We start from the raw sequence: 56,775 nt of genomic DNA, 5'->3' as shown, positions 1-56,775 counted from the left end.
GAACGCAGCGCCGTGACCCGTTTGTTCGAGGCCGGCGGCAGCCCCTGGATCGCCATGAAGATGCGCGAGTTCTACGGTCTGCAGGAAGACGTGCTGGACCGCTGCGAAGACGCCGCCAAGACGATTGAAGAAATCCTGATCGAGAACTCCTGAGGACATGTCATGGAAGGATTAACGATCAGCATCTGGGTGCTGGGCCTGCTTATTTTTGTGGCCCTGGCATTCGACTTCATGAATGGCTTCCACGATGGCGCGAACTCGATTTCGACCATCGTCGCCACCGGCGCTCTGACACCCAAGCAAGCCGTGGCCTTTGCGGCCTTCTTCAACTTTGCGGCCATTTGGGTGTTCCAGCTCAAGGTGGCCGCCACCATCGGCAAGGGCACGGTGGACCCGAGCTTTGTCGACCACTACGTGATCTTCGGTGCCCTGATGGGCGCGCTGATCTGGAACATCATCACCTGGTACTACGGCATCCCCTCGTCCTCGTCCCATGCTCTGGTCGGCGGCCTGATCGGCGCCACCATGATCAAGGCCGGTTCGGGCGCGCCCATCGTCTGGAGCGGTTTCGGCAAGATTCTGGCCTTCATCGTCATTTCGCCCTTTGTCGGTTTCATGCTGGGCGGCTTGCTCATGGTGGCGGTCGCCTGGGCCTTCCGCAACCGTTCGCCGCATCAGGCGGGGCGTTGGTTCAAGAACGCCCAGCTGGTCGCCGCGGCCGCCTACAGCCTAGGCCATGGCGGTAACGATGCACAGAAGACCATTGGCATCATCTGGCTGCTGTTGATCTCGGCCGGCGCAGCCACCACCGATGTGCACACCTTGCCCAACTGGGTCATCTACTCCTGCTACATCGCCATCGCTTGGGGTACGTATCTGGGTGGCTGGCGCATCGTCAAGACCATGGGCACCAAGATCACCAAGCTGAACTCGGTCAGCGGCTCCTGCGCGTCCATGGGCGGCGCCATCAGCCTGGGTCTGGCCACATTGGGCGGCATTCCGGTGTCCACCACCCACACCATCACCGGCGCCATCGTCGGCGTCGGTGCGGCGCAGGACGTCAAGGCGGTGCGCTGGGGCGTGACCTTCAATCTGGTCGTGGCCTGGGTGCTGACGATTCCGGCCTCGGGTCTGATTGCAGCGCTGTTCTGGTACATCGGCCGCGGCCTCCTCTGATGCCTTGCCGCACGCCGACTCCGAATGAGATTCTGAAATGAGCAGCCACCTGACCCCCAAACGCAACGCCTTCTTCGAACTGCTGGCCTCGCACACCACCCGCATGGTGGCCGGTGGCAATGCCACCTTGCGCCTGATCACCGGCCTGGGCCAGCCCGGCGCTCAGACCCTGGAGCTGATCGAGGAGGTGCATGAGTACGAGACCAGCGCCGACAAGATCCTCCAGGACTTGATCCGCCTGCTCTACGAGAGCTTCACCACCCCGATCAACCGCGACCAGCTGCACACCCTGGCACTTGATCTGGACCGTGTGCTCGACGAGCTGCAGCATGTCTGCAATGCCGTGGGCGCCTACCGGATCAACGAGACCACCCAGGAAGCGCGCGCCATGGCGACCCTAGTGGCCGACGCCTGCTTGCGCCTGGACCGCGCCGTGCTGGCGCTGCCGGACAAGACCCGTGGCCAGGAGACCCTGGACCTGTGCAAGGAGATCGACCGCATCGAGCATGAAGTCGACACCTTGCGCAAGAGCGCCATCAAGACCATGTTCGAGCAAGAGGGTGATGACGCCGCCGCTTGGCGCGCCATCAAGCTGCGCGAGCTCTACTCTCTGCTGGAAACGGTCATGGAAGCCTGCAAGCGGGCCGCCGGCACGATCGAGGAAATCCTGATCGAGAACGCCTGACTTTCCGGGTGGGAGGGGTGGCGCGCAGGCCTGCCGCAGCGCCATCCCCCTAAGCTGAATGAGGTCCCGGGTGCGCTGAGCCTTTCGCCCCATCTGCCAATTCCGTCACAATGCCGTCGCCCCCGAACAGGGGCGATTTTTATTTGTGGAGGGAGAGGGGCGTGAATTCGGCCGACCATGTGCACCTGCTGCGCCTGAACGAGCAGGCCAGCCGCGATGAACCTGAGCGTTATCGCCGCCGCGTGCTGCGCTTTGCCCTGCTGGGCTATGGCGCGGTGTTGCTGTGCGCGTTGCTGGGCCTGGCCGGCTTGTTGACGCTGGCCTGGCATTTGCAGCAAGGCGGGCGGCCGGGCGCCTGGATGGTCTGGTTGGGCCTGGGCTGCCTCGGCCTGCTGTTCGCGGCCTTGCAAGGTTTGCGTGTGCCCTTCGAGGCGCCTCAGGGCGAGGTGTTGACTGCACAAGACGCCCCCGAGTTGTTTGCCGCCCTGGAGAAAATCCGCGCCAAGGTCGGCGGCCCGCTCTTGCACAAGGTCTGGATCACGCCCGACTTCAATGCCGCCATCGTTCAGCAGCCGCAGTGGCTGGGCCTGCGCCATCGCAACCATCTGATGTTGGGCTGGCCCATGTTGGCCGCCCTGGAGCCGCGCCGCCTGTTCGCCGTGGTCGCCCATGAATACGGCCATCTGCGCGGCGAGCACGGCAAGCTCTCGGCCTGGATCTACCGCACCCGCTTGGCCTGGGCTCGGCTGAGCCGGCGTTACCGCGAAAGCAGCTCGCCGGTCAGCTGGATTTTGGGTGGCTTTGCCGGTTGGTATTTCCCGCGCTTCGATGCGCTCAGCTTCGCCCTGGCGCGCGAGGACGAGTACGAGGCAGACCGCGTCTCTGCCCGCCTGTTCGGCCCCGAGGTGGCCAGCCAGGCTTTGCTGGAGATCGCCATCAAGGCGCAATGGTACGAACAGGAATTCTGGCGCCGCCATTGGCGCCTGTCGCGCCAGCAGGAACAGCCCGCTTTCCATGCCGAGCTGCCGGTCAGCCTGCTGCGCAGCAATGAGCCCGCTTGGCAGCAAGAAGCCTTGCGCCGCGAGTACCGGCGCCTGGCCAACTTTGACGACACCCATCCGGTGCTCAAGGACCGCCTGGCCGGCCTGGCACCCGATGGCCTGCGCCCCGGCCTGCCGCGGCCGCCCGAGCCCTCGGCCGGTCACACCCTGGGTTTGCTGGGCAGCGCCCGCGAACGCATCGCTGCCGCCCTGGATGCGGCCTGGTGGCAGCTCCATGCCGCCGACTGGCGCACCCATGGCGAGCGCCTGCGCCGACTGCATGCGCAGGCCCTGGAGCTGCAGCAGCGTGCCCGGGCCGGCACACAGCCCTTGGTGGCCGATGAATGGCTGCTCTGGGCCGAGGCGGTGGAAGCGCTCAGTGAGCAAGACCCGACCCCCTTGCTCGAACGCGCCCTGAGTCTCGCGCCGCGCCACCCCCTGGTCCTGCGCCGCCTGGCCGCGCGCCACGCGCCCAAGGCCGATCTGCGCGTCGGCGAATGGTTGGAGCAGCTCTACCAGAACCACGAAGACCAGGCTTGGCTGGCCGCGCGCCTGGCGCAAGACTGGATGGATGCCGCCCAAGCGCATGATCAGGTCCTGCCGCCCGAGCAGCGCCGCCTCTGGCGCCAGCGCCTCAGCGACAGTGAGGCCATGGAGCAGAGCGCCTGGGAACGCTTCGTCGAGCTGCAACCCTGGGAGCGCACCCTGACGCCGGATCTCAGCGGCGACCAGCTGCGCGAGCTGCGCGGCGTGCTGCTGCGTGAGGGCGAGGTGCAAGCCGCCTGGGTGGGTGAACAGCAGCTCGACGTCAAACCCGCTCGCCGCCACTTCACCTTCTGGGTGCAGGCCAAGCCGGGCTGGAGCGATGAATCGGCCGATGCCCTGGCCGAACGGCTGTTCCAGGCCTTGCGCGACAGCGAGCTGCCGGGGCGCCTGCGCGTGATGGTGCTGGGCCGCCATGTCGAGCCGGCGCGGCGCAAGGTGCAGGGCGATCTGCTGAGCCTGGTGCAGCGGGGCTGAGGCATGAGCAAGCACGAGGGAGAGGGAGAGGGCGAGGGCGAGGGCGGAGCCCAGCCCCAGCCGCTCAAGCTGCGGCTGGCTTCCTATGTTCTGGGTGTGGTCGGGATGCTGTGGCTGATCTCGGCGCTGACTTCGTTTGCGGTTTCGAGTGTTGCCGCCACGGCCATGGCACTTGGCTGCGGCTGCTCGACCTTGTCCTTGGCCATCGACCCCGCGTCCCTGTTTCGCCCGGTCAGTGCAGCCGAAACGCGCCGTGCGCTCGCCCGTCAGACCAAGGCCGGTGCCGCCCTCTCGAAGGTCGGCCTGGTGTGCATGCTGACAGCCGCTGTGCTCTGGTTGCTGGGCCTCTGAAGCCGGAAGCTGCTCGCCTCAAGGCCTGCCCCTGCCGCTACCGCTGCCTGATACCGGCTCGTATGGATCAGCGATGATCGATGCCATGAACTCTCGCCCCATCCAGGCCCGCAAGCGCCTGCATCTACTGCGCTTGGCTTTGGGCATGCTGCCCCTGGTCTGGCTTTCTGTGTGCAGCGCTGCGGCGCCGACCCAGTTTGTGGCGAGCGGCGGCGAGCCCATCAAGACCCCTTTTGTTCGCAGCTCGGCCTTGCCGGCCACGCTCAGCCTCGATGCTCTGACGCCGGCTGAAATCCGTCAGATCCGCCTGGACCTGTACGCTGAACTTCAGCAGACTGCGCCCTGGCCAGTGGAAGGCATCGATGGCTGCATGGCCTGGTTCTATGTGCGAGCCTCAGCCCGCGCGTCCTGGCAGGCCGTGGGTTTTGCTGTCGACGGCCCCAGCGGCAACAACGCTGCGCTCAAGCTGAACGGCAGCCTCCGTCCTGCCCACTTCCAATACCGAATTCCCACGGACACCGAGCGGGGCTTCTACGGGGCGAAAAGCAAGCCCGGCTTAGGCCCCGGCCGCGGCTCTGCCCGGATCGTCGCATTCCAGCCGCGCGCCAGCTATCGCGAGCTGGCGCAAGCGCGCCTGGCTGAACGGGCCGGAGGCGACCGGCCGGCCCCGGACCGTTTCGAGCCCGAGTCGATGAGCCTGAGCTTGTTGGGCACGGCCAGCCTGCGGGTGCAGGAGGCCAAGATGCCTTGCACCGATCTCAAGACCAGCTGCCGACGCTATGTCTCCGCGCTGGACCAGCCCATGGTTTGGAAAGCCCTGGTTTCGGGCGAGGAGCAGGTGATCGCCCGGGCCGCGGACGCCCCGGCTGAATTGGCCATCGAAGACATGTGCCCCTTCTCGCGCAAAGGCATGGTGGACGACGCCATGAACACCCGGATCGGCGGCGCCGAGCCCGATATGAAGAAATACGGCTTTCGGCGTGTGGAGCCCCTGCGTGTGGTGCTGAAGCGCCATGCCGATGAAGAAGCTCGGAAGTCGGCGAAGCCCTGAGCCCTGAGCCCGAGGGCTGCGGCGGTGGCAGTGGCAGTGGCAGTGGCAGTGGCAATCCCGTTAGCACAGTCCCTGCGCCGCGACAAGCTGCCAGCCCGGACAGAAGACGCTGGGCAGCGGCCTGCCTAGACTGGGTTTGCCAGCTGAGCCCGAGCGCAGAGTCCTGCCTGCATCCTTGAATTCAAGGTTAGGCAGGGGCGTGGCTTTCGGTGATCGGCGGCTCGTCTTCCCACCCTCATCAGTGAAAGCCAAATCGCCATGAAGCTCTCCAAACAGTACCTGCTGATCGCCTTGGCCTCTGCGGCCGCCTTAGCCGCGATGCCAGCCCGAGCGGCAGGCGCAGGCGCCGCGCCGGCCAGCAACTCCTTGCTCTACAGCCATGCGGAGATGTTCAGTTTCGACACCGAAAGCTACCTCCTGGCCCAGGCGCCGGAGCTGGCCCAGTACGCGGAAATCATCTCTCACTGGGCCGGCTACAGCAGCGTCAGCCCGCGCGTGCTGCTGGCCTTGATCGAGCAACACAGCGGCTTGATCAGCCGCTCGGGCCAGCGCGGCGCGACCAACCGCCCCATGGGCAGCTTGTCCAAGCTGAGCGGCTTCAACGCCCAGGTGCGCGATGTGGCCGATCAACTGGCGCGCCGCCTGTACGAGCCTGCCCCGCACGCCGCCGCCGGCGAGTTCGGGAGCGAGGCCGCCGCACCCACACCGCTGCGCGCGCTGCTGTCCAGCTCCAATGGCAGCGAGCAGGAGTTCGCCGCCACCTACCAGCGCCTGTTCGGCCTCAGCTTCGACACCGAGGCCGCCCGCGCTCTGCATGAATCACCCGCCGCCAAGGACGCATCCGCCGCGCCAGACACCAGCCTGGCCGGGCCGCCGGCCGGCTTTCTGCAGTTCCCGTTTCCTATTGGCGACTCTTGGCATGTGGGCGGCGCCCACACCAACACCGGCAGCGGCAACTACCCCATGTCCTCGCTGGACATGAGCAAGGGCGGCGGCTGGGGCAGCAACCAGACGGGCGTGCGGGTTTCGGCCTCGGCAGCCGGCAGTTTCAAACGCCACTCCAGCTGCTTTGCCGAGATCGTGCACAGCGGCGGCTGGTCCACGACCTACTATCACATGGACAAGCTGCAGTACAACACCGGCGCCGCGGTGGCCAAGAACGCCTTCATCGGCAACCCGGCCAACAACCAGGCGCAGGCGCTGTGCAATGGCGGCGCATCAACAGGCCCGCACCAGCACTGGAGTCTCAAGTCCAATGGCGCCTGGCAGCACTTGAACACCGTCAGCCTGGCCGGTTGGACCATCACCGCCACGGGAAGCAGTTATGACACCAACTGCAACCGCTTCTACCTGACCAAGAACGGGGTCAAGAAGTGCTCGGGCTATTTCAGCCAGTGACCCGTTTGCTGCTTCTGCTTCTGCCGCGCCCGCTCGAGCAGCGGGCGCTCCCGCCGGGTCGAGGCGCCGCAGATCAGGGCCCAGTTGCCTTCTGGAGATGTTGGCCGAGGAATTTCTCCAGCCGGCGGGCGAAGTCGACATGGGTTTCCACCTTGCGCCAGCTGTGCCCTTCGTCGCGGTAGCTGACCCATTCGGGCGGCCGGCCGGCGGCTTTCAAGGCGGCGCGCAGGCGTTCGCCGTGCACCAGGGGCACGCGCTTGTCTTCCTCGCCGAAGGCCAGCAGCAGCGGCGCCTGAATGCGCTTGGCTTGCGCCAGCGGCGAGTTGGCGCTGAGCATGGCGGCATCTGCCTTCACGTCACCCACCAGCTCGGGCAAGACGTAGCGGCGGCTGCTCGTGCCGACGTCATCGTCCAACCACCAAGGGGAATCCAAGAGCAAGCTGGGGTCGGTCACCGCGACCCAGGCCACACCGCAGCGGTAGAGCTCGGGGTGGCGGATCAGGCCCATCAGTGCGCTGTAGCCGCCGTAGCTGGCGCCGGCAATGCAGGCCTGTTCGCTGGCCAGGCCCTGCTTCTGCGCCCACAGCAAGGCGTCCGCCACATCGTCCTGCATGGCCTGACCCCATTGCTTCCAGCCGGCCCGGTAATGCGCATCGCCATAGCCGGTGCTGCCGCGGAACTCGGGGCTGATCACCAGATAGCCGCGTGAGGCCAGAAACTGTTGCATCGCCTCCCAGCGCCAGTGGCCGCTGCGCACCCAGGGCCCGCCGTGCACCAGGACCACCGTGGGCAGCGGTTGGCCCGCCTTGCTGCCGGCAGGCTGGGTCAGCCAGACCGGGAGGTCGCGGCCGTCCCGTGCCTTGATGCGGTGCAGGTCCACCGTGGCCATGCGTTTTGGCTCAATGCCGTCCAGCACCTTGCTGACGGGCTGCCAGCGTTTGTTCGCTGCTTCGTACAGGTACAAGCGGCCAGGGTCGCGGTCCGAGTAGCTGCGCACCAGGACCACCATGTCGTCGGCGCCGCAGCGCCGGCAGTTGAGCCGGTTGACCCGCCCGGGCAGCACCTCGTCGGCCAGGGCTTGCATGCGTTTCATGCCCTCATCGAACCAGATGGTCTGCTCGCCATCGGTGTCCACGCGCACGCCCAAAGCGCCGGCACCGGCGCGATCCAGCACCAGGCCGCCCAGCAGATCGAAGCCCGGCGCGCTGATGCGCGCGGGCCGCTGCGGCTCGCCTTTGGCAAAGTCAAACGGGCTCAGCACGGCATGGCCTGCCGGGCCGTCCGCGAACTCCACATAGAGATTGCCCGTATCGTCGACCGCCGCCGGGGTGAATCGTTGAGCCAAGATGCTGGCCTCGGACAGTTTGCGCCAAGCTGCATCGCCCGGGCCTTGCCAATGCAGGGCGACCTGATCCTTGTTCAGGGTGCTGGCCACTCGGGCCTGCCCCTTGCTGTCAAACCACCATTCGATGGCGCCCGCGGGCGGGTTCTTCAGCTCCAGGCTGCGGCTGCGCCCAGTGCGAACGTTCAACCACATCGGCGTCACCGAGCGTAGCTCGTCACGGCCAAACTGCATCTCGCCCACCACCACCTCTTCGGGCAAGACCCCTTCTTGCTGCTGCGGCACCGAGAGCAGCATATGGTTCCAATCCAGGGCCTGGTTGCGCGTGTCGCCGTTGCTCACGAAAGGCTTGCCCTGGCGCCGCACCAGTTGGCGCAGATCGCTGCCGTCGGGGTTGGCGGCGTACAGACCCGGGGCATAACGGCGGTCTTCCGCGCTGCCGGCCTCCAGGTCCGCGACGCTGAAGACCAGGCGCTTGTCCCCGACCCACTCGAAGCGCACCACATCGACGTCCGAGAAATTCGCCGCGCGCGTGGTCTTGTAGCCCTCGCTGAGTTCAATCACGACGATGCCAATCCGGTCGCCGCCCTTGGCCGTGGTCAGCGCCAGCTGTTTGCCCGAAGGCGAGAGCTTGGCCTCCAGCACCGCCGGCCGCTGGAAGAATGCTTCGAGCGCGACCGGCGGGTTCGGCGCGACCGCTTCGGCAGCGAGTACCGGCAGCCCTGCGGCCAGGACGATGGTGACGATCGCGACGTTCAGCTCGCGCAGGGCGAGCCTCTTGAAAATGGATTTCTTGGTTTTCAACACTGGCTCCCTATGTTGGTATTGGATGTGGCGGGCAGGATATCAAGAGTGCGGCGCCTGACGGAGGCGCATCAGCGTCAAGGGGGCCTCAGGCTTCGCCTTGCTTCCCCTGGCGTTTGGCCTCAGCGGAGGTGGGCGCGATCGATGCTCGCCGATCCAGCGCCAGCTGCCTTGGCCGGTCGCGCGTTCAGCGCCAAGGTTCAGCGTGGCGGCGCTGCTCTCACTGCGCTGTTGCCGAGCCGCAGCGGCACCCGCTCAGTTGCCGCCGAGGAAGTCAAAGAACTTCGCGCTGCCTGAGATCGAGGACTTGTAGAACTCCGTGTAGCCGCAGTTCTTACAGGCCAGGTAACGGAAGCGCTGGTTGCTGTAGTCAAAGAACGAGGACCAGAAGCCACCCGCGGCGCGGAACTCGCCTCGCTCTTTCTCGTGGGCACCGCACTTCGGGCAGCTGGTGGCGGAGGCGTTCATGGGGTGCTGGGAGGGGAGTGGCATGGGATGTCCGTTTCTATCGATAAGTGTGCGGGTTGGGGCGCCTGCTTTCTGGCAGGCAGGAAGGCTTGGGCGGGCGGCGGGCGTTCGAAGCCAGTCAGGAGACTGAAGATACTCGTCGTTACGGAGCCAACCACTTGGCTGGCGCCCGAGCCGTGCTGTGCGAGCGCCACGCGGAGGCGATGCCGATGTCGTAGCCATGAACGATGGTGATCTGGATCAGATCCAGCTGGCCGGCCGCGGGATGGGCCGCCAGCGTCAGGGCGGCCAGCTTCTGTGCTCGTTCGGCGTTGCCGATGTCTGCGTCACGCGAGACGGCGTTGATGCTCAGATGCCGGGTGGTCTTGCTTCCCGCCGAGCTGGAGCTGGTGTACGTGGCCCCTTGATTGACCCCCGATGAAACGATCCAGGTCTCAGCGTTGACGGCGTGCAAAATCTGCCCCAGCTGCGCGAAGGGCTCCTGCTGCTGGAATTGCTGAGAAATCAGCGGAGCCAGGCCACCGAGCGCGAGCAGCAGCGCGCACACGACACGGTGAAGCTTGGGCGGCGGGCCCGCAATCTCAGCAGCCAGTGCGCCTTGCGAGGCCGCGTTCACCACAAAAGAGCCGACCAGCCAGTCGTGCAGGGACTGGCGCGAGCGCCGGTTGAAGACATAGAGGTAGAGCGTGCTCGCGCCCAGTCCAAGGATGGCAAGGCCGAACACAGCGGCCCACGCAGAGAACAAAACCCCGTCCGGCAGCTGTGCATTGTTCAGGAACCAGACCGAGCCCAGCGGCAAAAAGCGCAGCAGCGAGCGGCCCAGAGCCAAGGGCGCGCCCTGCGCATCCACCACCTTGATCTGCAACAGCCGCTTGCCCAGAGTCTGGCCGCCGGCCAGGCGGCTGTTAAGAGGGCCGAAGTAGACCAGCGCGATCAGGAAGCCGAGCAGTCGGCCCCAAGGGCCCAAACTGACCAATTGCTCTTCAAATATGGCGCCCAAGGTGATGCCGATCAGCCCCAGGGCCAGGGCATCCAATGCAAAGGCAGCGATGCGGCGCCAGAAGCCGGCGATGCTATGCGTGTCGAAAGGCTGGATTGCTGACATGAAAGAAAGTGGGTGTGGGGGCTGGTGACATGAAGCGGGGTACGTTCCTCATGGGAGAGCGAGATCACTCGCGCCCTTCGTCATTCCTGAGCACCAGATCCGACTGGACCTCTTGATCGGACAGTTCGCGTCCAATCCAGAGCACGACTTCTGACGCGCCTGCCCCCAAAGCCATTTCACGGAGTGCGCGGCGCTCAATCTGCGTGAAGCCGCCGTCGGGTGACCCCAGGGGGTGCATGACGATTCGCGGCGAGGGGGCGAACAGGCTGGCCCTGTGGGCGTGCTTGACGAAGGTCTTGAGCAGGACTTGGCCGACCGTGAAGTCGCTCACCAGGCTGCGCGGGTGAGCGAAGGGGTTGATGATTTCGGATGATTGTTCCCCTTCCGCCGCCGCCGCTGCGCGCGCGTTGGCTCCAAAGCCGAGCACCATTCGCTTCGCGCTGCCTGTGCTGATCGCCAGCTCGGGGACTTCGCTCATCTGCGCCCCTGTCTTCACATTTCGAATCGTCAGGAGTTCCGGAGAAATCTTGACGTAGAGCAGGGGCTGGAGATTTGAGAGCAGCATGGAAGCTTGGTACTTTGTGGTTCAGCAAGGCAGCGGCAGAACTCGCAATCTGAGCGCATGGCCGGATGTGCGAACTTGACGCTCCTGCGGGTCGATGAGGAGTCTACCGAGCCGATACTGAATTCAACGCATGCCTTGCAGGTATTTCAGGCGAGTCCGCCCGTGCTCGATCTGGCACCACATTCCCTCGGCAGGCCCCCCGGTTCCATCGCCATAAGTCTGGCTTCGAAACGTGCAGTCCGCATCACGGAAGGACTGCCATTTGCTCTGGGATGCTCTGAATGCCGGTGCGAGCTGAAGCATGGGTACTTCCGCATCTCGACTCAGAAGTATCCGCTCAACACGCCTGACCTCAACGCGAAGCAGCGTGTCAATCGACTCAACTTCCGCCGCGAAGCAATGGTTGCGCTCCACGGTGTTTGCGGAGTTCACGCATGGCATGGGCGCAGATTCCTGCGCCCATGTTGGAGTGATGAGGCCCACAGAGGCGGCAAGCAGGTAGGCGGATTTCATGATGACAGCGTGGTTTTTAAAGTAACCAAGTCTCGCAGCGGTTTGTATCTGGGGCAGCGTTATGGCCCCTGCAAGCCGATCCTCGACACTGGGCTTCAGCGGGTGGCTTGTGCCAGGCGAAATTTCAAGGCCCGGGCTCGCCGCGACCTGCAGGGCCGGTTGTAGATGTTCAGTCTGCATGTCGTTGCATTGCAACTGCTCTGGACACAGCTCTACACATGAAAAGAAACGACCAAAAAGGGTCAGGCCTTGCTATCAGGTGCGGAGGCCGGCCCTTGAAGACCTCTTTGGGCTCGCGGCCAGGTAAGGTAGCCGTCATCTCGAGGCAGGGCGTGGTGCTTGACCCATTTCCTTTGATTCTCGAACCACAAGCTTGCCATCAATGACGCGCTCGACCAAGCGACCGGCATACGCACCGCTTTGAAAATGGAACTCCGCGACGCCACGTTGCTCGACCGCCTGCTCTGGCACCAGCTCGAACTCGACGCGAACACTTGGCCCCTTGCCGCTCTTCACGTCAGGAGAAACCAGGCGCATTGTTCTCAACAACACGGTCGGCAAGCCCTTGAGTTCTGCTGCGGGTACGACCGAACTGTGGCTTCGCACCCGAAGCGCCAAGTAGGTGACTCTCGCTTTCTCCGCACGTGCAGTGACCACAAGCGGCTGGCCGTCCACAACGGCTCGAACCTCAAGCGCCTGCCAATCTATCGGCGTGTCCATGACGGCGACGCTCGGCATCGCCACCAACAACGCCACCAATGCCAACAAGACTTTCTTCATGAGCCCCAACATTTGAGCAAGTAGATCCGCAACGACAGGATGCCGCAAGGCCAGAATGAGATGAGGCACGAAGATCGCTTGCCGTTTTGGGCCCGGCTGAGAGAGGGGTTAGGTGGCATGGTGCATCCAGAGTGAAGCGATCTTTGCCCAAGTTCGGTGATACCAGCGTGGCCAATTCACCGCTCAGCTCAGAGCTACGAAATCCGAGGGCAAGGTCAGTGCAGGCCGGTCAAGCCAATCGTGGACTTGCCTTAAAGTAGTGTTTTCGGGTCTAAAAGGGAGGGATGAAAATGAAAAATGTCGTTTCAGCACTCGGAGTAGTGCTTTCGTTGGTCGCTGGAACTGCTGGCGCAGTGGGCGTGCCCGGCCAGGGCACATGGCAAACAAGCCTTCAATCGCGAGACTTGGACCATGATGGTGTCACCGATGCCTTCTATGACAAAGAACTCAATATCACGTGGCTGCGCAACGCCAATGTGAATGGTGCAATGGAGTGGGCCTCTGCCAAGTCTTGGGCTGAAGGCCTGACCATTGGGGGCGTGTCGGGCTGGCGGTTGCCCGCCATGGTGGACACCGGCACAGCAGGTTGCAATTGGAGTCTTACTGGCGGGACCGATTGCGGCTTCAATGTGCAAACCAAAGCTGGCAATGTCACCTATAGCGAACTCGCCCACCTTTGGTACGAAACGCTGGGGAACAAAGGCCAGTACGCGCCGGGAACAGGAGCACCGCAGCCCTATGGGTTGACCAATACGGGTGACTTCCAAAACCTACAGGCATCCATCTATTGGACCGGGACAGAATTCGCTCCTTATCAGGCTACGCACGCTTGGTACTTTTCTACCTTGGCCGGCTGGCAAGATGGCGACTTCGGCAAGCAAACGTCCCTCTATGCCATCGCAGTCCGTGATGGCGACGTTGTTGCCGTTCCTGAGCCTTCGACATACGCGCTAATGCTGGCAGGTCTCTTCGCTGTTGGCGTTTTGGCTCGCCGTCGCAAGAGCGCCTGAACGCTCAACTCGCCGCACAGAACCCGCTCATGCGGGTTTTGTCGTTTTAGATAGGTCGATTGGGATAGCTTGGGAAGTGCGCCGCCATGTACGCGAGTGGCGCTGAGTTGCGCCACTCTGCACGCTCCCAAATCACTGACTTCAGCTTCTCGTGCGTAGCGGGGTGTCTGTCTTTAGGCCGCTGCCAGTGCTCGCCTAACTTCGCCTCAACGCGTCGCTGGTCGCGCCAGGCCCTGCCTATCTGATCCGCGGGCTGACTTGAGTACGTAGCGCGGCCACAGCGGCGGCAAATGAAGTTCGATCTATTCAGAAGCATCCAAAGGGTCAGGCTTTGCTCTTAGAGCTTGAAATGGTGGGAAGGCCCTCAAGCGCAGCTAGGCGCCAACCCCGCTCCGCGCACAAGCGTCTTCAGAGTCTCCCTTGCACTGTCCTCAGTCTGCTTGTGACGACCCCCCGCAAGCGAGGGGCCATAACTCAAGACATTGGCCGCTTAGGCCCATAGACTCGCACCGCATAACGACACTGCATGAGGGACCTGTTGATGAGAACCTTTGTTTCGCTGGCCTGCACGATGGTGCTAACGGCCATGTCCATGGTGAGCACTGCCCATGCGGGCGTCGTACTCGGTTTTGCCCCGGGCAACAACTGTTCAGACAACCAAGAAGGCACGGGCAATGTCACCCAATGCCCCTATGGTGGTTTCATTCACCAGGGCTATGGCGACTCGGCGGGCGTGGACGTGCAATACAAGGACTTGACCCCGTATCAGGGTGGCGGCTGGGAGCGCAGTCTCTCATGGTGGGGCGCCGGCTACGGCGGCGCCAATGGCGTCTTGTGGAGCGGCGAAAGCGATGCCAATTCCCATGCCAGCATTGTGCTGAAGGCCAACGCTGGCCACAGCATCAGTCTTGAAGGACTGGGCTTGGCTTCCTACCTCCCAGGTGTCAGCACCTGGCTGCAAGTGCACGAGCTGGGCAGCAATGTGGATCTGCTGAATGAGGCTGTCTTGGTGGATGGCTCCATCGGCACTCAGATCAACTTCAATTCGTTCAGTTCCAGCAAAGGCTGGGTGATTGAATGGAAGAACTCGTCGTGGGACATCGGCCTGAGCCAGTTGAAGTTCAGTGTTGCCGATGCCCCGAACCAAGCGGTGCCCGAACCCGCCAGCCTGGCCTTGGTCGGCCTCGGCCTGGCCGCTGCGGCGCTGGGCCGGCGGCGCCAGAAGCGCTGAGTCGGTTGAAGGGTCGCCGTATTCAGCCCTGAAAAGCGGGTTCGTTTTTCAGGTGAAAACAAATGAACCCGCCCGCATGTCAAATTCCTGAGCGGCGCTTGGCCCTCCGAACTAGGGCCAAGACATGCATCCTGTTGCCGCAAGTTCAGGGCATGAGGCCGGGCTGGCGTCCAGAACTGGGCGGTTCTTCAACCGTTTGACTGACTTATCCGCCCAAGGCCTTGTTTTGGGGCTAAGAAGCCCCGATCCACAGTCATGCCAGCGCTCCAGGCGTTTGAAAGTCCGTGAATGCGAGCTTCTGGGTTGATCGGGGAGCTGGCGCGCGCTGAGTCGAATACTCTGCAATCGGGCGCGATGGTGCCGCTTGTTGGCCAGCTTGTTGCACCCTGACTTGCCCGAACCTCGCTTTCGGGGGCTTTCAACGCGATGCCGTGCGCCATACCAATGCGCTGGCGCGCAAGCAACATGGCTTCAGGGTGCGGGCTGCGCCGTCCACACCTGCAAGCCAAAGCCGCCGCCCGCGAAACCGCGGCACATGGGTGAGACCCAGGCTTGCAGCAGGTCGAAGCTGCGCCCGTTCCAGACCCAATCGAAGCTGCTACCGCAATCGCCGATGCCGCGCCCTTTGCCAAACGAACTCAAGCGCCCTGTTCCTGCTTCCAGGTTCGCGCTCATCACGTAATCGTCGGACTCCCCACCCGGCAATGGCAGCCGCAAGCGCTTGGGGGTGTAGGGCGGTTTGCTCTTGGCCAGCCAGATGCCGGAGCCGCCTTGGTAGGCGCCGCGCCCGCATTCCCGCATCACCAGGACCTCGGTGGCCGATACGCGGGTGATCGATTGCTCGGGGCCGCGGTCGTCCGGAAGGTCCTCCCAGCATTCACGCGGCGTGACGGCATCCAGGATGGGCTGCAGCAGCGCCTGGTCGGCCGCCGAGGTCTTGGGCAGGGCCGCGGCTTTGACCCGGGGTGCGGCAAGCGCTGGCAGCACCGAGCTTTCTGCCTTTGTGGGCAGTTGTGTGCCGCGCCGAACCAAGGCGCCGGGCGTCCCCACACGCCCTTGCAGATCGTCCATCTTCAGTAGTGCCGCCTTGCTGCCCGCCAAAGACAGCTGCCAACTCTTTCTACTGCTGTTCCCGCTGCCGCCTTCGGTCACCACGATCTCTTCGCCCTCCAGCACATAAGCCAGCAGCTTGGCGGTGTCCGCCGGGCTCAAGTCTATGCGCGGGCTGATGCCCTTCAGTTGCTGACGCGGGCCGAGATGGAGCGTCAGCGATTGGGTGTCCTCGTGGATTTCATCCACATCGAACTGAATGTGCACCCGCGCATGGGGGCCCGCATCACGCGACAACCACATCGTCACCGGTGCTGAGCCGGATTCCTCACTCTGGTAAGCAATGGCCTCGCAATGCCGCCGGTTGTCGCAGGCCATGGCCCAGTCTTTGAACTCATGCACGCTTGTCTGAATTTGAGCCTGGGCTGCGCTCAGGCCGCTGAGGGCGAGAGAAATGCTAGCGCAGATCGTTGTCCGCATGCGTTGAGTCCGATCGTTGTCAAGGTTGCGAGTCAGTCAGTATCAATGGGACCAAAAGCAAAGAACTCAGGGCCTGAACGACGCCATTCGGGTGGCTGCTTGGAGGCGCGAAGAACACCCTTGGCGACGTTCGATGTTTGGCGATGAAATGGCGCGTTAGCCGATTAGTTGATGTAGCGCTGCGGCCAAGAAGCCGATGCAAAGGACAGCAAAGACGAGGAACATGGCATTCGTATTGCCAGTTAGTTTTCTCTCGTCGTAGTCCTGCCGTTTGCGTTGCTCTTCAAGCGAAAGATGATCCGCAGTTTGCCCGCGTAGTTTCAGCAGTTGAGCAGAGGGGAGTCTTGAGCCGCCCCGGAGGCGCCAGGCGTCAGCGGCGAGCCATGCGAAGACAGCGGACAGGGCCAGCAAGAACAGTGTGAGCATTCTGCGCAGCCTAAAGCGTCAACAGCCGATCGAGCGCGCCGGGCATCACCGACCTGCGAGCAGCAGCCGGCATTCGGGCCGCGTGTCCAAATGCATGCTGCCTTCGCATTGTTTGCGAGTCTTCGTACATCTCTTTCCAACTGAAGAATGCTGCCGACCAGAATCTCGCTAAGTTTAAACATCACCTTGGCGACTAGGCGATCCTTCTAGGGCGCGAAACAGGCGCTATGTTGCCACTATTTCAAGGCGTTAGGCCGTTTTGCCGAGGCGGCAACGGCTTTGTGAAGCGCACGTTGGATGCCCCCGATCCGGGCGCCGAATGCTGCCGCTAGGTGCCCACGGCGCAGCTACAGAAGACTATGAGGCTCGGTCTGGCGCAGTGGCTGCCTCAAGGCGCCAGCAGCGAAGAGGCGCCGCGATGGGCGCACTGAGGTGTCTGAGGATGACTGCGCTGGCCGCTGAATTGGATTTTGCGGTTGCTCGGCTGAGCCAACTGGTGCGCCAAGCTGAGCGGACGCGAGAGACGGATGAAGGGGTTGAGACTCAGTATTTGAGACCTGCCCCCGAGTTTTGTGGCGGCTCGAGTTGGCGCTCTGCATTCCCTGGGGTCAAGTTTTGTCTTGAGGTTTCAGGCTTGAATCGGGCCCGCCTACGGAATTGCCTGGCTTAGATTGAATTGACTTGAATACCGACGGATTCTTTGAATGGATGGCCGCCGCGTTTCCATCATTGTCCAGGTAGTAAGTGACGGTGTTGCCTCCGGCTCGAGACGAGCGTACGAGCGTGTCGTTTCCTTCGAAGACTTGCCTAATCCAGACGCCCGGAGCATATGAAGACATGTACTCCAGACCTCCGTCGTCACCCCGCCTCCATGTTTCTACTTCGGAAACATGCTTGTTGCTGAAGCTCCACGGAGAACCAGCTATCAGTGCCGAGGAGAGCTTCAACCGTATGCTTTCGTCGGAAACAGACAGTTGTGAGAAAAACATGAGGACTAGAAAAATGACTGATCTCATTCAGTGAGTTCCTTAAGTTGAGGTCAAAAGCTGTCATCCGCCAAAGAGTTCTTTGCTTGGCAATGTCGGCGCGAAATTAGCTGAACGAGCAGCTTGACCTAGCTGGGCATAGGTGGGGCCTTGGCAGCACTTCCGCGGATGCTGCTCAATCCAGACGGTTCGGCCCCAGGCCACTCACCGCCCTCAACACCGCCTCCGCCGTCGCCGGCGCCCTCAACTCCGGGTCACACCCCACCGGCCCGGCCGCAGCAATTGCATCCTTGATCGCCAACAACACCGAGAACGGCAAGAGAAGGGGCGGCTCGCCCACGGCCTTGGAGCGGTGGATGCTGTCGGCCGCGTTGGCCTGCTCGTACAGCGCGACGCGGAAGTCGGGCGGGCTGTCGTTGGCGGTGGGGATTTTGTAGGTGCTGGGGGCGTGGGTGCTGAGGGCGCCGGTCTTGGGGTGCCAGACCAGTTCTTCCATGGTCAGCCAGCCCAGGCCTTGAACGAAAGCGCCTTCGACCTGGCCGATGTCCAGGGCGGGGTTGAGCGAGCGGCCGGCGTCGTGCAGCACATCGGCGCGGGTGACGCGGCTCTCTCCGGTGAGGGTGTCCACCAGCACCTCGGCCACGGCCGCGCCGTAGGCGAAGTAATAGAACGGCTTGCCCTGCAGGCGGGCGCGGTCCCAGTGCAGGCCCGGGGTGGCATAGAAACCATCGCTCCAGAGCTGGATGCGCTGCAGGTAGGCCTTGGCCACCAGCTCGGTGAAGGGCAGAGAGCGGCTGCCGCCTGCACCCTGCACATGGTCGCCGGCAAAGCGCACTTGCGCCTCGTCGCAGCCCAGCAGCTGGGCGGCCAGGGGCTGCAAGCGCAGGCGGATCTGGCGGGCGGCGTCTTGCGCAGCCTTGCCGTTGAGGTCGCTGCCGGTGGAGGCGGCGGTGGCCGAGGTGTTGGCCACTTTTTGGGTGTCGGTGGCGCTGCAGCGCACGCGCGCCAGGCTCAGGCCCAGCTCTTCGGCCACCACCTGCGCCACCTTGGTGTTCAGGCCCTGGCCCATCTCCGTGCCGCCGTGGTTCACCAGCACCGAGCCGTCGGTGTAGACATGCACCAGGGCCCCCGCCTGGTTCAGGTGCACGACATTGAAGCTGATGCCGAATTTCAGCGGTGTCAGGGCCAGGCCTTTTTTCAGCACCGGGCTGGTGGCGTTGAAGGCTTGGATCTCGGCGCGGCGGGCGTGGTAGCCGCTGCTCTCGATCAGCTGATCGGTCAGCGGCTGCAGCTGGTTGTCTTCCACGGTCTGGCCATAGGGCGTGACGTTGCGCTCGCCGGCGTCGCGGTAGAAATTGCGCTGCCGCACGAGCAAGGGGTCCAGGCCCAGGCGGCGGGCGATGGAGTCCAGAATCATCTCCACGGCCAGCGCGCCCTGGGGCCCGCCAAAGCCGCGGAAGGCGGTGTTGCTCTGCGTGTTCGTGCGGGCGCAGAAGCCGTGCAGGGCCACATGGGGCAGCCAGTAGGCGTTGTCGAAATGGCAGAGCGCCCGCGTCATCACCGGGGCCGAGAGGTCGGCCGAGTGGCCGCAGTTGGAGATCAGCTCCACCTCGGCGCCGAGGATGTGGCCCTCTTCATCAAAGCCCACGTCCCAGCGGTAGTCGAAACCGTGGCGGCGGCCGGTGATCATGAAATCGTCGTCGCGGTCCAGGCGCAGCTTGACCGGGCGGCGCAGGCGGCTGGCGGCCAGGCCGGCCACGCAGGCGAACAAGGCCGATTGCGACTCCTTGCCGCCGAAGCCGCCGCCCATGCGCCGGCATTGCACCTGCACCTGGTGGCTGGCCCAGCCCAGGGCGTGGCTGAGCAGCTGCTGCATCTCGCTGGGGTGCTGGGTCGAGCAGTGGACGAGCAGGCCGCGGTTCTCCTGGGGCAGGGCGTAGCTGATCTGGCCTTCTAGGTAAAACTGCTCCTGTCCGCCGACCGACCAGCTGCCTTGCAGGCGCTGCGGCGCTTGCACCAGGGCCGTGGCCGCGTCGCCGCGGTTCAGGTGCATGGGCGGCACTACATACTGGCCGGCGGCATGGGCCTCCAGCGCGGTCAGCACGGCGGGCAGGGGCTCGATCTTGAGGGCCTGGCCGGCCAGGGCGGCGGCGCGGCGGGCCAGCTCGCGGCTGCTGGCGATGATGGCGAACACCGGCTGGCCGACATAACGCACCTCGCCCGCGGCGAGGATGGGGTCGTCATGCAGCAGGGGGCCGCAGTTGTTCTCGCCTGGGATGTCTTCGGCCGTCAGCACCAGCTGCACGCCGGGCTGGGCGCGCAGCAGGGCCAGGTCGATGGAGACGATGCGGCCGTGGGCGATGGGCGAGAGGCCTAGGGCGGCGTGCAGCGTGCCCTCGGCCTCGGGGATGTCGTCGGTGTAAATCGCTTCGCCGCTGACATGCAGGGCCGCCGACTCGTGTGTATGGCTGCGGCCCACGGTGTGTGGGTGGAGCGTGGAGGGTGCAGAAGAGGTGTTCATGGGTGCTGTGCTCATCGCGCCTGCTCCGCATCGCTGAAACGCACGGCCTGCCAGACGCTGAGGCTGGCGGCGGGCAGGGGCGCATCGGGCCGGGTTTCCAGCCAGAAGCGGCGTATGAGGTTTTGCGCCACCTGCAGGCGGTAGTCGGCGCTGGCGCGCATATCGCTCAAGGGCTGGAAGTCCAGCGCCAGGGCGGCCTGGGCCGCTTGCAGGGCGGCTTCGTCGTTCCAGCTCTGGCCCAGCAAGGCCTGCTCGGCCGGCGCGCTGCGCCGCACGATGGCGGCCATGCCACCGAAGGCCAGGCGGGCTTCTTGCACGCGGCCCGCCTCGTCCAGGCGCAGGCTCAGGGCGGCGCAGACGGCCGAGATGTCGCTGTCGTAGCGCTTGGCGATCTTGTAGGCGCGGATGCTCTGGGTCGGGCCGGGCACCGGCAGGTGCATGGCCTCGACAAACTCACCGGGCTGCAGCGCGTTCTGCATATAGCCCAAGTAGAAGTCTTCCAGGGCCAGGCGGCGCTGCTGGCTGCCGCGGCGCAGCACGATTTGCGCGCCCAGGGCGATCAGGGCCGGTGCGCCATCGCCAATGGGCGAGCCGTTGGCGATATTGCCGCCCAGGGTGCCGGCCTGGCGCACCGGCGGCGAGGCAAAGCGCAGCCAGAGCTCGCGCAGCGGTGGCACGGCGGCGCTCAGGGCGCTCCAGGCGGCCTCGAGGCTGGCGCCCGCGCCAATCCACAGGCCGGGCTGTCCGTCGAAGCGCTCGGGCCGGATGGCCTTGAGCTCGGCCACGGCGCCGAGGTAGATCACGTCGCCCAAGTCGCGGAAGCGCTTGTTGACCCAGAGTCCGATGTCGGTGGAGCCGGCCAGCAGGCGCGCCTGCGGTTTGGCCTCGCGCAGCGCGGCCAGCTCGGCCAGGCTGCGCGGGGCGTGGAACTGGTCAACGCGGCCCGGGATGGCCGGCTGGGCGGCGGCGTAGTGCAGGGGCGGGTCTTGCTGCAGGCTGTGCAGGGCGGCGCGGGCGGGCGCCAGGTCCAGGGTTTGCTGGGGTAGCTCGAACATGCGCTGGCCCGCGTCCAGCAGGGGCCGGTAGCCGGTGCAGCGGCAGAGGTTGCCGGCCAGGGCGTCGGCCAGCTCCTGGCGGTCGGGCCGGCTGCCGCTCTGGCAGTGGCGCTCGTAGCAGGCCTGCAAGCTCATGGCAAAGCCCGGCGTGCAGAAGCCGCACTGCGACGCGTGGCAGTCCACCAGGGCTTGTTGCACCGGGTTCAGTGCCTCGGCGCTGCCCAGGTCTTCCACCGTCCACAAGGCCTGGCCGTCCAGCGTGGGCAGGAACTGGGTGCAGGCGTTGACATTGCGCAGCTGCAGCTGCCCTGATGCATCGAGCTCACCGAGCAGCACGGTGCAGGCGCCGCAGTCCCCCTCGGCACAACCTTCCTTGGTGCCGCTGCAATGGGGCTGGGCATGTTCGCGCAGATAGCCCAGCACGGTGGTGGTCGGCGCCAGGCCGTCCACGGCCTGGATCTGGCCGCGGTGGAAAAAGCGGATGGGGCGGGTGGACATGGTGTGGTTCAGGCCTGATGCAAGAGTGGGCGGTCGCGCGCGTGGCTGCAGACGACAGCAATCTCGAAAGGTAGCGCCTGCCGCCGGCTTCGATATACGATCTGGCGCATGATGACTATATGCATTGCGGCATGAACTTGCGCGCCGATTTCGACAAGATCGAGCTTCAACTCGTGCGAGTCTTGCATACCGTGATCAGCGAGCAAAGCGTCTCGAAGGCAGCCCTGCGCCTGCACAGCACGCAGCCGGCCGTCAGCGCCCAGCTGCGGCGCCTGCGTGCGCTCACGGGCGATGCGCTGCTGGTGCGTAGCGGCGCCGGCATGCGGCCCACGGCCACGGCGCTGGAGCTGCTGGAGCCGGCCCAGCGCCTGCTGCAGGACGCGGCCCGGCTCTTCGGCGCGCCCCAGCGCAGCAGCCGCGGCGCCGGTTTTGACCCGGCCAGTGCCGAGCTGAACCTGCGCATCGCCGCCAGCGACTACCTGGACCCGCTGTTCCTGCCCGAGCTGGTGTCGCGCCTGCAGCGGCTCTCGCCGGGCCTGCGCCTGGACTTGCAGCCGCTGTCGGCCGAGTTCGATTACCGCCGCGGCCTGGCCAGCGGCCAGATCGATCTGGTCATCGGCAACTGGCTGCGCCCGCCGGAGGAGCTGCATCTGGGCCGCTTGTTCAGCGACGAGGTGGTCTGCCTGGTGGCGCGCGATCACCCCCTCCTTAAGCTGCGGCCCAAGGACTGGACCGTGCAGCGCTATCTGGACAGCCAGCATCTGGCGCCCATGCCGCTGTCGGCCGGCCAGCCGGGCGTGATCGACCAGCACCTGGCCGAGCAGGGCCTGAGCCGCCAGATCGCCGTGCGCAGCGCCCATTTCGGCCAGCTGCCGCTGATGGTGGCGCGCAGCTCCCTGGTGCTGACCACCGGCCGCCAGTTCTGCAGCCGCTACCTGGCCAGCCTGCCGGTGGCGGTGCTGCGCTGCCCGGTGGCGTTTCCGCGGCTGAGCTATTACCAGCTCTGGCATGCGCTGTCGCACCAGGCCGCCGCCCAGCGCTGGCTGCGCGAGCAGGTGCGGGAGGTGGCGCGGGAGCTGGTCGCTCAAGAGAAAAGTCGACCACAGGCCGTGCTGGGTGCCTGATGGAATCTGGCGTTAGTGAAAGCAATGAATACGGACGCAGAGGCCGCAAAGAGACGCGGAGCACGCGGAGAGAGCCCAGGCTGCAGCAATGTCCTCTGCGCACTCTGCGGCCCTCGGCTGTTGGCTCTGCGTACCTGTTCTTTCAGTGACGCGGGGCGCCGAGGTACGTACAGGCGGCTCTGTGGTCTATCCCCGCAATTGAATTTGTATTTGTATTCGCCCTGAACCTGAAACATGCCCGATCATTCAAAGATGAACACGCTTGGCCCCGGCCGCAAGCTCGCCCTGCGCGGCGATCTGCTGGACTTCACTGCCCAGCCCGACTGGGGCCAGCTGGACAGCCCGGCCGTGCGCTTCCAGCCCGAGCACTGGCTGCTGATCGATGAGGCCGGCCGTATCGCCGGCACCCAGGCGCAAGAGCCCGACGCCAGTTGGCAGCAGGTGGACCACCGCGGCCGCCTGATCCTGCCGGGCTTCATCGACACCCATGTGCACTGCCCGCAGCTGGATGTGATCGCCTCCTACGGCGCTGAGCTGCTGGACTGGCTCAACCGCTACACCTTCCCGGCCGAGCGCCGCTATGCCGACCCGGCCGTGGCGGCGGCCGGCGCGGCGCGTTTTCTGGATGCGCTGCTGGCCCACGGCAGCACCTCGGCCGTGGTGTTTCCGACCGTGCACAAGGGCTCGGCCGAGGCCTTGTTCGCCGCGGCCGAGGCGCGCGGCATGCGCCTGATCACGGGCAAGGTGCTGATGGACCGCCATGCGCCGCCCGAGCTGCTGGACGATGTGGCCGGCGCCGAGCGCGATTGCATCGATCTGATCCAGCGCTGGCATGGCCGTGGCCGCCTGGCCTACGCCGTGACCCCGCGCTTCGCCCCCACCAGCAGCCCGGCCCAGCTGGCCATGGCCGGCGCGCTGTGCCGCGCCGATGCTTCGCTGTACATGCAAACCCATGTGGCCGAAAACCGCGATGAGGTGCGCTGGGTGGCCGAGCTCTTCCCCGAGGCGCGCAGTTACCTCGATGTCTACGAGCGCGTCGGCCTGCTGCATGAGCGTGCCATCCTGGCCCACGGCATCTGGCTGGACGAGACCGACCGGCAGCTGCTGGCCGCGCGCGGCGGGCAGGTGGCGCACAGCCCGTCCAGCAATCTCTTCCTGGGCAGCGGCCTCTTTGACTGGCCGGCGGCGCGGGCCAGCGGCCTGGGGGTGAGCATGGCCAGCGATGTGGGCGGCGGCACGAGCTTGTCCATGCAGCGCAATCTGCTGGACGCCTACAAGATCCAGGCTTTGTCAGGCCAGCGCCTGAGCGCCTGGGTGGCTTTGCATGCCGCCACCCGCGGCGCTGCGGAAGCCCTGGGTTTGCAGCAGGAAGTGGGCCACTTTGGCCTCGGTACACTGGCCGATGTGTGTGTTTGGGATTGGGCCCGTGGCCCGGTGGCCCAGGCACGCGACGAGCGGGTGGCGCCCGGCCATGAGCCTCAAGCTTTGCATGAACGCGTGTTCGCCTGGATGAGTTTGTCCGACGAGCGCAATCTGCACAGCTGCTATGTGGCCGGCCAGTGCCGCCACCAGCGGGACTCATAGACCTCCCTTTTGATTGATTGACTTGCGCCAGCCGGATTGACGACCCCATGACTTTGCGACTCGCACTCACCGGCATCAGCAAGCAATACCCGGCCGTCAAGGCCAACGACGACATCAGCCTGTCGGTGCAGCCCGGCCAGATCCATGCGGTGCTGGGCGAGAACGGCGCCGGCAAGTCCACGCTGATGAAGATCATCTACGGCGCCGTCCAGCCCGACGCCGGCCAGATGCTCTGGAACGGCCAGCCCGTGCGCTTGAAAAGCCCGGCTCAGGCCCGGGCCCTGGGCATCAGCATGGTCTACCAGCACTTCTCGCTGTTCGACACGCTGACGGCAGCCGAGAACGTCTGGCTGGGCCTGGACAAGGCTTTCAGCCTGGCCGAGGTGATCACCCGCATGCAGCAGCTCTCGGCCAGCTATGGCCTGGAGGTGGATCCGTCGCGGCCGGTGCATTCGCTCTCGGTGGGCGAGCGGCAGCGGGTGGAGATCCTGCGGGCGCTGCTCACCGAGCCGCAACTTCTCATCTTGGATGAGCCGACCTCGGTGCTGACACCGCGCGCCGTCGAGCAACTCTTTGCCACCCTGCGCCAGCTGGCCGCCCAGGGCTGCGCCATCCTCTACATCAGCCACAAGCTGGACGAAATCCGCGCCCTGTGCAGCCATTGCACGGTGCTGCGCGCCGGCCGGGTGACCGGCGAGGTGGACCCGCGCACGCAGAGCAGCGCCGAGCTCTCGCGCCTGATGATTGGTGCCGAGCCGCCGGCCCTGCCCAGCCGGGCGGCCAAGGCCGGCGCGCTGGCGCTGGAGGTGCAGCGCCTGAGCCTGGCCAAAGCCCAGCCTTTCGGCAGCACCTTGGTCGATGTGGGACTGCGCCTGCATGCCGGCGAGATCCTCGGTGTGGCGGGCGTCTCGGGCAATGGCCAGCAGGAGCTGCTGGCGGCGCTGAGCGGCGAAGACCCGCGCGCGCCGCGCGGCAGCGTTTCACTCTTCGGCAGCGACATCGCCCGCGCCAGCCCGCGCCGCCGCCGCCGCATGGGCCTGCATTTCGTGCCCGAGGAGCGCCTGGGTCGTGGCGCCGTGCCCGAGCTCTCGCTGGCGCAGAACACCTTGCTCACCCGCACCGAGGCCGTCACGCGCTGGGGCTGGCTGCGCCAGGCCCAGGTGCAGCGCCTGGCCCAGCATTTGATCGCCCGCTACCAGGTGCGCGCCGGTGGCGCCGGGGCGGCGGCGCGCAGCCTTTCAGGCGGCAATTTGCAGAAATTCATCGTCGGCCGTGAGATCGATGCGGCGCCCAAGGTGCTGCTGATCGCGCAGCCGACCTGGGGTGTCGATGTGGGCGCGGCGGCGCAGATCCGCGCCGAGCTGCTGCGCCTGCGCGATGCCGGCTGTGCTGTTCTTGTGATCAGCGAGGAGCTGGACGAATTGTTTGAACTCTCTGACCGCCTGGCCGTCATGGCCCAGGGACGGCTGTCGCCGGCCGTGCCGGTGGCCGAGACCAGCCGGGCGCAAATCGGCGAATGGATGAGCGGGCTGTGGGGCCGCGAGGGCTCTCGGGAAGCAGGAGGTGCGCATGTTCCGGCTTGAATCCCGCCCCCAGCCTTCCAAGCTGATGTCCCTGGCCTCGCCGCTGCTGGCCTTGGGCCTGACGGTGCTGCTCGGCGTGGGCCTGTTTCTGCTGCTGGGCAAGGACCCGCTGCGCGGCCTGCAGATGTTCTTCTGGGAGCCGATCCGCTCGGCCTATGCCTGGAGCGAGCTGGGCCTCAAGGCCACGCCCCTGGTGTTGATCGCCCTGGGCCTGGCGGTGTGCTTCCGTTCCAATGTCTGGAACATCGGCGCCGAGGGGCAGTTCATCATCGGCGCCCTGGCCGGCGGCTGGGTGGCCATGCAGGCCGGCCCGGACAGCAGCCGGTGGATAGTGCTGGCCATCCTGGCCGCGGGCGTGGCCGGCGGCATGGCCTGGGCCGGCATCACGGCGCTGCTTCGCGCGCGCTTTCACGCCAATGAGATTCTGGTCAGCCTGATGCTGGTCTATGTGGCCGATCTGCTGCTCGGCTATCTGGTCTACGGGCCTTGGAAAGACCCGGGCGGCTACAACTTCCCGCAAAGCATCAGCTTTTTGGCCGTGACGAAGATCCCGCGCCTGATGGAGGGCTCGCGCCTGAACATCGGGGTGCTGATCGCGGCCGGCTCGGTGCTGGCCTTCTGGCTGCTGCTGTTCCGCACCTATGCCGGCTTTGCCCTGCAGGTGGGCGGCATGGCGCCGGCGGCGGCACGCTATGCCGGCTTTTCGTCCAGCCGCGCGCTCTGGACGGCTTTGCTGCTCTCGGGCGCCATGGCCGGCCTGGCCGGTGCGCTGGAAGTGGCCGGGCCGCTGGGCCAGCTGACGCCGTATGTGCCGGCGGGCTACGGATTCGCCGCCATCATCGTCGCCTTTGTCGGCCGCCTGCATCCGGCGGGCATTGTGTTCTCGGGGCTCTTGATGAGCATGTTCTACATCGGCGGTGAGCTGGCGCAGTCGCGCCTGGGCCTACCCAAATCCATCACCGGGGTGTTTCAGGGTCTGCTGCTGTTTTCGCTGCTGGCCTGCGACACCTTGATCCACCACCGCATCCGTCTGCACCTCCCGTCTTCGGGTGCGGCTCGCGTCTGAGGCTGCCATGGACGCCATTGCGCTTCTGATCGCCGCCTCGCTGAACGCCGGCACCTTGCTGGCCCTGGCGGCCTTGGGCCTGCTCATCAACGAGCGGGCCGGCATCGTCAACCTCGGGGCCGAAGGCCTGATGCTGGTGGCCGCCATCGCCGGTTATGCCACCGCCGTGCACAGCGGCAGCGATGTGCTGGCCTTTGCCGCCGGCATGGGCGCGGGCGGCCTGCTGGCGGCCTTGTTCGGGCTGCTGGTGATATGGCTGAATACCAACCAGTACGCGGCCGGCCTGGCGCTGAGCCTGTTCGGCAGCGGCTTCTCGGCCTTTGTCGGCCTGCGCTACACGCAGGAAAAGCTGGGCCCGCGGCCGAGTTTCGAGATCCCGGTCCTGGCCGACATCCCCTTCATCGGCCCGGCCTTGTTCAAGCAGCATCCGCTGGTGTATGCGGCCATGGCTTTGACGATCGGTCTGGCCTGGTTCCTCTACCGCTCGCGCGCCGGCCTGGTGCTCCGCGCGGTGGGCGAGTCGCCGGAATCCGCGCATGCGCTCGGTTACCCCGTGCGGCGTATCCGCCTGGCGGCGGTGGTGGCCGGCGGGGCGCTGTGCGGCCTGGCGGGTGCCTTCCTTTCGGTGGTCTACACGCCGCTGTGGGTGGAGGGCATGACGGCCGGCAAGGGCTGGATCGCCCTGGCCCTGACGACTTTTGCCACCTGGCGCCCGGCGCGCGTGCTGGCCGGCGCCTATCTCTTCGGCTTTGTCACGATGCTGCAGTTTCATCTGCAAGGGCAGGGCGTGCAGATCGCCAGCCAGTTCCTGAGCATGCTGCCCTACCTCAGCACGATTGCCGTGCTGGTGCTGATCTCCAGCAAGCCCGGTTTCATTCGTGCCAATATGCCGGCTGCCTTGGGCAAGCCGTTTTTCCCCGGTACTTGATCTTTCGTTCTCTGATCCCCTCAAAGATTCAACACAAGGAGTGCGCACCATGTCCTCGCCGTCTGATCTCCCCAAACGCCATGCGCTGAAGCTGGCTGCTTGTTCGAGCCTGGTCCTGACTGCCGCCCTGGTGGGCTGCGGCAAGAAGGAGGAGGCGGCCGCGCCTGCTGCGGCATCGGCCCCTGCCTCGGCCAGCGCCGCCAAGGCCGAGCCGCTGAAGATCGCGTTTGCCTACGTCGGCCCGGTCGGCGATGGCGGCTGGACCTTTGCCCATGACAACGCCCGCAAGGCGGTGGAGAAAGAGTTTGGCGACCGCGTGCAGACCAGCTTCGTCGAGAAAGTGCCCGAGGCGGCCGATGCCGAGCGAGTCTTCCGCGACATGGTGGGCCAGGGCAATCAGCTGATCTTCGGCACCACCTTTGGCTATGGCGAGTCCATGCTCAAGGTCGCGGCCGACAGCCCGAACGTCAAGTTCGAGCATGCCACCGGCTACAAGCAGGCCGCCAACCAGCGCACCTACGACTCGCGCACCTATGAGGGCGCGTACATGGCCGGCGTGATCGCCGGCAAGATGAGCAAGAGCGGCGTGATCGGCGTGGTGGGCTCCATCCCCATCCCCGAGGTGATCCGCAACATCAACAGCTTCACCCTGGGCGCGCAGACCGGCAATCCGAAGATCAAGGTCAAGGTGGTCTGGGTCAACAAGTGGTTCGACCCACCGCAAGAGACCGAAGCCGCGCAGACCCTGATCAACGGTGGCGCCGACGTGCTGATGCAGAACACCGACTCCAGCGCCGTGCTGCAGACGGCCGAGAAGAACGGCAAGCTGGCCTTCGGCTGGGATTCCGACATGACCGCCTATGGCCCCAAAGCCCACCTGGGCTCGGCCGTCATCAACTGGGCGCCGTACTACATCGCCGCCGTGCGTGAAGCGCTGGACGGCAGCTGGGCGGCCGGCCCGGGCAAGCATGCCTGGTGGGGTGTCAAGGAAGGCGCGATCGACCTGGTCTCCATCTCCGAACAGGTGCCCGCCGAAACCCGTGCCGAGATCGACAAGATCAAGGCCGGTCTCAAGGACGGCAGCCTCGCCATCTGGAAGGGCCCCTTGGTCGGCCAAGACGGCAAGGAAGTGCTGAAGGCCGGCGAGGTGGCCGACGACAAATTCCTGTCCGGCATCAACTTCTACCTCAAGGGCGTGGAAGGCAAGGTACCGAACGGCAAGTGAGTACGGCAGCCCAGGCCGCGGAGTTTCGCCCGCCCAGCCGCCGGCAAGCGGCCTGGTTCTGGTTCCGGGTCTGGGCCCATGTGCTGCGCCGGGGTCTGCGCAATGCAGCTGACTTCAGCTTGCGCCGCCATCGGCCCGTCTCCGAGCAGGGTTGGGCCGAGGCGCCTGTGCTCGCCGAAGTGCGCTCCCCCTTGTGGCAGGACAGCGCACCCGAGGAGTTCATGCTGCTGGCCGGCAAGGTCGAGAACCTGCGCCGCGCCGTGCCGGCTTTTGATGGCCTCTACCTTCCCGCTGGTCAGACTTTGAGCTTCTGGCGCCAGCTCGGGCCGCCCTGGCGCGGGCGCGGCTTTGTGCAGGGGCGCGAGATCCGCGAGGGCTGCGTCGTGCCCACCGTGGCCGGTGGCCTGTGCCAGCTGTCCAATGCCCTGGCTCGTGCTGCCCGCCTGGCCGGCTTCGAGTTCCTGGAACGCCATGGCCACAGCGCGCGCGTGGCGGCGGAACCGGGCTTGGGTGGCCCCAGCATGGACCGTGACGGTGCCACGGTGTTTTGGAATTATGTCGACCTGCGCGTGCGTGCACCGTTTGACTGCCGTCTGGAGCTGGAGCTCAGCGCCGAAGAGCTGATGGTGCGCATCCGTGCGCGACATCCGGTCGGCTCAGCGGGCACGCCGGTCGCGCGCGCCCGGCCGCCGCGTACGCTGCCGCTGCATCCCGAGGTGCCGCCTGCGCGAGGCTGCCTCAGCTGCGGCGAGCAGCGCTGTTTTCGCCACGGCCGTGGGCCGCGCCCGACGCCTGAGGCCGCGCGCCGCCTCGTCCTCTTGAACCAGCCTGGCCCCGAATTGCTGCAGTGGCTGGACGGGCAAGCCGGCTGGTCCGAGGTGCAGCGTTGGCGGCCTTGGCAGCGAGCAGCGCGGCGGGCTGCGGCGGATCCGACGCCAGTGACGGTGCGGCCCTGGACGCTTCGCTTGCGCCTGCTCGCGCTGGGCCTGTGCCGCGCGCTGGCCTTGCGCCTGCAGCTGCAAGCCTCCTGGCCGCGCCGTGCGCCGCCTCGCCAGGCCTTGATGCAGTGGGCCGATGAGGTCTTGGCACGCTGCTATGCCCGTCACCTGCGCCCCGAGCAGCGCGAACTGTTGCTGGACCAGTCCCTGCTGCTGCCCTTGGCCGAAGCCGGCGCCTTAGGCGGGCGGCGCTACGAGGTCTGGCTGAACTGCCTGCCCATGGCCGAGCTGCAAGCCCGACTGGACCAGGCCGCGCAGCGCTGGCCGCAAGATCCGAATTTGCGCGACTTTCGCCTGCCGCTCGCGCGGGCGGAGCGGGAGTTGCGGGCTTTGCAAGGAGCCGCCGCCCTCTGGACCTCGCATGCCGAGGTGGCCCGGCTGCTGCGCGAAAAGCATGGGCTGACGGTGCAATTGCTGCCCTGGCGATGGAAGCAGGAGTTGCCGCATGCGCCTGTGCGACCCAGCGTCGCCGGTCCGCCGCGGCTCGCCCTGGCCGGCAGTGCGCTGGGTCGCAAGGGCGCTTGGGAGCTGGCTCAGGTGCTGCGCGAGCTGGGCTGGCCGCTGCGTGTGCTGGGCAGCCCGCCCAGCGATCCCGCGCTCTGGGCTGGCTTGAGCGTCGAGCATCGCAGCCCGGACCGTTTGGATGCCTTGGATGGGCTGGACGCACTGCTCCTGCCGGCTTACATCGAGCATGCGCCTCGCTTGCTGCTGCGGGCGCACGGTCTGGGGCTGCCGTTGATCGTCAGCCCGGCCTGTGGTCTGCCGCCGGGCATGGCCTGGGCCGAGGTGGCGGCCGGCGATGCGGCGGGCCTGCGTGCAGCGCTGCTGGCCTTGGCGACAAGCCTGGCTCGGCCTTAGGCGTCCTCGCGGGCGCCGGTTTCCTCGCTCGGCGAGCGGCCTAGGGCCTGCTCACACTACAGATGCCTGTGCGAGAGGGGCAGAAAGGGCCCCAGGCTAGGCGGGCGACGAAGCCCAGGCTCGCCGCCTGGGCGAGGAGTTCAACGACGAATGGGGCCCTTTCTGCCCCTCTCCCGAAGGGTTGCCACACAAATCACCGTGCACGTTGTTGCAAAGCCTCGCCGGGGCGTGACCCCGGTTTCGTTTTGCGCCTAGCGCACGGCGATTTGTGAGGCAACGCATCAGGCATCTGTAGTGTGAGCAGGCCCTAGCAGATTCATGGACATGGCCCGGGCCACGGCCTGGGCGCGGTTGGCGGCGTTGAGCTTGCGCAGAATCTTCTGCACATGGTTCTTGACGGTCAGGGCGCTGATGCCCAGCTTGACGCCGATCTGCAGATTGCTCATGCCTTCGCGCAACCAACCGAGGATCTCGCGCTCGCGCTCGGTGATGCCGCAGGCGCCGCTTTGGCGGGCGCTCTTGCTGGCCTGGGGTGTCTCTTGCAGTTCGCGCTCGACCGTCTGCACGCGCTGCCAGGTGCCGTGCAAATAAGGCGTCAGCAGCTCCAGCAGCATGGACTGGCGGGCCTGGTCTTCGAGGCTGCCAGCCTCCACGGCCTGGGCCAGTACGAAGAAGCTTTCCAGCTCGGCCGGTCTTTGCGGCCGCGAGACGCCGTGCACCAGCAAGCTGGTGTAGCCGGCGCCGAGCAGCTCGTGGGTGATCGCGCTCAGAGCCGCCTCGTCGAGCAAGGGCGCGAGGCTGACGCGCAGCGGCTTGCAGCGCATGGCGACCCAGCGCTGCTGCAGGGATTGCAGCAGCGCGCTGCGGCCATCGCTGAAGCTGCTCTGCAGCTCAGCGCTGACGGCCACATTGTTGAAGAGCTCGAACTGCAGTTCGCGGCGCTGGCGCTGGTAGGCGCCACAGGCCAGCAACTGGTGGGGCAGCAGGGCCTGCAGATTGCTCTGCGTCCAGACAAAGAACTGGTAGCGGCGCCGCACTTCCAGCGCGGTCTCGGCCGCGCGCACGATGGCCTCGACATGCTTGCCGTTCAGATAACCGCCTGTTTCATCGTTGCGGCTGAAGTCCTCGCTCGCTGCGGCCTGGCCACTGCTCATCAGGGGCGGCGTGGCGGCGAGGGTGCTTGGGCAGTCGGAAAAGGTGTGCATGTCATCCATGGAAGGGCCGGTGGCGGCAGCAGGCGCAGCTTAGGGGCGGCATGTGACGACTTGTTGACCAGCACAGGATGCTGCTGAGGGGCGGTCTGCTGAGATCAGGGGTGCAGAAACTTTGCTTTTCGTCAAATCTCTGTCACAAAGCCTGTGCACAATAGCGTTCATCCAAGGCGACAAACCGGCTGCAGATTGGGCAGAGTTCTGGAACCCGTCACCAGCGCGTTGGAAACCGTCGTTCCGCAAGGGATGTCCGGAAGTCAGAAGGGCCACAACCTCAGGGTGCGTGGCCCTTTGCTTTTGTGGCCCTCCTTTTTGGGCCCAGCCTTTGCGCCCTTCGCACAGATCGATGCGGCGTCGCGACACCTGCCTTGACCGTGTTCGCCGCCCGCAGGCACACTGGCCCCTCGCTCAACCCATCAACAAGAAAAAGGAGTAACACCATGGCTGCAAATGATCTTGTCGTTTCGCGTGCGTCGGCTGTGCTCCTGAGCCGCATCTAGGCAGTTCTTGCCCCGGGCCGGCCGCTGCGCCGCCCGGATGCTGTGATGAAGTGATCGCGTGTTCCTAGGCCGGGCCTTGTAGAGGCCTGCCGCCAGAGCCGTTCTGGCACGTCGCCGACGCCCCCCGCCACCCAAGCCCACCTTTCAACAGGTCTGGCGCCGCTGTGCTTTGCGCTTGCAGAGCCCGCGCGCGGACCGGTGCGCTTGCGTCCGGGCCGGCCTTGCCTTCACGAGCGCAGCTCTGCGCTCGTGCCGTGGCACGGCAGGGACGGCGCAAGCGCACCGCTTGCCCAACGAGCACACAAAGAATGAACGCTTCATCCATCTTGGAATTCAACAGCGACTTCGAATCACAAGAACTTCCTGCCTTGCAATCGCTGGGCTTTTCCTTGCAGCACCACCTGCCCGCGCTGCGTTTGCTGGGGCCGGAGGCGGCCGGCGCGGCGCCCTGGCGCCTGGTCGAGCTGCAGCGCGACGGCCATGGCCGCCTGCAATCGCCGCAAGGGCTGCGCGCCGCGCGGGCTTTGCCGAGCCTGATTCAGGCCTTGCACGCCCAGGGCGAAAGCCTGGCCGTGGGCGACTGGTTGCTGGCGCGCGAGAACGCGCAGGGCGAACTCTGGGCCGAGGCCCGCCTGCCGCCTTTTCATGCGCTCAGCCGGCGTGACCCGCAAGGGCGGCGCCAGGCCCTGGTGCACAACGTCGACCTGGCCTTGCTGGTGATGGGCCTGGACCACGACTTCAAGCTTGCGCGCCTGGACCGCTATCTGGTGCTGACGCGCGCCGCTGAGCTGCCGGCCCTGCTGGTGCTGAGCAAGGCGGATCTCTGCTCGGACCTGGAGGCCAAGCTGGCCCAGGTGCGCGCCCATCTGGGGCGGCAGCTGGGCACGGCCGTGCTCGATGTGCTGGCGCTCGACGGCCAGCCGGACAGCTGCCGGGCGGCCTTGCAGCCCTGGCTGGGCCGCGGCCAGACTCTGGTGCTGCTGGGCTCCAGCGGCGCCGGCAAGTCGACGCTGAGCAATGCCTTGTGCGAGGGCGCTCATCAGGCGGTCGGGGCGGTGCGGCTGGACGACAGCCGCGGCCGCCACACCACGACCACGCGCAGCCTGCGGCCTTGCGTCGCCGGCGCCTGCATCATCGACACGCCGGGCTTGCGCGGCTTGCAGCTCGATGCCGATGTGGCCACGGTGCGGGCGGCCTTCGATGATGTCAGCGAGCTGGCGCAGGGCTGCCGCTTCCGCAACTGCAGCCACAGCGGTGAACCCGGCTGTGCGGTGCGCGATCAGCTCAGCGCCGGGCGCATGAAGAGCTTCCACAAGCTGCAGCGTGAAGCCGAGCGCGAGAACCAGGGGCCTTTGGAGCGTCGCCAGCAGCTTTCACAGTGGAAGGCCATGGTCAGCAGCAGCCGGGCGGCGACCAAGCTCAAGCGCGGCTGAGATAGGCCGGGACAGAGCCGGAGCCGCATGGGACACTGCGGCCCGGTTCACCGTTTCATCTCGCACGCCATGAGCAATATCGAACGCAGCCCCGCCGACCTGGCCCAAGCCCAGCTGGAGGCCTACAACGCCAAGGACCTGGAGGCCTTTTGCGCCTGCTACAGCGAGGACGTCAAGGTCTGGCGCATGCCGGCCGAGGCGCCGCGCACGGTGGGCATGGCGGCATTTCGCGAAAGCTACCGCACGGGGCCGTTTGCCCTGCCACAGGTGCAGGCCGAGGTGCGCGAGCGCCTGCTGATGGGCCAGACCGTGGTCGACCATGAATGGGTGCACGGCCGCGGCCCGGAGGCCCAGCAGGTGATGGTGGTCTACCGTTGCCGGGCGGGGCGGATCGCGGAGGTATATTTTTTTGGGAATGAGTGAGTGAGGGTGAAGGTGTGATTGAGTGAACAGGTGAACAGGTGAACGGGTGAATGGTTCACCAGGCGCGCAGCGCCGCTCACCAGTTCACTTGTTCACTCTGCATTCGGCATTCGCACTCCGCCCGCGCCCCCGTAAAGAAGTTAAAAGGCCGTCCAGCGCGGGCGGCCGTACGGTCAGGCTGTGCCATGCTTCGCGCCGCCTCTGCTACCCCCTCTGTTTGCTGCGCGCTCAGCGCGACCCGGTCTTGCTCATGAAAACTGCACCCTGCTTTGCCTTCGCCCCCTCGCTGCTGACCATGAGTCTGGCCCTGGCGTTTCTGCCCGCGCAAGCCCAGAGCGTGGAGCCGCCGGCTGCTGCGGCCAGTGCGCCAGCCAAGGCCGCCGCGCCCCGGCCGGCCGCGAAGCCGGCGGGCAAGAATGAGCAGCTGCAGCGCGTTGAGGTCAGCGGCGGCCCCAGCGACGAGGCAGTGCGGCGGGCCTCGACGGCGTCCAAAATCATCATCACCCGCGAGGAGATTGACCGCTTCGGCGACAGCAGCGTCGGCGAGACCCTGAAGCGCCTGCCCGGCGTCACCACCGGCGGCCGGCCCGGCCGCGGCGGCGAGGTTCGCATGCGCGGCATGGGGGGCGGCTACACGCAGATCCTGGTCAACGGCGAGCGCATGCCGCCGGGCTTCTCGCTGGACCAGCTGCCGCCCGAGCAGGTCGAGCGCATCGAGGTGATGCGCGCGCCCACGGCCGAGTACGGCGCCCGGGCCGTGGCCGGCACCATCAATGTGGTGCTGCGCGAGGCCTTGCAAAAGCGCCTGAACGATTGGCGCGCCGGCCTGAGCCTGGAGCGCGGCCACATCAGCCCCAGCCTGAGCTGGAGCCGCAACGACAAGCTCGATGAGCAAGGCGGCGCCTACAACCTCAGCGTCAATGTCCAGCAGAGCGAGAACCGCGACCACAATCTGTCCACTTCGCTGAGCCGCGATCTCAAGACCGGGCTGCAGAGCCTGCAGCGCACCGACAGCCAGAACGAGGACCAGCGCCGCAATCTGCACCTGACCGCGCGCCTGCAGTGGCGCCTGGACGGCGGCGACACCTTGAGTGTCCAGCCCTTTTTGATGGCCATGCGCAGCCAAGGCCAGAACCAGGCCCAGCTGCAGCGCGAGGGTCAGGTCGACCCGGCGCTCAACACCTTTGACCGCAGCCAGACCGCCTCGCGCAACAGCATGGAAATGCTGCGCTTCAACACCCAGTGGAGCCACCGCATCGACGAGGAGAGTCGCCTGGAACTGCGCGCCGGTGCCGGCGCCGGGCGCGGCGATTCCAGCAGCCTGCGCGAAGAGTTCAAGACCGGCAAACCGGCGCCCAGCCGTATCCAGCAAGACAACACCGACAGCCGTGACCGCAACTGGAGCCTGAACGGTAAGTACTCGCGCCAGCTGGAGAACGAGCACAGCCTGGTCGGCGGCCTGGAGGGCGAAGGCACGCGCCGCGAGCAGGAGCGCCGCTGCCTGCAGGACGGCGTGGCTTGCCCGGGTCTGCTCGATTTCGGTGACGATCTGGCGGCCTCGACCCAGCGCCTGGCCCTCTATGCCCAGGACGAGTGGAGCGTGGGCAAGCAATGGTCCTTCTATGCCGGCCTGCGCGGCGAGACGATTGCCACGCGCAGCTCGGCGGCCAGTTACGCGGTCAGCCACCGCGCCAGCGTCTGGACGCCGCTGCTGCACGGGGTCTGGAAGTTCGACGAGAAGAGCCGCGACCAGATCCGCGCCAGCCTGACGCGCAGCTACCGCAGCCCCAATCTGCAGGACTTGATCGCCCGGCCCAGCATCAATTCCTTCTACCCCTGCGCCAGCGGCCAGGCCTGCGGCCCCAACGAGGTCAACCATGCCGACCGCTCGGGCAACCCCTTGCTGCGCCCTGAGCTCGCCACCGGCATCGACATCGCCTACGAGAACTACCTCAGCAAGGGCGGCATCCTCAGCGCCAGCTTCTTCGCGCGCCGCATCAGTGACCTGATGCGCAATGTCACCCGGCTGGAGACCGTCTCCTGGGCCAATGTGCCGCGCTGGGTGAGCCGGCCGCAGAACATCGGCAATGCTCTGACCCTGGGCCTGGAGCTGGAGGCCAAATTCCGCCTCGACGAGTTCGTGGACGACGCCCTGCCCATCAATTTGCGCAGCAATCTGAGCCTGTTCCGCTCGCGCGTGGACGGTATTCCTGGCCCTAACAACCGCATCGACCCGCAGCCGCGCGCCACCGCCAATCTGGGTGCTGACTACCGCCTGCGCAGCCTGCCGCTGAGCCTGGGCGCCGGCCTGAATTGGACGCCGGCCACCGTCGTGCAGCAAACCCTGCTGACCGAAGCCCGCAGCAGCCGCAAGCTGGTGCTGGATGCCTTCGCGCTCTGGAACTTCGACCGCGATACCCAGCTGCGCCTGTCGGCCAGCAATCTGGCGCCGCTGGACTACACCACCGGCAGCACCACCACCACCGAGCGCCTGCAGGTCATCAACGAGGGCGGAGGGCGCAGCTATACGGTGTGGCAACTTCGTTTAGAAATGAAAGTCTGAGCCCGGCCGCTGTTGCGGTTCTGGGCTAGCATGGGGTCGCTTGCTTCAGCAGGAGGGTGGCGTCCTTGTTCGATCGCGTGATGTTCCTTCGGGCCGGGCGCCAGGCCCTGGCTGCGTTGCTTTTGTGGCCCATGCGGTCCTTGCTCCTGCTGGCCGCTCTGCTTTGGGCGCCGGCCGCGAGCGCCCAAAACCAGACGCCTGCCAGCGGCGCCGCGCGTGCCCTGCCGGCCGCCAGTGCCGCCCTGCAGCTCAGCGAGGACGAGCGGACCTGGATCGACCAGCACCGCTACCGCACGCTCACCGTCGGTTTCGATCCCTTCGCGGGCATGGACAGCTTCGAGTTCCGCGGCCAGCGCATGGGCCTGCTGCCGGCCTTGCTCAAGGACATGCAGAGCCAGCTGGGTCTGCGCCTGGTGCCGGCCGATGTGAAGGGTTGGGACGATGCCTACAGCCGCTTTCTGCGCGGCGAGATCGATGTGCTCTACGGCGCCAACCCCACGCCCGAGCGCGAAAAAATCATGCGCTTCACCCAGGCGGCGCAGCGCTACCCCTATGTCGTGTTCGCCCGCAAGGACTCGAGCGTGCAGACCTTGGGTGATCTCGACGGCAAAACGGTCGGCTTTCTGGCCGCCGACTTTGTCATTGAGCAGCTGCCCAAGGAGTTCCCCAATATCAAGTTCCAGGTCGCCAGCTTCGACGACCAGGCCGCCGGCTTGCGCGCGCTCAGCGAGGGCCGGGTCGACGGCTTTGTGACCTCGGGCGGCGGCGTCGAGTACGAGTTCCTGCACCAGTTCCCCAGTTTGAATTTGGTGGCCGAGCTCAAGTCCATCACCTCGGACATGACCTTCGCCGTGGCCAAGGAGCGGGTGCTGCTGAGCCAGATCATCGACCGTTACATCGCCCAGCGCCCGGAGCAAATCCGGGCCCTGGCCCAGGATGCGGCGCGCAGCTACAACCGCAAGGTGTTGCGCCTCAGCCCCGCCGAGCTGCAGTGGCTGGACGAGCGCGGCGAGGCCGTGGTGGGCGTGGCCGAGGACTACCTGCCCTTCGATCATTTCGACAAAGGCCAGTACAAAGGCATTGCCGGCGCCACCTTGCAGCGCATCGGCGAGATCATCGGCATCCGTTTCAAGGTGGTGAGCGCGCCGTTCGCGCAGCTGATGGAGCAGGCGCGCCACGGCCAGGTTGACGTGCTGAACATGGCCAAGACCGACGATCGACTGGCCGACTTCATCTTCCCGCGCGCCATCAGCACCGAGCGCGACATCATCGTCGGCCTCAAAAGCAGCCCGCCGGTGCAGGATGTTTACGGCCTGGACGGCCTGCGCGTCGCCGTGATCGATGGCTTCTGGCATGAGGAACACCTGCGCAAGAACCTCAAGAGCCTGCAGATCGTCAAGACCGCCAACATCATCGAATCGCTGCAGCTGGTGCGCGACGGCAAGGCGGCCTATCTGATCGAGAACCCGACCGTGGTTGAGTTCTATATCAATGGCCTGGGTTATGGCGATGTGGTCAAGCGCGGCATCACGTCCAAGGATTCCTTCATCTACTTCGGTGTCAGCCGCCGCCAGCCCGAGCTGGCGGGCATCATGGACAAGGTGATCCCTCTGATCCAGTTCGAGGAGATGAAGTACCTGGGCATTCAATCGGTGCCCTCGCTGCGCAACGAGGCCAACAGCCGCCTGCTGATGTTGCTGGCCATGCTGGGCGCGGTGCTGCTGCTGATACTTTTGCTGACCGTGCGCACGGTGCGCAAGCTGATCGAGCAGCGCGCCAAAACCCAGTTTCTGCGCGAGCGCGAGCACCTGCTGTACACCGACAGCCTGACCGGTTTCCACAACCGCAACTACTTCAGCCACCGGTCCGACCATGGCGAGCCGGCCCAGGCGACGGACTTCCCGCAGGCCGTGGTGGTGGCGGACATGAACAACCTCAAGCATGTCAATGATGCCCATGGTCATGCCGCCGGCGACGCGCTGATCCAGCTGTTCGCGGAATCCGTGCGCGCGCAATGGCCCGAGGCGGATGCCTACCGCATCGGTGGTGACGAGTTCTTGTTCTTGCTGCCGGGCCGCGGTGAAGCGGCCCTGCTGGCCGAGCTGGAGGCCTTGAAGACGCGCTGCCAACTGAACCGCCGCGAGCTGGCGCCTGGCTTCTGGGTCAGCCCCAGTGCCGCCTTGGGCCATGCCATGCGTGATTCCGCCGAGCAGTCGCTCCAGGCCTGCATCGCGCAGGCGGACACGCGCATGTACGAGGTCAAGGCTGGCATGAAAAAGCGCCGCAGTGACCACGCGGTGCCGGGTGGTCCGGCCGGCGACATGGCCTCGTGAGCGGCCGATTCCTGCTAGGAACCTGCCTGTCCTGCCGGCGCGCGCACTAGCAATTGCTCCAGCAACTCAATCCGGTGCCGGTGCGGTGTGGTGATGGCGTAGAAGCGCTCTTGCAGCGTCGTGGATTGCCCCACGGTCACCAGCAGGCCGGTGCGCAGCTCGTCTTGAACCACCACTTCTGGCAGGACCGTCAGCCAGCCGCTGTCGCGGGCGATCAGGCGCAGCATGGCCATGTCGTCGACCTCGGCACGCAGGCGCGGGCTGACACCGGCTGAGGCGCACAGGGCGTCGAACTGCGCGCGCAGGGCGTGGCGCGGGCCGGGCAGGGCGATGTCCTGACCGTCCAGATCCTCGGGCACGCGCAGGCTTTGCGAAGCCCAGCGCGAGGCGGGGCCGACCAGGGAGATGGACTGGCTGCCCAGGAAGCGGCAATGCAGGGGGCGGTCCGGATCGGATGGCACGGTTTCATTGGCCAGCACCACATCGAGCTGATGCTGCATCAAGCGCGTGAGCAGGCCTTCCAGCACACCTGACTCCAGGGTCAGCACCACCGAGGGGTCGGCCAGCAGAGGGCGGATCCAGTTTTCCTGGTAGTTGCGCGACAGGGTGGCCACGCTGCCAACCCGCAGCCGGGTGATGCCCGCCGTGCGCCCTTGCAGGCGCCCCAGCATCTCCTGGCTGAGGCCAAAGATGTTCTCGGCATAGGCCAGCACCAACTGCCCAGTGTCGGTCAGCTGCAGGCGGCGGCCTTCGCGGGCGAACAGGGCTTCGCCCAGGCGCTCTTCCAATTGCCGGATCTGGGCCGAGACCGCCGATTGCGAGGTGTGCAGCTCTTGCGCCGCTTGCGTCAGATGCCCGAGCTTGGCGACGCGCCAGAAGTAGAACAGGTGGTGGAAATTGAGTTGCTCCAGCTTCATTGTTCTGTTTTGAATATCGTTTGGTTACTATCAATGTAATTTACAGAACGGAAGCCGGCAAGCATCATTCGCGCCATTCTTTGGAAACGAGTGTCGCGATGACCCTGTCCCTGCTTGTGTTCGCCGCCGGCGCCTTGGCGCCGCTGCTGTTGATGTTGCTGGCGGCGCTGCTGCCCCGTCTTTCTGGCCTGCCGGATGCCGGGCTTTGGCGTGTCTTTCATGGGCTGTCGGTCACGGCCCTGTTCGGCAGTGGCTTGGCCCTGGCGCTGGGGCCTCAGGTCTTGCCCTTGGCCTTGCTGCCCTGGGTGCAGGCTTCGCCTTTGGCCCTGGGTCTGGCTTTGCTGGTGCAGTTGCTGGGTACCGTGATTGCCGGTTTCTCTGCGCGCTATCTGGAAGGCGAGGCCGGCCAGCGGCGCTATGTGGCGGCCCTCGCTGCCGTGCTGGCGGGCGTGCATCTGCTGCTGCTGGCTGACCATTGGCTGGTGCTGATCGCGGCCTGGGCCCTGGTGGGCATGGCCTTGCAGCCTTTGCTGTGCTTTTACCCAGAGCGCCCCTTTGCGCGCCTGGCTGCACACAAAAAGCGCATCGCCGATCGCCTGGCCGACGCCTTGCTGATCGTCGCTGCTGCCCTGGCCTGGACCGAGGTGGGCAGCGGCTCGCTGTCGGCCCTGTGGGCGCATCTCGAGGGCGAGGGCATGTCCGGCGCCTTGCAGATCAGTGCCGTCAGCCTGGTGCTGGCCGTCATTCTGCGCACGGCCTTGCTGCCAGTGCATGGCTGGTTGATCCAGGTGATGGAGGCGCCCACCCCGGTGTCGGCGCTGCTGCACGCCGGCGTGGTCAATCTGGGCGGCTTTGTGCTGATCCGCTTTGCGCCTTTGTTGGAGCAGGCGGCGACGGCCCGTGTCTTGCTGCTGGTCTTCGGGCTGGGCACTGCGGTGCTGGCGGGCATGGTGATGCTGACCCGTATCAGCATCAAGGTTCGCTTGGCCTGGTCCACCGTGGCTCAGATGGGTTTCATGCTGCTGGAATGCGGCTTGGGCCTCTACACCCTGGCGGCGCTGCATCTGGTCGGTCATTCGCTCTACAAAGCCCATGCTTTTCTGTCGGCCTCCTCGGTGTTGCGGCAGACCCGCTTGCAGGCCTTGCACGGCCTGCGCTCGCCCTCGGCCCCGAGCCTGCTGCTGGCGCCGGCCCTGGCCCTGGGCGTGGTGTTGCTGACCCAGGCGCTGGCCCAGGCCCTGAGCGGCGGTGCGGCCTGGCCCATCTGGTGGAGTGCGGTGCTGGGCCTGGCCTGGGCGCCGCTGCTGTGGCTGCCGTCTCTGCAGGCCGGGTTTCGCGCTCTGGCTCAGCAGGCGCTGTCCGGGGTGTTGATGGTGGCCGGGCTGAGCGGCGTCGCCCTGCTGGCGCATGCCCTGCCGCTGGGCATCACGGACCGGCCGCATGACACGCTCGGCTGGATCGCGCTGGCCGGCATGTTGACGCTCTACCTGGGCCTGGCCCTGCTGCAGCTGCGTCCGCAGGCGCTGCGCAGCTGGCGCCGTTGGAGCTATGCCGGTTTTTATGTGGACGAGGCCTACACCCGGCTGGCGCTGCAGCTCTGGCCTTCCGCCTGGGCGCCGGAGCACGCCAAACCCGCGGTCTTCCCACTGCGCCCGGAACCGGCTCGCCTCGGTGCTTGAGCTGAATTGAACTGAACACGAGGACCCACCATGACCGCAACCTTGAATGCCCCCGCTCGCCCGGACGCAGCGGAACGCCGCCCGGCCAGCGCCGCATGGCGCCCGGAGACTGGTTTTTATGCCCAGGTCGAAGCCGCCTGCCAGCAGGCCTGCCAGGCCATTGCGCCCGCCTGGCCCTTGGATCGGGCAATCGCGGTGAACCCCCATTGGTCCCGCATCGGCATGCCGCTGCGCCAGGTGGCGGCACGCATGGCGGTGCTGGGCGGCATCCAGGTGTTCCCGCCGCGGGCGCTGCAGCAGCAAGCCTGGGATGAGGGCCGGATCCGCCCCGCCGATCTGGCCCATGCCCTGAAACAGCTGCCCGGCGCCGCGGCGGCCGGCCTGAGCGCCGAGACCTGCCTGGACGCCTTGCGCGCGGGCCAGCCTCTGGATCAGCTGCCGCTGCTGATCGACGTGCTCGACAACGATCCCAAGCGTCACAGCCGCCTGTCCTGGCGCCAGGCCATCACGCATCAGGTCAGCCAGACCTGCGCGGCCTACTTTGACGAGCACCAGGCGGACTGGCAGCCCGAGCGATCTCAAGGCTTGTACGCCTTCTGGCTCGACACCTTGCAGCACGACCATGGCATCGGCCTGCTGATGGGTCTGCCCCATCTGGGTCGTGCCATCGACGCGCTGCCCGCCACCCGGCAGGATGCCGAACGTTGGGTGCTGCAGCGCCTGGGCCTGCCGCAGGCGGTGTGGGCGGACTATCTGGAGTCGGTGCTGCTGACCGTCAACGGCTGGGCATCCTGGTGTGCCTACGAGCGCTGGCAGGCCCGGCTGGACGGCCGGCCTGAAGGTGCGGAAAGCGCTTTGCGTGACCTGCTGGCCATCCGCCTGGCCTGGGGCGCGCTCTTGCTCGAATGCAAGGAAGACGGCGCCGCGGCAGGAGCTTTTGTGGCGCTGCAGAAGGCCTGGCAGGATGCACCCGCGCTGCTGCAAGCGGCCGAGCAAGCACTGGTGGTCGACGAGGTCTGGCAGCTGGCGCTGGAAGCGGGCTACCAGCGTGGCCTGGTGCAGCGCCTGCTGGCCGCGCCCGGTGCCGCTGCGGATGCATCGACACCCGAGGTGCAGGCCGCCTTTTGCATTGACGTGCGCAGCGAGCTGATGCGACGCGCGCTGGAGGCCGCCTGGCCCGGCGTCCAGACCCTGGGCTTTGCCGGCTTCTTCGGTCTGCCGGTGGCCTACACGCCGCTGGCCACCGAGGCGCGCCGGCCGCAGCTGCCGGGCCTGCTGGCGCCCGCCATGGAGGTGCGCGACTGCCTGCAGCCGGCCGCCGTTGTCGACACGGACACAGAGGCCGCTCTGGCGCGCGACGCCGCGCGCGCCCGCCAGGCACGCTTCGCCTGGTCCGACCAGTGGCAAGCGGCCAGCCGCTGGCCGGGCGCCGCCTTTTCCTTTGTGGAGGCGGCGGGTTTCGGCTATCTGGGCAAGCTGGGGCAATGGTTGCGCCCCGGCCTGCAGGCCCGGGCACGAGACGATCTGGACGGCCTGCCGGCCCGCTACCGGCCGATCTGCCGGCCGCGCGTCGTCGGCCTTGATCTCAGTGCCAAGGTCGCGCTGGCCGGCCGCGTGCTGCACGCCATGGGGCTGGAGCGCGATCTAGCGCCTTTGGTACTGCTGGTCGGCCATGGCAGCCAGTCGGCCAACAATGCTCATGCGGCGGCGCTGGATTGCGGCGCCTGTTGCGGCCAGACCGGCGAGGTCAATGCCCGCAGCCTGGCGCAGCTGCTCAATGAGCCCGCCGTGCGCGCCGGCCTGCAAGCCCAGGGCCTGGCAATTCCCGACAGCACCGTGTTTGTGGCCGCCCTGCACAACACCAGCACGGACGAGATCGAAGGCTTCGATCTGGACCTCTTGCCGCCGGACGCGCGTGCGCGCTGGCAGCGTTTGCAGCCGGTGTTCGCGCAAGCCGGTGACCAGGTGCGACGGCAGCGGGCGCCCGCGCTGCAGCTGGACCCGCGCGGCTCGCACGAGGGACTGTTGGACCAGCTGCGCCGGCGTGCCAACGACGGCGCGCAAACCCGGCCGGAATGGGGCCTGGCCGGCAATGCGGCCTTCCTGATCGCGCCCCGCCAGCGCAGCCTGGGCGTGGACCTGGCCGGCCGCTGCTTCTTGCATGACTACGACGCCGAACAGGATACGGACGGCAGCGTTCTGGAGTTGCTGATGACGGCGCCCATGTTGGTGACGCATTGGATCAACTGGCAGTACCACGCCTCCACCTGCGATCCGCAGCGCCTGGGCAGCGGCAACAAGCTGCTGCACAACGTGGTGGGCGGCACCATCGGCGTGTTCGAGGGCAATGGCGGTGATCTGCGCATCGGTCTGTCACGTCAGTCGCTGCACGACGGGCAGCGCTGGCTGCATGAGCCCCTGCGCCTGACGGTGGTCATTGACGCGCCGCAGGCCGCCATCGATGCCGTGATCGCCAAGCATGAGGTGGTCCAGCAGCTGCTGGATCACCGCTGGCTGCACCTCTGGCGCTTTGATGATGCTCAGCAGTTTGTTCGTTATGAACAAGGGGATTGGTTGCCGGTTCAGATGGACAGTGTCTGAACCGGCGTGCTCAGCGCTCGCGGTAGCCCAGCAGGCGCGCTGGCAAGAAGAGCAGGGCGCGCAGCAGCGCGAACACCGCCTCGACGCTGATGCCGATCAGCCGGAAGGGCAGGCTGATCAGCCAGACCAGAGGCCAGAGCATGAGCGCCAGCAAGGCCAGCGGCCAGCACAGGATCAGCAAGATCAACCAAAGCAGCAGTTTCATGGCCTGGCCTCGTGAGGGCTGGGAGTGGAGTCAGGCGGCCAGTCTAGGGGGGCCGGCTTGGCCGCAGTGACGGCATGCGACAGGCTGCAGCACGGCATGCATGGGTCGCACACCGGGCCTTGTCGCTGCAGGTGGGAAAACCGCGAGCCCGGCGCTCGGTGACGCCATGCACAATCCGGCCTCGCAGGAGGATCAAGTGCATGAATGAACCCGCAGCGGCCGCAGCCGCCATCACCCCCTTGGGCAAGCTGCCCGCCCTGCGCGGCTGCTGGCGCTTGGTCACCGGTCTGGGCTTGGGCTTGGCCGGACTCACCGTTCCGGTCCTTGCGGAGCTGATCGTGCAAGAGCAGCCCCAGGATCTGGACGGGCTGCGCTGGCTGCTCTGGAGCCTGCCTGTGCTGGGCCTGCTGTTCGGTCTCTGGCTGGCCGACCGTCGCTTTGTGCTCTACGGGGCCGAGCTTCATGCCGGCGAAGGCGTGGTGCTGCGCCGCGGCGTCTGGTGGCGCAGCGAAATCTGGGTGCCGATGGCGCGTCTGCAGCATCTCGATGTTTCGCAAGGCCCGCTGGACCGGCTCTGGGGCATGGCCAGCCTGAGCCTGCACACGGCCGGCTCGCATGACCACCACACCTCCATCCATGGCCTGCCGCTGGCCCAGGCCCATGCCTTGCGGGACACCTTGCTGCCGCGCCAGCGTGCCGAGCATGACTGAAGCCGCCCGGTCCGAGCCGGCCTTGAACGGGCGCCTGCATCCGCTGTCCTGGGTGTTCGGCGTGCTCGCTTTGCTGCGCCATCTGCTTGCACCCTTGCTGGCGGTGCTGGTGCTGGGCCAGAAAAACCAGGATTGGGTGTTCTGGGCCGCACTGCCCATGAGCGCGGCTGCGCTCTGGTCGGTGCTGCAGGCACGCGTCTACCGTTTCGAGGCCAGCGCCGGCGAGCTGCGCTTGCGCGAAGGCGTGCTGGACCGAACGCAACGCCACATTCCCTTTGCCCGCATCCACAACATCACCCAGCGCCGCCACCTGCTGCATCGGCTGCTGGGTGTCACCGAGCTGCGCTTGGAGTCGGCCGCGGGCGGCAAGCCCGAGGCGGTGATGAAGGTGCTGAGCTTGGCGGCGGCTGCGGAGCTGGAGGCCTTGCTGCGCGGCCAGGCGGTGGCGGCCGAGCTTCCTGCCGATGGCAGCGACGCAGCCATGCCGGCCTCACCGGTGAGCGCGCCGCGCCTGCTGCTGAGCCTGCCGGCGCGCGAGATCCTGTTGCTGGGCCTGAGCTCCAACCATGGCATGGTGCTGGTAGCCGCGCTGTTCGGCAGCGTCATGCAGAGCGAGGGTTTGCGCAAGGCCTTTGCTTCGACCGTGGGGCCCTTGTCGCGCAGCCTCGCGCACACGCTGGAGGCCGAGCTGCACACCCAGCGCTGGTTGCATTTGGGCTTGCTGGTGCTGGTGATGGCGCTGATCTTCATGGTTTTGACGCGCGGTTTGTCGGTGGCGCTGGCTTTCTTGCGCTACCACGGCTTTCGCCTGGAACTGCAGGGCGAGCGCCTGCTGTCCTCGCGGGGTCTGAGCACCCATGTCCGTGCTGGCGCACGCCTGCCGCGTTTGCAGCGCTGGGAGTTGAGCAGCAGCTGGCTGCAGCGCCGCATGGGCCGTGTGCGCTTGGCTGTCACCGTGGCGGGTGACAACAATGATGGCGAGCATCACAGCAGTGTCGAGGGCGCGGGGCGTTTCAGCGAGCTGGCACCCTTGGCGCGACCGCAGCAGGCCCAGGACTTGCTGCAGCTTTGTCTGCCCGGCCTGCATTGGGATCGGCTGAGCTGGCAGCCGCTGGCGCCCGCGGCCGTGCAGCGCCGCTTGCTGGGCCTGCTGCGCTGGCTTTTGCCCGTGATGGCGCTGTTGGCGCTGGCCGATGCGGTCCTGGGCTGGTGGCTGCCCTGGCCCAGTTTGCTGGCAGGACAGGCCTTGGTGCTGGGCCTGAGCGTGCTGCATGCGCGGGCCTGGGTGGCCCGTGCCGCTTTCGCCGAAGCGGGCTCGGTGCTGCTGTACCGCAGCGGTGTCTTTACCCAGCGCACGGTCATCCTGTCTCTGCCCAAGGTCCAGAGCCTGCGCTTGTACAGCTCGGGCCTGGATCGGTATCTAGGCCTGTGTCATTTGCAGGCTGACACCCAGGGCGGCAGTCGCGCCCGTCGCGCGCTGGACATGCCTTGTCTCGACGCGGCGCAGGCCCGCGCGCTGCTGCAGCGGCTGTGGGCCGGGCTGAGCGCTCGGCCTTGAAGGGCAAGGCCCAAGCTGCTTGAGCTCAGTCTGGCAGGCTTGCCAGATGGCTGATGAGTTCCTGGAAGCTCGGTCGCGCCTCGGGCCGAGGATTCAGGCAGGCATCGCGCAGCGCGATCAGCGCTTCGGGCTGTGCACCTTCTTCGTCGCAGTGCGCCAGCAATTCCTCCAGCAGGCAGCCGAAGGCGCGCACCTCGATGCGCGCTACCGCTTCGCGCTGCGCCACGCTGGCTCCGCGCGGCAAGAAGGACGCCGCACCAAAGTCCCCGAGATAGGCCAGACCCTGGCCGTCGTGCAGGATGTTGTGGGCGTAGAAGTCGCCATGACAGAGGCCGCGCGCTTGCAGCTGGGACAGGGCCGAGGCCATGCCGCGGGCGATGCGCAGCAGGGCGCTCAGGCTGAAGCGGCTGCCTTCGGTGTAGACATCGCGGCTGCAGCTGGCCAGGCTGGGCGGCCCGGCCAGGCTGCGGAAGGCCGGGCTGATCAGATCGAGCACCAGGCCTTGAGCTTGGGTCGGGTGCTCGCTCAGGCGTGCGCGCAGGGGGATCAGGTTGGGGTGGGAACCGGCCTGCAGGGCCGCGGCCATCTCGCTGTCGGGCAGGCCGTCGCTGGTGACCTCGCCCTTGAACAGTTTGACGGCCACCGGCTCAGCCGCATCGATCTGTAGCGCACGGTAGATCACGCCGGATGCGCCTTCGCCGAGCTGCTGCTCCAGGCGCAGCTGGGGCCAAGGCAGGGTGGGCAGGGGCGTGTGCGCCAGTGCGGCTTGCTCCAGCTCACGATTGAAAGGGTTGCCGCCGAAGGCCAACCAGCTCAGGCGTGGCAGCTGCAGCAGTGCTTCGGGCAAGGCTTGCAGCTCATTGGCCGAGACGCGGATCAGCTCCAGCGCCCGGCATTGCAGCAGCTCGGGCGGCAGCGCGTGCAAGCGGTTGCCTGCCAGGGCCAGCTTTTGCAAGCGCGTGCAGCGGCCGATCTCGGGCGGCAGCGCCTCGATGCGGTTGTCGGTCAGGATCAGCCAGCGCAAGCGCCCGGGCAGGGCCGCGCCGTTGAACCGCTCGATGCGGTTGCTCTTGAAGCCCACCATTTCCAGCTGCGGGCAGCGGCCCAGGACTTCGGGCAACTCGCTGAACTGGTTCTGGGAGGCGAACAGGATGCGCAGGCGCGGCAATGCGCTGAGCCAGTCGGGCAGCTGGCTCAGCGCATTGCTGGAGACGTCGAGCACTTCCAGGCTGTCGGCCAGCTGGAGGATTTCATCGGGCAGGGCCTGCAAGTTGCTGTGTCTGAGGTCCAGCTGCGTGCGGCCTCGCAGGGCGTCACGGCGAAGAAGATCAAGCGAGGAAGGCGTCATGGCGGCAGGATAGCGTCTGCCCTGCGAGGGATTCTGCAGGACCGGAGACTGCACCACACTCACCGCATCGGCCGTCGCCCTGGGCAGGGCTTCTCCACCACTTGGTAATAGAAGTCCAACACCCGGTCGCGCGTGGCTTCGTCGCTGCGTCGAAAGGCACCTATCTCCGCGTCCCAGCGGTGCACGACGACGTGCTCTGTGCATTTCGATCTTTCAAACCAGACTGCCACCTTGCCGTCCGGGTACTCCCCGTCTCCCGCGTAGAGCCCCAGCGCGTAAGGGGCCCCTCCTGCTCCTGGGTAGATCAATCGGATGTTGCTGAGAGAGATTCGGTACAGAGGCAGTGTTTCGTGGGGAATGTCAATGATTGAGGGGTGATGTGGTTTTTTGCCATGCAGCACCGGGGACCAACCCTTTGCTCGGCCAAGCATCATGAGCTGGTCCAGATCGTAAGAGTTCATCTTGCTGTTGAAAGGGTAGGGCACGGCGTAGGCGAAGTCGCACCAGCCGTCGCCGTTGAAGTCGTACCTGAGCACTTCAGCACCGTCGTACTCGACCCGAACAGGTAGCCGCGGCGGTGGCGCTGAGGGTGTACGGCAAGGCGGTGCGGTGATGCTCAGACCCTCGTCAGGCTCGGCGGGCGCCGCATGCGCGGGCACCGGGCCCAACAGCGACAGACTCAATGTGGCCATCAGTTTGGCAGTTATGGAGGGCATCTTCTGGATGCCTTTGTCTCGCTTGGAGTTGCAGCAAGCAGTACGGTAAGCCCGGCAGAGTGTCGCCAAGTCAAATGCTAAGCGGGCGGTGCCATCGCGACCTGCGCCTGCATCTTTTTTGGCCTTGGGCCTGGGCCTCAGACGAGCGCAGTCGAGGCGACGCATGCCTTGGATTTCGGGCTGGAAACCGGCATGCGCTTGCTCAAGAGTAGAGCGCCACACGGCAGCCCCAGCGACCGAGCCTTACTGAAGCATGGTGACGGAGAAACCGGGTGGTAGGCTGAGTTTGGCGGCATCGATGGGCTTGCCTCGCTCGATGGCCAGTGTGGTTTGCTGCCGCTCCAATTGATGGGCGCCGCTGCCCAAGGTGCTGTTGCCGGCCAAGCTCCAGGGCCAGTTCAGGTAGCTGACCATGGGGTAGCGGTTCCACAGGCAGGCGTCCCCGGCGACCAGGCCATTCAGCGGGATCTGCGGCTTGTGACAACGCTCGCCCATATGGGTCTCATTGGGCATGGCCTGCACCTGTTCTTCGCTGGCCAGCGTGAGCTTGTTCAGGCTGCTGCTCTTGCTGTTGCCGACGGCTTTGCTGTCCTTGTAGTTGAGGCTGTAGTACACGCCGTCACGCCAGAGATAGCCTTGCTTGATCTCCACCTTGGCGTAGAGCGAGCAGTTCGGCGGAACCGGGGGCAGCGCACCGTTCAGCCGCTTTTGCTCATCACCCCAGCGATCAAAGTCTGGAAAGCTCAGGCTATAGCCTGTGGTGTAGGTGGCGGCTTTGTGGGCGTCAAAGAATCGCTCGGTGATCTGTGTGTCCAGCCCGGCCATCACGGCTTCGTCCACCTGCTGGGCCGGCAAAGCATAGAAGCTGAGGCGGATTGAATTGCAGACGTCGACGATCTGCTGTTGGCTGCTGCGCTCCATGCCGTAGCTTTTGTCTTTGTAGCGAGAGGTCTGGCTGGTCTTCAGATAGGCCGTGCCCTGGAAGGGGTCGAGCGACACCGGCGGCGGGGCTGGGGTGGGCTGAGGGGCGCCGGCCTTGCCTCCGCTGTCTCCTGAGCCGCCGCCGCACGCGGCCAGCGGGGCAGCGAGGGTCAGCGCGAGAAGCTTGAGTCGAATTGAAGTTTCCTGGTGATGACGCATGCCGAATTCCCTGAGTTGTTTGTATTGAAGAAAGCGCGCTCCTTGGCTGGCGAATGCATCAGCCGCTGCTGTGCCGTTCTGCGCAAGCACGGGTTGTGCGTTCCCGAGTGGTCGCTGGGGCCCTGCGAGAGGCTGAACGCTTGAATCGATCAAGCCACCCATGTGCAAGCAGCGCGAAAGATCTGCATGCCTGCATGTGTGCTGCGGCAGCCTGCATCCATCTCTCGGAAGCCTCGCACTCAGGACCCGGCTGAACAGGCGACCGGCTTCGTCACGCGACCTGTTGCCTGATCGATGTAAGCATCGCCGGGCGCATCAGGCGCGAACTGCTGAGTCTTGTGCGCACACACCCAGCGATGAGTATGTTTCGATACAGCTGACATAACTCCGCATTTATACGAACTTTTACGTTTCTTGCGCTTCGTGATGATCCTGTGTGACCCCATGTTTCGGCCGCTGTCAGTCGGATACCCTGGCTTGGTAAACCGAATAAGCGCGGCTCACACGCAGCTCGAGTCAAGGCGCAAAAAAAGGCCCCAACGCTTTCGCATCAGGGCCTCATTGTTCGACTCATTGACCGTGGTTGAGAGGGGAGCTCTAGCCCGTAAACCGTCCGCGCAAGTAAGCAATGATGGCGCCGGACTCGCTCAGCCACTTCGCCGATCCATCGGCTTCGGTGATCTTCAAGCAAGGCACCTTGGTCGCGCCCGACCCTTGCATCAGAGCCGCGCGATTGCCTTCATCGTGTTGGGCGTCCAATTGAGCGATCGGCAATGCCAGAGCGTGGACCTCCTGACGCACCTTGATGCAAAACGGGCAGGTCTTGAATTGATACAGAGCCAGCTCAGTGCACTGGCGGTCGACTTTGGCCTGACGCTCGGCGCTGCGCTTGATGGCGGCCGGGCGGGAGAGGCGCTCTTTCAGCAGCATGAGCGGGCCCAACACGATGCGCAGGGTGCGGAAGAACAGGCGAATCAAAATCTTCATGGGGCGGCTTGACGTCAGGTAGAGGTGTAACGGGCAAGAAAAAACCCCCAACATCTTGCGACGCTGGGGGTTTATCAAAGTGGCTCCTCGACCTGGGCTCGAACCAGGGACCTACGGATTAACAGTCCGGCGCTCTACCGACTGAGCTATCGAGGAATTGTCTTTTCGGTACTTCTAATTTTTTGGTGTTGCAGCAGGCAATCCGAACCGCTGCAACGCTGAATTTCTGGCTCCTCGACCTGGGCTCGAACCAGGGACCTACGGATTAACAGTCCGGCGCTCTACCGACTGAGCTATCGAGGAACAGAGCCTCGCATTATAGGATGAATTTCTAGAGCTTTACAAGTGGATTTCCAAACTTGTTCGGAAAGTTCTCGGCGCCAGGGGGTAAAGGTAGGCGTGGTCGAACTGGAAGGGAGATTCTTTCCAGGCGCGCTTGTTAGCGAGGTTGTCCACGCCGACACGCCAAATCAGCAGCTGGCGGCCCCAGCTCTGCTCGAAGCGAGCGCCGGCGTCGAAGCGGGTCCAGCCCGGGATGCTGAGGCTGTTGTCGCGCAGCACGGCGCGCGGGCCCTCAAACACCAGGCCGGCGTTCAGCTGCAGGCCGGGGAGGGCGGGCACATCCTGGCGTGCTTGCAAGCGCAGATTGTTCTCAGCCACATTGACGGGCTTGAGGCCATTGACGCTGGCCACGCTGCTGTCGGCACGGCGGGCCTTGAGCTTCATGGCGCTGGCCAGCAGGCCGCCGCCGGCCCACTTCAGATCGGCCTGGGCTTCGAGGCCTTGGTGGCGGGCGATGCCATCGGCGCGGCGTACGCAGCTGCCGGGCTGGCTGTCGCTGCAATCACCAAAATCGTCCCAGACCGGTCGGCTGATCTGGAAGGCATTGATCGACCAGTCCACCGACTTGGCTCCGGCCTTGAGGCCGATCTCGCTCTGACGGCTCTTCAGCGCGGGCAGGGCGCGGCCGGCGGCGTCGCCGTAGCGCTTGCGGTTGGGCGTGACTTCGCTCTCCACGCCTTCGCCCCAGCTTGCATAGGCCATCAGCTGCGGGTTGATGGCATAGCTCAGGCCCAGCCAGGGGGTGCTCAGGCTTTGGCTGTAGTCGGTCGGGCGTGAGCCATTGGTGCGCACACTGCTTCGGTTCAGCTGGGTGTGGCGCAGACCGGCCCAGGCTTGCAGCTCGGCGCTCAAGCGCACCGCGTCGCGGAGCGAGAACTCGCGGCTGCGTTCGTCGCGCAAGGTGTTCTGGTCGGTCAGGCTCGGGTCGGCCGGGTTGACAGCGCTGCCGTCGATACGGCCGACGCCGACCCAGTTGTAGGCCTGGGCTTGGGCGCGGCTCTTGTAGTGGCTGATCAGCAGGCCGGCGCTCAGCTGGTGGCGCAGCGGGCCGGTGTCGAAGCGGCCGGCCAGGGACAGGTCCAGGGCCTCGCTGTTGCGGCGCTCGTTCTCGCTGCGGAAGTCGTACATATCGTAGCTGCCGTCGCTGCAGTAGCGGTCGTAATTGCCTTCCTTGTCGCAGCCGTAGGCATAAGCCAGGCGGTCATCGGTCTTGAGGCGTTGCACGGCCAGATGGGCCTGGGCCTGCCAGTCCGCATTGAGGCGCTGCTGCAGGCGCAGCGAGGCATGCTGGTTGTCAAACTCGACGGGCAGGGTCCAGCTCTGGTTGTTCAGGTTGGTGCGCGGGTCGTAGGCCTTGGCATCGGGCAGCTTGTTGCCCAAGAGGCTCATGCCCGGCTGGCTGGGTTGGCTGTGGCGGTTCAGTTCGAACTCGGCCTCGACGAGGGTGCCGGGCTGCACGCGCCATTCACCGGCCACGGCCAGGAGCTGGCGATCACCCTTGGCATCCCGCAGCTGCGGGTGCAGGTCGGCTGCAGCCGCGTTGATGCGCAGACCGAATTCGCCGCTGCCGCCGAAGCGCTGGCTCCAGTCGATGGCAGCCTCAAACGTGCCGCGCTCGCTGAAGCCGCCGCTGAGGATGGTCTGTGCTTGCGCGGTCGGGCGCTTGACCACCAGGTTCACCAGGCCGCCGGGCGAGCTGGTGCCGGCTTGGATGCCGCTGCTGCCTTTCAGCACTTCAACGCTGGCCTTGTTGCCCAGGTCCAAGACGGTTTCGCCGTTGATGGGCAGGCCGTCGCGGCGGTAGTTGAAGCGGTTGTCCAGGTCGTAGCCGCGGATCTTCAGATAGGAGATGTAGCCGGCGGCGTTGTAGGCATCGCCGAGGCTGGCGTCCAGGGCAGTCAGGCCCGAGATGGCCGAGATGCCGGCGTCCAGCAGGCGTTCTGGGCTGAACAGGCTGATCTGCAGCGGCAGCTTGGCCACCGGGGTCTCGCCGAAGCCGCCCACCTGGGCAGGCATCTCGGCCGTGCGGCCGCTGACCGAGACGGCGGGTAAGCTCTGCGCCTGGGCCAGGCCGCTGCCGAGCAGCAGGGCGAGGGCGGACGAAACAAGGCTCGGGCGCAGGGCCAGAGCAGGGCGGGACGAATGGATTGTGGGCATCGGGAACTGCATTGAAAGCGAGAACAACAACAGACGATGCAGGGCGGCAAACGATGGCGCCACGGGTTCATGCAGCGCGGGCTGCGAAACGGCGGGCTGTGCCTCAAATGCTTCCCTGCGCGAGGATTACCTCGTGCCGACCCGGAGATCGGCATGGCAGCCGAAGCTGCCTATCAGGTTCAAAGGGACTTTCTCAGCCAGCTCAATGAATGAGCCAGCACCCCTAGCGAATTCGCCCGAGGCCATGAAGCCCGGGCGAGGCGGCATTGTAAGCCGCCATGAAAAAAGCCGCCTTGCGGGCGGCTGTGCGCATAGAGCAGCGTTAGCTTGGGAGCTTTCGTAGCGAGCGGCTGCCAGGCTAGGCTGAGCTCGGACTGATCCAGTCCTGAGGACTGAATCAGCCTAGCGAAGGCCGAGGCCTCTGGCCGAAGCGGACGGCGCAGAGGAACCGGAACGTACTTCCTGTACGTGAGGATTCCGAGCACCGGACCAACGACGCATGGCAGTCGCGCAGTAGAAAACTTCCAAGCTCTCAGTCGAAGACCGGAGATTCCACGCCCAGAACTTTATGGAGCTTGGGGCTGGTCGTCGTGTACTGCAGATGCACGCGCTTGTCCGGGTTGATGTAGGGCATGGAGCCGAAGGCAGCCAGGGCGCACTCATGGAAGCCCGAGAGGATCAGCTTCTTCTTGCCCGGATAGGTGTTCACATCACCGACCGCGAAGATGCCGGGCACGCTGGTTTGGAACTTCTCGGTGTCGACAACGATCTGCTTGCGCTCCAGGGCCAGGCCCCACTCCGCGATCGGGCCCAGCTTTGGGCTCAGGCCGAAGAACACCAGCACCTGGTCGCAAGGCACGACGCGGGTCACGCCGTCACCGCCGGTGACCTTGAGGTTGGTCAGCTTGCCGTCGGCTTCGACGATGTCGCTGACCTGGCCAACTTCGAACTGCATCTCGTAGGCTTCGCAGAGCTCGCGCATCTTGGCCACGCTGGCCGGGGCGGCGCGGAAACCGTCGCGGCGGTGCAGCAGGATGACGCTCTCGGCCTTGTGGGCGCCGCCGTCCTCATTGCCGGCGCAGAAGTTCAGCGCCCAGTCCAGTGCCGAGTCGCCGCCGCCGATGATCACCAGGTTCTTGCCGGCAAACTGCTCAGGGTTGCGCACACGGTAGTGCAGCTGCGAGCCTTCGTACTTGTCGATGCCGTCGACCTTGAGCGTTCGGGGCTGGAAGGAGCCCACGCCGCCGGCGATGAAGATGGTCTTGGTCAGGAAGCTGGTGCCCTTGCTGGTGGCGACGAAGAAGCGGCCATCGTCCTGCTTGAGCACGGTGGTCACTTCCTGGCCCAGATGGAAGGTCGCGCCGAAGGGCTCGATCTGCTTCATCAGGTTGTCGGTCAGCTCCTTGCCGGTGCAGATGGGCACGGCCGGGATGTCGTAGATCGGCTTGTCCGGGTAGAGCTCGATGCACTGGCCACCGGGGTAGGCCAGGGAGTCGATGATGTGGGCCTTGACCTCGAGCAGACCCAGCTCGAAGACCTGGAACAGGCCCACCGGGCCAGCGCCGACGATGACGGCATCGGTCTCAATGGTGTCCGGGCCGGGTGCCAGGAGTTCGTCGGCGGGCGCGGTCGTGGTCTCTACGTTCACTTGGGATTCCATTTCTTGGCCGGGCCCAGTTCAGGCCCTGCTTCAGCAGTTATTACGAAGTCGTTCAGCGGATCAGCTCGGGCAACTTGTCCGTGCGGTCCTTCCAGTCATCGGCGTCGGGCAGGGCGCCCTTGCGCTTGGTGATGCTGGGCCACTTCTTGGCCAGGTCGGCGTTGAGCTTGATCATGTGCTGCATGTTTCCGGGCACATCTTCTTCCGGCACGATGGCGTTGACCGGGCACTCGGGGATGCAGACGGCGCAGTCGATGCATTCATCGGGGTCGATGGTCAGGAAGTTCTGGCCTTCGCGGAAGCAGTCAACGGGGCACACATCGACGCAGTCGGTGTACTTGCAGCGGATGCAGGATTCGAGGACGACGTGGGTCATGGTGGATCAGCTCGTGTAGTTGGGGCCAGAGTCGCTGCTGGGGCTGGCCTGTTCGGGCGTGGCGCAAAGCGGCGGCAAAAGGCGGATTTTAATCAATGAGGCTGCGGGTCAGACCTTGATGGGGCGCAAGACCCGGCGTGATGGTGGAATTTGTGGGCGCAAAGCGGCCCGCCGAGGTCAGGGCTTGGGCCCCTGCGCCCACGGTGACGACGGTCGGCCGGCCCCGGTGCAGCAGCGAAGCGGCGGCCAGCTCGGCCACCGTGTGGTCGCTGCTCAAGGCATCGGCACAGCCGGCGCGCGAGACCGCGGCCACTGGTGTGTCGGCTGGCCATCCAGCTTCCAGCAGCTTGCGGCCTAGGGCGGCCAGCTGGCGGCCGGCCATGTAGAAGACCTCGGTGTCGGCGCTGCGGGCGGCCTGCAGATCGCCGTCCTTGGTCATGGCCGTGGTCAGGCTGACGCTGCGGCCGGCGCCGCGGCGGGTCAGCGGCCGCTGCAGATGCGCGGCGGCGGCGATGGCCGCGGTCACGCCGGGCACGACTTCGCTGGCAATGCCGGCTTCATGGAGGGCGATCAGTTCTTCTTCGAGGCGGCCGAAGATGCTGGCATCGCCGCCCTTGAGTCGCACGATGCGGCGGCCGGTTCGCGCTTGCTTGACCAGTGCGGCGTTGATGGCCGTCTGTTTGGTCGAGTCGCAAAAGCCGCGTTTGCCCACATCGATCCATTCCGCGTGGGGCGCCAGCTCGCGCAGGGCCGGGTCGGTCAGGGCGTCGAACAGCACCACCTCGGCGGCGGCCAGGGCGCGCGCGCCGCGCACGGTGATGAGGTCAGCGGCGCCGGGGCCGGCACTGACGAAGAGGACGGTTTGTGGGCTCATGGGGCGACTCGTTTCGGGCCGTGGCGGGTTCAGCGCACCAGCAGGGCGCCGCTGGTGCGGTTGCTGCTGGGGTCGACGACGATCAGGCTGCCGCCGACGCGGTTGCTGGCATAGGGCTCCA

Annotated in this window: 45 protein-coding genes and 2 tRNA genes (1 of these 47 only partly in view); 24 read left to right on the top strand and 23 right to left on the bottom strand. The window is 66.0% G+C overall.

Going from position 1 to position 56,775, the window contains the following annotated elements; all coding sequences use genetic code 11:
* From LNV28_RS21835 to LNV28_RS21805, 7 genes are all read left to right on the top strand, one after another.
* Positions 1–153: the 3' portion of a DUF47 domain-containing protein gene (locus LNV28_RS21835; RefSeq protein ID WP_263520262.1), read on the top strand. It extends 486 nt beyond the left edge of the window; only the last 153 of its 639 coding nucleotides appear in the window; its start codon lies beyond the left edge, outside the window; the stop codon is at positions 151–153.
* Positions 154–162: 9 nt separating this feature from the next.
* The gene (locus LNV28_RS21830) at positions 163–1,176 is read left to right on the top strand and encodes an inorganic phosphate transporter (RefSeq protein ID WP_263520261.1); all 1,014 of its coding nucleotides are present in this window, start codon (positions 163–165) and stop codon (positions 1,174–1,176) included.
* Between the two features lie 37 nt (positions 1,177–1,213).
* A complete protein-coding gene (locus LNV28_RS21825) occupies positions 1,214–1,861 on the top strand; it encodes a DUF47 domain-containing protein (RefSeq protein ID WP_263520260.1) in 648 nt (215 codons plus the stop codon).
* 161 nt (positions 1,862–2,022) lie between these two features.
* Positions 2,023–3,921: a M48 family metallopeptidase gene (locus LNV28_RS21820; protein WP_263520259.1), complete on the top strand. Its 1,899-nt coding sequence runs from the start codon at positions 2,023–2,025 to the stop codon at positions 3,919–3,921.
* 3 nt (positions 3,922–3,924) lie between these two features.
* A complete protein-coding gene (locus LNV28_RS21815; protein WP_263520258.1) occupies positions 3,925–4,272 on the top strand; it encodes a hypothetical protein in 348 nt (115 codons plus the stop codon).
* Between the two features lie 85 nt (positions 4,273–4,357).
* Positions 4,358–5,323 (top strand): hypothetical protein, encoded by a 966-nt coding sequence (locus LNV28_RS21810; protein WP_263520257.1) that lies wholly within the window; start codon positions 4,358–4,360, stop codon positions 5,321–5,323.
* 258 nt (positions 5,324–5,581) lie between these two features.
* Positions 5,582–6,721, top strand: coding sequence for a M23 family metallopeptidase (locus tag LNV28_RS21805; protein ID WP_263520256.1), 1,140 nt, complete (start codon positions 5,582–5,584; stop codon positions 6,719–6,721).
* Between the two features lie 73 nt (positions 6,722–6,794).
* Here the strand turns inward: LNV28_RS21805 and LNV28_RS21800 are convergent, their stop codons facing one another.
* The 6 genes from LNV28_RS21800 to LNV28_RS21775 form a co-directional block, all read right to left on the bottom strand.
* Positions 6,795–8,867: a S9 family peptidase gene (locus LNV28_RS21800; RefSeq protein ID WP_263520255.1), complete on the bottom strand. Its 2,073-nt coding sequence runs from the start codon at positions 8,865–8,867 to the stop codon at positions 6,795–6,797.
* Between the two features lie 255 nt (positions 8,868–9,122).
* Positions 9,123–9,335: a zinc ribbon domain-containing protein gene (locus tag LNV28_RS21795; RefSeq protein WP_263520254.1), complete on the bottom strand. Its 213-nt coding sequence runs from the start codon at positions 9,333–9,335 to the stop codon at positions 9,123–9,125.
* Positions 9,336–9,477: 142 nt separating this feature from the next.
* Positions 9,478–10,440 (bottom strand): RDD family protein, encoded by a 963-nt coding sequence (locus tag LNV28_RS21790; protein ID WP_263520253.1) that lies wholly within the window; start codon positions 10,438–10,440, stop codon positions 9,478–9,480.
* 64 nt (positions 10,441–10,504) lie between these two features.
* On the bottom strand, positions 10,505–11,005 hold the full coding sequence (locus LNV28_RS21785) for a rod shape-determining protein (RefSeq protein WP_263520252.1): 501 nt from the start codon (positions 11,003–11,005) through the stop codon (positions 10,505–10,507).
* A gap of 123 nt (positions 11,006–11,128) precedes the next feature.
* Positions 11,129–11,518 (bottom strand): lysozyme inhibitor LprI family protein, encoded by a 390-nt coding sequence (locus tag LNV28_RS21780; protein WP_263520250.1) that lies wholly within the window; start codon positions 11,516–11,518, stop codon positions 11,129–11,131.
* A gap of 315 nt (positions 11,519–11,833) precedes the next feature.
* Positions 11,834–12,298, bottom strand: coding sequence for a hypothetical protein (locus tag LNV28_RS21775; protein ID WP_263520248.1), 465 nt, complete (start codon positions 12,296–12,298; stop codon positions 11,834–11,836).
* 290 nt (positions 12,299–12,588) lie between these two features.
* Here LNV28_RS21775 and LNV28_RS21770 point away from each other — a divergent pair, with 290 nt between their 5' ends.
* Complete coding sequence (locus LNV28_RS21770) at positions 12,589–13,308, top strand: PEP-CTERM sorting domain-containing protein (protein ID WP_263520246.1); 720 nt, start codon at positions 12,589–12,591, stop codon at positions 13,306–13,308.
* A gap of 541 nt (positions 13,309–13,849) precedes the next feature.
* Positions 13,850–14,539 (top strand): PEP-CTERM sorting domain-containing protein, encoded by a 690-nt coding sequence (locus LNV28_RS21765; protein ID WP_263520245.1) that lies wholly within the window; start codon positions 13,850–13,852, stop codon positions 14,537–14,539.
* A gap of 471 nt (positions 14,540–15,010) precedes the next feature.
* On the opposite strand, the gene LNV28_RS21760 is transcribed toward LNV28_RS21765, so the two are convergent.
* The 4 genes from LNV28_RS21760 to xdhA form a co-directional block, all read right to left on the bottom strand.
* Entirely contained in the window at positions 15,011–15,991 is a 981-nt protein-coding gene (locus LNV28_RS21760; protein ID WP_263520243.1) for a DUF1176 domain-containing protein, read from the bottom strand.
* A 234-nt stretch (positions 15,992–16,225) separates the two neighbouring features.
* Positions 16,226–16,495: a hypothetical protein gene (locus LNV28_RS21755; protein ID WP_263520240.1), complete on the bottom strand. Its 270-nt coding sequence runs from the start codon at positions 16,493–16,495 to the stop codon at positions 16,226–16,228.
* Between the two features lie 1,161 nt (positions 16,496–17,656).
* Entirely contained in the window at positions 17,657–20,002 is a 2,346-nt protein-coding gene (xdhB, locus tag LNV28_RS21750; protein ID WP_263520238.1) for a xanthine dehydrogenase molybdopterin binding subunit, read from the bottom strand.
* Positions 20,003–20,013: 11 nt separating this feature from the next.
* Entirely contained in the window at positions 20,014–21,555 is a 1,542-nt protein-coding gene (gene xdhA, locus LNV28_RS21745) for a xanthine dehydrogenase small subunit (protein ID WP_263520236.1), read from the bottom strand.
* Positions 21,556–21,686: 131 nt separating this feature from the next.
* Between xdhA and LNV28_RS21740 the strand changes: the two genes are divergently transcribed.
* The 7 genes from LNV28_RS21740 to LNV28_RS21710 all read left to right on the top strand — a co-directional run bounded on the left by LNV28_RS21740 (position 21,687) and on the right by LNV28_RS21710 (position 30,921).
* Positions 21,687–22,679 carry a LysR family transcriptional regulator gene (locus LNV28_RS21740; protein ID WP_263520235.1) on the top strand — a complete coding sequence of 331 codons (993 nt, stop codon included), beginning with the start codon at positions 21,687–21,689 and terminating at the stop codon, positions 22,677–22,679.
* Between the two features lie 252 nt (positions 22,680–22,931).
* Entirely contained in the window at positions 22,932–24,263 is a 1,332-nt protein-coding gene (gene guaD / locus LNV28_RS21735; RefSeq protein ID WP_263520234.1) for a guanine deaminase, read from the top strand.
* 47 nt (positions 24,264–24,310) lie between these two features.
* Positions 24,311–25,846 (top strand): ABC transporter ATP-binding protein, encoded by a 1,536-nt coding sequence (locus LNV28_RS21730; RefSeq protein ID WP_263520233.1) that lies wholly within the window; start codon positions 24,311–24,313, stop codon positions 25,844–25,846.
* Complete coding sequence (locus LNV28_RS21725) at positions 25,833–26,912, top strand: ABC transporter permease (RefSeq protein ID WP_263520232.1); 1,080 nt, start codon at positions 25,833–25,835, stop codon at positions 26,910–26,912. Before LNV28_RS21730 ends, LNV28_RS21725 begins: the two co-directional genes overlap by 14 nt.
* A 7-nt stretch (positions 26,913–26,919) precedes the next feature.
* Positions 26,920–27,840 (top strand): ABC transporter permease, encoded by a 921-nt coding sequence (locus tag LNV28_RS21720; protein ID WP_263520231.1) that lies wholly within the window; start codon positions 26,920–26,922, stop codon positions 27,838–27,840.
* 49 nt (positions 27,841–27,889) lie between these two features.
* A complete protein-coding gene (locus tag LNV28_RS21715) occupies positions 27,890–29,065 on the top strand; it encodes a BMP family ABC transporter substrate-binding protein (RefSeq protein WP_263520230.1) in 1,176 nt (391 codons plus the stop codon).
* Positions 29,062–30,921 (top strand): VanW family protein, encoded by a 1,860-nt coding sequence (locus LNV28_RS21710; protein WP_263520229.1) that lies wholly within the window; start codon positions 29,062–29,064, stop codon positions 30,919–30,921. The genes LNV28_RS21715 and LNV28_RS21710 overlap by 4 nt, the downstream gene beginning before the upstream one ends.
* A 281-nt stretch (positions 30,922–31,202) precedes the next feature.
* On the opposite strand, the gene LNV28_RS21705 is transcribed toward LNV28_RS21710, so the two are convergent.
* Positions 31,203–32,135 carry a helix-turn-helix transcriptional regulator gene (locus LNV28_RS21705; protein WP_263520228.1) on the bottom strand — a complete coding sequence of 311 codons (933 nt, stop codon included), beginning with the start codon at positions 32,133–32,135 and terminating at the stop codon, positions 31,203–31,205.
* An 805-nt stretch (positions 32,136–32,940) separates the two neighbouring features.
* Here LNV28_RS21705 and rsgA point away from each other — a divergent pair.
* The 4 genes from rsgA to LNV28_RS21685 all read left to right on the top strand — a co-directional run bounded on the left by rsgA (position 32,941) and on the right by LNV28_RS21685 (position 39,384).
* The gene (gene rsgA / locus LNV28_RS21700; RefSeq protein WP_263520227.1) at positions 32,941–34,065 is read left to right on the top strand and encodes a ribosome small subunit-dependent GTPase A; all 1,125 of its coding nucleotides are present in this window, start codon (positions 32,941–32,943) and stop codon (positions 34,063–34,065) included.
* 69 nt (positions 34,066–34,134) lie between these two features.
* Complete coding sequence (locus LNV28_RS21695) at positions 34,135–34,488, top strand: nuclear transport factor 2 family protein (protein ID WP_263520226.1); 354 nt, start codon at positions 34,135–34,137, stop codon at positions 34,486–34,488.
* Between the two features lie 250 nt (positions 34,489–34,738).
* Positions 34,739–37,051, top strand: coding sequence for a TonB-dependent receptor plug domain-containing protein (locus LNV28_RS21690; protein WP_263520225.1), 2,313 nt, complete (start codon positions 34,739–34,741; stop codon positions 37,049–37,051).
* A 65-nt stretch (positions 37,052–37,116) separates the two neighbouring features.
* Positions 37,117–39,384 (top strand): diguanylate cyclase, encoded by a 2,268-nt coding sequence (locus tag LNV28_RS21685; RefSeq protein ID WP_263520224.1) that lies wholly within the window; start codon positions 37,117–37,119, stop codon positions 39,382–39,384.
* Between the two features lie 14 nt (positions 39,385–39,398).
* On the opposite strand, the gene LNV28_RS21680 is transcribed toward LNV28_RS21685, so the two are convergent.
* Positions 39,399–40,301 carry a LysR substrate-binding domain-containing protein gene (locus LNV28_RS21680; RefSeq protein WP_263520223.1) on the bottom strand — a complete coding sequence of 301 codons (903 nt, stop codon included), beginning with the start codon at positions 40,299–40,301 and terminating at the stop codon, positions 39,399–39,401.
* A gap of 98 nt (positions 40,302–40,399) precedes the next feature.
* Between LNV28_RS21680 and LNV28_RS21675 the strand changes: the two genes are divergently transcribed.
* The gene (locus LNV28_RS21675; RefSeq protein WP_263520222.1) at positions 40,400–41,980 is read left to right on the top strand and encodes an NADH-quinone oxidoreductase subunit L; all 1,581 of its coding nucleotides are present in this window, start codon (positions 40,400–40,402) and stop codon (positions 41,978–41,980) included.
* A gap of 30 nt (positions 41,981–42,010) precedes the next feature.
* Complete coding sequence (locus tag LNV28_RS21670) at positions 42,011–44,581, top strand: YbcC family protein (protein ID WP_263520220.1); 2,571 nt, start codon at positions 42,011–42,013, stop codon at positions 44,579–44,581.
* Between the two features lie 10 nt (positions 44,582–44,591).
* Here the strand turns inward: LNV28_RS21670 and LNV28_RS21665 are convergent, their stop codons facing one another.
* Complete coding sequence (locus LNV28_RS21665) at positions 44,592–44,786, bottom strand: hypothetical protein (RefSeq protein WP_263520218.1); 195 nt, start codon at positions 44,784–44,786, stop codon at positions 44,592–44,594.
* A gap of 200 nt (positions 44,787–44,986) precedes the next feature.
* Between LNV28_RS21665 and LNV28_RS21660 the strand changes: the two genes are divergently transcribed.
* Both LNV28_RS21660 and LNV28_RS21655 read left to right on the top strand, forming a co-directional pair.
* The gene (locus tag LNV28_RS21660) at positions 44,987–45,496 is read left to right on the top strand and encodes a PH domain-containing protein (protein ID WP_263520216.1); all 510 of its coding nucleotides are present in this window, start codon (positions 44,987–44,989) and stop codon (positions 45,494–45,496) included.
* Positions 45,489–47,054 (top strand): PH domain-containing protein, encoded by a 1,566-nt coding sequence (locus LNV28_RS21655; RefSeq protein WP_263520214.1) that lies wholly within the window; start codon positions 45,489–45,491, stop codon positions 47,052–47,054. Before LNV28_RS21660 ends, LNV28_RS21655 begins: the two co-directional genes overlap by 8 nt.
* A gap of 25 nt (positions 47,055–47,079) precedes the next feature.
* On the opposite strand, the gene LNV28_RS21650 is transcribed toward LNV28_RS21655, so the two are convergent.
* The 10 genes from LNV28_RS21650 to cobA form a co-directional block, all read right to left on the bottom strand.
* Positions 47,080–48,402, bottom strand: coding sequence for a protein kinase (locus LNV28_RS21650; protein WP_263520213.1), 1,323 nt, complete (start codon positions 48,400–48,402; stop codon positions 47,080–47,082).
* A 59-nt stretch (positions 48,403–48,461) separates the two neighbouring features.
* Positions 48,462–49,118 carry a hypothetical protein gene (locus LNV28_RS21645; protein ID WP_263569041.1) on the bottom strand — a complete coding sequence of 219 codons (657 nt, stop codon included), beginning with the start codon at positions 49,116–49,118 and terminating at the stop codon, positions 48,462–48,464.
* 243 nt (positions 49,119–49,361) lie between these two features.
* A complete protein-coding gene (locus tag LNV28_RS21640; RefSeq protein WP_263520210.1) occupies positions 49,362–50,258 on the bottom strand; it encodes a hypothetical protein in 897 nt (298 codons plus the stop codon).
* Between the two features lie 597 nt (positions 50,259–50,855).
* Entirely contained in the window at positions 50,856–51,245 is a 390-nt protein-coding gene (locus tag LNV28_RS21635) for a glutaredoxin family protein (RefSeq protein WP_263520208.1), read from the bottom strand.
* An 80-nt stretch (positions 51,246–51,325) separates the two neighbouring features.
* Positions 51,326–51,401: transfer RNA gene (locus LNV28_RS21630), tRNA-Asn, on the bottom strand.
* A 71-nt stretch (positions 51,402–51,472) separates the two neighbouring features.
* Positions 51,473–51,548 (bottom strand) — tRNA-Asn (locus tag LNV28_RS21625).
* 36 nt (positions 51,549–51,584) lie between these two features.
* Positions 51,585–53,744, bottom strand: a complete 2,160-nt coding sequence (locus tag LNV28_RS21620) for a TonB-dependent siderophore receptor (protein WP_263520206.1) — start codon at positions 53,742–53,744, stop codon at positions 51,585–51,587.
* Between the two features lie 532 nt (positions 53,745–54,276).
* Complete coding sequence (locus LNV28_RS21615) at positions 54,277–55,404, bottom strand: NAD(P)/FAD-dependent oxidoreductase (RefSeq protein WP_263520205.1); 1,128 nt, start codon at positions 55,402–55,404, stop codon at positions 54,277–54,279.
* Positions 55,405–55,456: 52 nt separating this feature from the next.
* Positions 55,457–55,780 (bottom strand): ferredoxin FdxA, encoded by a 324-nt coding sequence (gene fdxA / locus LNV28_RS21610; protein WP_263520204.1) that lies wholly within the window; start codon positions 55,778–55,780, stop codon positions 55,457–55,459.
* A gap of 88 nt (positions 55,781–55,868) precedes the next feature.
* Positions 55,869–56,654, bottom strand: coding sequence for a uroporphyrinogen-III C-methyltransferase (gene cobA, locus LNV28_RS21605; RefSeq protein ID WP_263520202.1), 786 nt, complete (start codon positions 56,652–56,654; stop codon positions 55,869–55,871).
* Positions 56,655–56,775: the final 121 nt, after the last annotated feature.

It is taken from the genome of Paucibacter sp. DJ2R-2 (assembly GCF_025717675.1).
Taxonomy (GTDB): Bacteria; Pseudomonadota; Gammaproteobacteria; order Burkholderiales; family Burkholderiaceae_C; genus Paucibacter_A.
The sequence above is the reverse complement of the archived record's forward strand: the minus strand, read 5'-3'. Positions and strand labels throughout refer to the sequence as shown.

What these genes read in the sequence shown, in the direction of transcription:
- LNV28_RS21650 (WP_263520213.1), bottom strand. Translation starts at nt 48,402, where the DNA reads ATGACGCCTTCCTCGCTTGATCTTCTTCGCCGTGACGCCCTGCGAGGC.
- LNV28_RS21805 (WP_263520256.1), top strand. Translation starts at nt 5,582, where the DNA reads ATGAAGCTCTCCAAACAGTACCTGCTGATCGCCTTGGCCTCTGCGGCC.
- LNV28_RS21775 (WP_263520248.1), bottom strand. Translation starts at nt 12,298, where the DNA reads ATGAAGAAAGTCTTGTTGGCATTGGTGGCGTTGTTGGTGGCGATGCCG.
- LNV28_RS21740 (WP_263520235.1), top strand. Translation starts at nt 21,687, where the DNA reads ATGAACTTGCGCGCCGATTTCGACAAGATCGAGCTTCAACTCGTGCGA.
- LNV28_RS21780 (WP_263520250.1), bottom strand. Translation starts at nt 11,518, where the DNA reads ATGAAATCCGCCTACCTGCTTGCCGCCTCTGTGGGCCTCATCACTCCA.
- LNV28_RS21725 (WP_263520232.1), top strand. Translation starts at nt 25,833, where the DNA reads ATGTTCCGGCTTGAATCCCGCCCCCAGCCTTCCAAGCTGATGTCCCTG.
- LNV28_RS21785 (WP_263520252.1), bottom strand. Translation starts at nt 11,005, where the DNA reads ATGCTGCTCTCAAATCTCCAGCCCCTGCTCTACGTCAAGATTTCTCCG.
- LNV28_RS21790 (WP_263520253.1), bottom strand. Translation starts at nt 10,440, where the DNA reads ATGTCAGCAATCCAGCCTTTCGACACGCATAGCATCGCCGGCTTCTGG.
- LNV28_RS21730 (WP_263520233.1), top strand. Translation starts at nt 24,311, where the DNA reads ATGACTTTGCGACTCGCACTCACCGGCATCAGCAAGCAATACCCGGCC.
- LNV28_RS21655 (WP_263520214.1), top strand. Translation starts at nt 45,489, where the DNA reads ATGACTGAAGCCGCCCGGTCCGAGCCGGCCTTGAACGGGCGCCTGCAT.
- LNV28_RS21795 (WP_263520254.1), bottom strand. Translation starts at nt 9,335, where the DNA reads ATGAACGCCTCCGCCACCAGCTGCCCGAAGTGCGGTGCCCACGAGAAA.
- LNV28_RS21670 (WP_263520220.1), top strand. Translation starts at nt 42,011, where the DNA reads ATGACCGCAACCTTGAATGCCCCCGCTCGCCCGGACGCAGCGGAACGC.
- LNV28_RS21635 (WP_263520208.1), bottom strand. Translation starts at nt 51,245, where the DNA reads ATGAAGATTTTGATTCGCCTGTTCTTCCGCACCCTGCGCATCGTGTTG.
- LNV28_RS21765 (WP_263520245.1), top strand. Translation starts at nt 13,850, where the DNA reads ATGAGAACCTTTGTTTCGCTGGCCTGCACGATGGTGCTAACGGCCATG.
- fdxA (WP_263520204.1), bottom strand. Translation starts at nt 55,780, where the DNA reads ATGACCCACGTCGTCCTCGAATCCTGCATCCGCTGCAAGTACACCGAC.
- LNV28_RS21755 (WP_263520240.1), bottom strand. Translation starts at nt 16,495, where the DNA reads ATGCTCACACTGTTCTTGCTGGCCCTGTCCGCTGTCTTCGCATGGCTC.
- LNV28_RS21645 (WP_263569041.1), bottom strand. Translation starts at nt 49,118, where the DNA reads ATGCCCTCCATAACTGCCAAACTGATGGCCACATTGAGTCTGTCGCTG.
- LNV28_RS21640 (WP_263520210.1), bottom strand. Translation starts at nt 50,258, where the DNA reads ATGCGTCATCACCAGGAAACTTCAATTCGACTCAAGCTTCTCGCGCTG.
- LNV28_RS21620 (WP_263520206.1), bottom strand. Translation starts at nt 53,744, where the DNA reads ATGCCCACAATCCATTCGTCCCGCCCTGCTCTGGCCCTGCGCCCGAGC.
- LNV28_RS21810 (WP_263520257.1), top strand. Translation starts at nt 4,358, where the DNA reads ATGAACTCTCGCCCCATCCAGGCCCGCAAGCGCCTGCATCTACTGCGC.
- LNV28_RS21680 (WP_263520223.1), bottom strand. Translation starts at nt 40,301, where the DNA reads ATGAAGCTGGAGCAACTCAATTTCCACCACCTGTTCTACTTCTGGCGC.
- guaD (WP_263520234.1), top strand. Translation starts at nt 22,932, where the DNA reads ATGAACACGCTTGGCCCCGGCCGCAAGCTCGCCCTGCGCGGCGATCTG.
- LNV28_RS21615 (WP_263520205.1), bottom strand. Translation starts at nt 55,404, where the DNA reads ATGGAATCCCAAGTGAACGTAGAGACCACGACCGCGCCCGCCGACGAA.
- LNV28_RS21770 (WP_263520246.1), top strand. Translation starts at nt 12,589, where the DNA reads ATGAAAAATGTCGTTTCAGCACTCGGAGTAGTGCTTTCGTTGGTCGCT.
- LNV28_RS21690 (WP_263520225.1), top strand. Translation starts at nt 34,739, where the DNA reads ATGAAAACTGCACCCTGCTTTGCCTTCGCCCCCTCGCTGCTGACCATG.
- rsgA (WP_263520227.1), top strand. Translation starts at nt 32,941, where the DNA reads ATGAACGCTTCATCCATCTTGGAATTCAACAGCGACTTCGAATCACAA.
- LNV28_RS21695 (WP_263520226.1), top strand. Translation starts at nt 34,135, where the DNA reads ATGAGCAATATCGAACGCAGCCCCGCCGACCTGGCCCAAGCCCAGCTG.
- cobA (WP_263520202.1), bottom strand. Translation starts at nt 56,654, where the DNA reads ATGAGCCCACAAACCGTCCTCTTCGTCAGTGCCGGCCCCGGCGCCGCT.
- LNV28_RS21825 (WP_263520260.1), top strand. Translation starts at nt 1,214, where the DNA reads ATGAGCAGCCACCTGACCCCCAAACGCAACGCCTTCTTCGAACTGCTG.
- LNV28_RS21830 (WP_263520261.1), top strand. Translation starts at nt 163, where the DNA reads ATGGAAGGATTAACGATCAGCATCTGGGTGCTGGGCCTGCTTATTTTT.
- LNV28_RS21665 (WP_263520218.1), bottom strand. Translation starts at nt 44,786, where the DNA reads ATGAAACTGCTGCTTTGGTTGATCTTGCTGATCCTGTGCTGGCCGCTG.
- LNV28_RS21720 (WP_263520231.1), top strand. Translation starts at nt 26,920, where the DNA reads ATGGACGCCATTGCGCTTCTGATCGCCGCCTCGCTGAACGCCGGCACC.
- xdhB (WP_263520238.1), bottom strand. Translation starts at nt 20,002, where the DNA reads ATGAACACCTCTTCTGCACCCTCCACGCTCCACCCACACACCGTGGGC.
- LNV28_RS21715 (WP_263520230.1), top strand. Translation starts at nt 27,890, where the DNA reads ATGTCCTCGCCGTCTGATCTCCCCAAACGCCATGCGCTGAAGCTGGCT.
- LNV28_RS21675 (WP_263520222.1), top strand. Translation starts at nt 40,400, where the DNA reads ATGACCCTGTCCCTGCTTGTGTTCGCCGCCGGCGCCTTGGCGCCGCTG.
- xdhA (WP_263520236.1), bottom strand. Translation starts at nt 21,555, where the DNA reads ATGTCCACCCGCCCCATCCGCTTTTTCCACCGCGGCCAGATCCAGGCC.
- LNV28_RS21705 (WP_263520228.1), bottom strand. Translation starts at nt 32,135, where the DNA reads ATGGATGACATGCACACCTTTTCCGACTGCCCAAGCACCCTCGCCGCC.
- LNV28_RS21660 (WP_263520216.1), top strand. Translation starts at nt 44,987, where the DNA reads ATGAATGAACCCGCAGCGGCCGCAGCCGCCATCACCCCCTTGGGCAAG.
- LNV28_RS21815 (WP_263520258.1), top strand. Translation starts at nt 3,925, where the DNA reads ATGAGCAAGCACGAGGGAGAGGGAGAGGGCGAGGGCGAGGGCGGAGCC.